The sequence below is a fragment of the Pseudomonas furukawaii genome (assembly GCF_002355475.1).
Classification (GTDB): domain Bacteria; phylum Pseudomonadota; class Gammaproteobacteria; order Pseudomonadales; family Pseudomonadaceae; genus Metapseudomonas; species Metapseudomonas furukawaii.
Genome location: NZ_AP014862.1, coordinates 1,815,209 through 1,872,879, shown reverse-complemented (window position 1 = coordinate 1,872,879; position 57,671 = coordinate 1,815,209). Strand labels below are relative to the sequence as shown.

The following is a 57,671-nucleotide window of genomic DNA, read 5'->3' as shown; positions in this document are numbered from 1 at the left end:
CCCAGCGTGTAGCTCGACAGCGTGGTCCGCACCATGTCCTGACCTTCGCCAGTCAACTCCGTTACCGTATCCGCGGCATTGTCGACGTAGTAGAAGTCATTGCCTGCGCCGCCAAGCATCGTATCGATGCCTGCTCCGCCGACAAGCAAGTCACTGCCCACCCCACCGATCAGAACATCGTCACCCGCCAACCCATTCAGGGTGTCATTACCGCCACCGCCCTGAATCTCATCGGCTCCAGCCGTGCCATTAAGCACATCATTCCCCGCAGTGCCGAGCATGAGCGCCCCCGCCACCACCGACGTCGCCGCCGAGGTCACCGTCTCCAGCGTGCCGAGGCCGTCGGTGTAGGTGACGACAACACGCAGTTGCTGGCCGATATGCGCCAGGGTCGGCGTGAAGTTCGCCTGGGTCGCGCCGGCGATGTTGTTGAAGGTGGTGCCGCTGCCGGCTTGCCATTGGAACGCAAGCACCGGGTTGGCCGGGCCGTCCGGATCGGTGAAGGCCCGGGTGGCGGTCAACTGCTGTCCGGCCAGCGGTGTCGTGTCGCTGATCAGCATGGTTCCGACCGGTGCGTCCTGAGCCGGGACATCCGATACCGGCACGGTCACATCGGACAACACGGTCTCCAGCACACCGTTGGCGTCCTTGTAGATGGCCATCACCCGCATGGCGAGCCCCACCTGGTCGGCAGTGACCTGGAAGGTTCGTCCGGTGGCACGCGACACCTCGCCGGCGGCGAAGCCGGTGATGGTCTGGAAGATGCCGCTACCCGGGACGGTTTCCACCTGCCAGTAGTAGGACACCGGACCGGTGATGGTGCCACCGGCGTTATCGGCGTCGCTGACCCCCTCCAGGGAAGCGGTCAGCAGGGAGCCGACTTCCGGCGTGCCATCGTTGATGCTCACGAGCCCCTCCGGCCGGGCATCGGTACCGGAAAGGTCAAGGACGCCGTCGGCGAACTGCAGTCGCTCGATGCCGGTCAGGCGGTCGGTGCCGTCACGGCCCGCCACCAGGTCGGTGATGGTCACCGAGCCATCGGGGTTAACCGTCCATTCGTACTCGGACGACAGGCCCCGGTAGGCCGCGGTATCCAGCCCCGCATCGCCTTGCAGGATCTCCCGCACTATGACCAGTTGGCCGGGGTTGTAGGTGCCGGCGAGCATCTGCGGCACCATCTCGGTCATGCTGTTGAAGCTGGCAATCTCGGGCCCGGTGCCGTCCAGGTTCTGGCGCACGCTGATGCGCACGTTCAGCCACTTGTCACCGTCGATCAGGTCGTCGCCGCCCCGCCCTTCGATGATGTCGCTGCCGGAACCGCCGAGAATGATGTTGCCGCCATCGAAGAAGGTGACACCGGCGCCGAGGAACTCCTGCAAGCCCGAGATCAGTGCGATGTTCGCGAGCACGCTGCCCTTGGCGCCCGCCGTGGGCAGGGTCGTCGCGTCGGCATCGTCGCCGGTCAGCACGTCCCCGAAGGCCGAGCCCGACAGCCCCTCGACGAAGTCGAAGCGGGTCAGCACCGAAGCGCCGGAGCCCGGCATCAGCGGTTGGTCGAAGAAGCGGTCGGTGAGGTCGATGGTCACGCCGCGACTGTCGTTCTTGAAGGTCGCCCAGTCGAAGCCCGAGGCACCGATGTAGCGATCCCCCATGCCGGCGCTGCCGACCATGATGTCGTCACCGCCCTCGGCGTTGAACTTGTCGTTCTCGCCACTGCCGATGTAGACGTCGTTGCCGGCGATGGGGTCGTTGCCGAAGGGGTCGAAGTTGTCCCCGGGCGCACCGTCCGAGGTCCCGGCCTCCAGCCAGTCGTCCCCTTCGTTGCCCATGTCCTGCTCATTGGCCTTGGAGCCCAGGATGAAGTCGTTGCCCTGGCCGCCGAAGGCCTCGCTGGCGTCTTCACCGGTGATGATGAAGTCGTTGCCGAAGCCGGCGAGGATCAGGTTGACGCCGTTACCGCCCTGGATCACGTCGTTGCCGTTGTCGCCCTTGATGTTGTCGTCGCCACCCACGTCCGTGATGATGTCGTCGCCATCGCCGCCATTGATGAAGTCATTGCCGTAGCCGCCATCCAGCCGGTCATTGCCGCCGTCCCCGTAGAGGGTGTCGTCACCCTCGCTGGAGCGCAGGATGTCGTTGCCGGCGCTGCCCCCCAGCACCACATGGTCAGGCCCCCGGTACAGCAGGTAATTGCTGTCCGGCCCCAGAGTGTCCGGGTTGTCCCGCACCACCAGCGGCAGCAGCGGATTGTCCCCCAGCGGATCATCACGGCCGGTCAGGCCCAGTCCGGTGTGTTGCAGCGCCGGGTTCACTTCCAGGGTGAAGGCCGGCGTCAGGAACACCACGCCCGGCAGGTGGGTGGCCTGGGTATTGGCCATGATCAGCTTGCTGAAGGAGTTGCCTTCCAGTTCGGCGTTGAAGTTGAGGCCGGCGGTGCGCTCCAGGTAGTAGAAGCGGTCGCCGTCCTGGAGTTTCTCCAGCTGGTTCTCGAACACGAAGTTGAAGGTGGAGCCCAGCATGCCGCCGAAAGGCGTGATTCGCTCGGCCAGGCCACCGATCCAGAAGTCCACCAGGTTGAGGCCGGTCTCCACGCCCGCCCAGGCGCCGGTGCCATTGAGGAAGTCCAGCCGGTCGGCCGGCGCCCCCGCGCTACCCAGCACGATGGCCGTGGCCGCGTCCCGCTTGCCGGCCAGCGTGGTTGCGCCGGTGATATCGCCGTGGGTCCCGTAGGCGGCAATGAAGTTGATCAGCGATTCCGGATGCTTGAGGTGCATCACGAAGTCGGCCCAACTGATGTACGGCTTGAGGTTGCTGTCGCCGGTGGCTTCGTAGAACTGCGCCCGCGCGTGGTTCAGGGTGGCCACGCCGGTGTCGCGACCCCGGGCGATGTTCAGCGCCGCCAGGTCCAGGGGCAGCCCCACCAGGTTGTTGCGCAGGGCCTCGGTGACGAACTCGTCGATCTCGTTGCCCACGGTGCGGGTCACGCCCCGGACGATGGCGCTGGTGGCGTCCTCCGGATCCACCCCGCTGGCGGCGTAGGCCAGGGGGTTGAGGAAGGCGGCGATCAGCCCCAGTTGCTGGTCGTTGGTGGGGTGCATCGGGTCGAAGGTCACCGGATCGAAGTTGGCGTCGAAACGGTCAACCGTCTCCGTCAGCATCGAGTGGCCGAAACGGTAAACCGTGTGGGCGAACTCGGCGACGATGGAAGGATCGAGGTCGACGTCATAGACCTGGGTAGGTGCAAAGAACAGGTCGATGTTGGGCTGGATGGTCCGGGCGAACTCCTCGAACACCAGGTGCTGGTACTGCATCTCGGTGCCGAACTTGGCGGTCTGGAACAACCGCTCGCCGTTCCACTGCAGGGCATCGATCTGGGCCTGGGTGGTCGGGAAGGTCGCGACCGGGCTCAGCAGCCATTCATTGATGAAGGCGACATCGTTGCTCGCCAGCACCGTGGCCTTGGTCTGCTCCACCAGGCGGTTGTGCTCGGAGTGGAAGATCGCATGCACCGCCGTCAGGCCGATGTTCTCGTTGACCCGGCCATCGCCCGCCATGTAGTGGGCGTCCAGCAGCTCGTTGTCATAGGTGCCCGCCGCCGGGGCACCGCCCACGTTGACGATGCCATCGGCATCGGGCGTCAGCCCGCCGGAAGGATCGGCGGCATGGGCGACGTCGATGAGGAACTGGTGCCCGGTACCGACTGCGTTGGTCAGGTCCACCGGCGCCAGTGGATTGCCCTCCACCAGGATGGTGGTGTCATCGGCGGTCCCGGCGATGCCGTCGGCACCGTTGCCGGTGCGGATCACCACCTGCGGGAAGCCGTTGGGGCCCTTGATGAAGTTGCCATAGGCGTCGGTGGCCAGCAGCGGCACATCGAACACATTGGCGTCGGTGAGGTTGATGCCGAGGATGTCACGGGCCTGGGCCTTGACCACCGCCCAGGTGGCCATGCCACCGATCTCCGTGTCATCGGCGGTACCGAAGCGACCGTCCGCGCCCAGGTTGCGGTTGGTGACCAGCCCGCCGGTGGCATGGGGCTGGCCATCGGCACCCATCTCGTAGGCCCGCAGGAACACCTGGTGGGACGGGTGCGAGCTGTAGGTCTGGTTCTGGTCGACGAAGGGCGAGGTGGTGTTCATCGTCTCGCGGGTATCGTCGGCGGTCCCGAGTACGCCGTCGGCGCCGGGTCCGGCCACCTGGGTGGCGCGGGTCAGCACCATGAAGTTGGTCGGGCTGCCGGGCACGAACAGCGGGTCGTCCGGTTGCAGCGGAATGAACACGGTGCCGGCGCCACCCTTGGTCACCAGATCCAGGCCGTGGTCGAAGAACTGACCGAAGAAGGTCATCCAGGCATTGAAGGGCGCGGTGAGCCCTTCGTCCGGAGATACGTTGGGGATGAAGTTCACCTGCTGGTCATCGGCGGTCCCGAACAGCCCGTCCAGGCCAGGGCTGGTCACCAGGGTGGAGCCGTCGGTGCCACTGGCGGCCGCCACCGCCGCCGGGTTGCGGTCGGTCTGGTCGACGATCAGGTTGCTGATGGTGCGCGGGTCGCTGTCCACCACATTGGCGGCGGAGTCGTAGTTGGTATTGCCGACACCGAGGAAAGGCGTCTCGTCCTGCTCGTCGGTGTATTCGGCCGGCAGCAGGCGCGGGAAGGCGTTGTCGGCAGCGCCGAACTGGCTCTGGTTGAAACCGGAGAAGTTCAGCAGGTTGTTGAATTCACCGGTCACCGTCCGCAGGCCGGCGGATGTCCGCACATTGGGCACCAGGGACAGCAGGTCGGCGCCGGCGGCATGGGCCTCGGCGATGCGGATCTGCGCCAGGATGAAGTCCAGGTCTCCGCGCACCAGCTGCACCCCGGCGCCACTGGCCGTGATGGCCGGCCCGGGCTCCACCGGCGGAGTGGCCGGGGGCGGCGTGAAGGGGTCGACCGCGGCGGTAGGCGCGGAGAACACCTGCTCGGTCACGCCATGGGCATCCTGATAGACGCCCTTGACGCGAATCGACAGCCCGGCGATGTCCGGTGTGATCCGGAAGCGTTCGCCGTTGGCGCTCTGGAAGGCCAGGTCCCCGGCGGCGGCGGCGACGATGTCCTCGAACAGCCCCGAGCCGGGCACCCGCTCGACCTGCCACACGTAGGTGACGTCCGTCGGCAGGCCGCCGGGATTGTCACCGTCGTTGATACTCGCGGAGGAGACCGTGAGGAAATCCCCCACCTGCAGGCTGCCGCCATTCTGGTCGGTCACGGTCAGTTGGCCGAGGGGCTCGGCATTCAGGCCGGGCACCAGCACCTGGGTGCCATCGGCGAACTGGATACGCTCGACGTTGGTGAGTCGATCGACGCCATCGCGGCCGGCGACCGAATCGGTGACGGTGAAGGAACCGTCGCCGTTGTCCACCACGCTGTAGTCCGAGGCCAGGCCCCGGTAGTTGGCGGTGTCGAAGTCGGCGTTACCGGTGAGGATCTCGCGCACCGCCACCAGTTGCCCGGGGTTGTAGGTGCGGTTCAGCATCAGCGGGATCAGGTCCAGCATGCTGTCGAAGGTGGCGATCTCCGGGCCGCTGCCATCGGCGTTGGCCCGCACGCTGATGCGCACGTTGAGCCAGCGGTCGCCGTCGATCAGGTCATTGCCGCCGCGACCCTCGATGATGTCGCTGCCGCTGCCGCCGAGGATGATGTTGCCGCCGATGAAGGTATCCACCAGGTCGTCCCCGGTGCCCAGCACCCCATCGGCGCCCACGCTGGCCTGGGTGCCGAGGAAGGCCCGCAGCCCGTCGATCAGGTCCAGGTTGGTGAGCGCACCGCCGGTGGCGCCGCCATGGTTGACGATGGTGGTGGGGTCCACGTCATCGCCGCGCAGGATATCGGCGAAGTCGGAGCCTGACAGGCCCTCCACCTCCGCGAAGCGGTCGAAGATCGACGCCGGCGACTGGGCCACCGGGAAGGCGATGTGGTCCCCCACCTCGCCGATGCCGAGGAAGGCCGCCAGGGTCAGGTCCGCCGTCACACCAATGCGATCGTTCTTGTAGGTGACCCAGTCGTAGCCGGACATGCCATCCATCTTGTCCTGGGCATCGCTGCCCACGAAGATGTCGTCACCGCCCTCGCCGATCATTTCGTCGAAACCGCCACCGCCGATGAAGACGTCGTGGCCGATCACGTTATCGGCCAGCAGCGGGGCGAAGTTGTCCCCCGGGGCGCCGTCCTGGGTACCGCACTCGATCCAGTCGTCGCCCTCGTTGCCGGTGGGCGGCAGGCTGGTCTTGGCGCTGTAGATGAAGTCGTCGCCCTGGCCGCCGAAGGTGGTGGAAATGTCCTCGATGGTGACGATGAAATCCTTGCCGTCGCCCCCCAGGATCAGGTTGCCGACGCCGCCGGCCATCATGCTGCCCACCAGGATCACGTCATTGCCTTCGGCCCCCTCCAGGCGGTTGTCGCCGCCCGCGTCGGTGAGGATGTCGTCGCCGGCGCCACCGAGAATGGCGTCATTGCCATAGCCGCCCTCCAGCTCGTCGTTACCGCCGTCGCCGTAGAGGGTGTCGTCGCCATCGCTGGAGATCAGGATATCGTTGCCGGCCGAACCGCCGAGCACCACGTGGTCACCACCCGTGTAGCGCAGGTAGTTGCCATCCGGCCCAACCGTCAGGGGATTGTCGCGGATCACCAGCGGCGTGACCTCCACGCCGTCGATCAGGGCGCCGCCAGTCGGGTCGGCGCGGCCATCGAGGCCAAGCCCGGTGTGCTGGACGGCCGGATTCACCTCCAGGGTCCAGGTGGGGGTGGAGAAGATGGCGTTCGGCAGGTGGGTCACGTCGGTGTGCAGCATCACCAGCTTGGCGAAGGAGTTGTTCTCCAGCTCGGTGCCGAAATGCATGCCTGCGGTACGCGCCAGGTAATAGAAGCGGTCGGCGTTCTGCAGGGCCTCCAACTGGGTCTCGAAGACGAAGTTGAAGGTGGAGCCGAGCATGCCGCCGAAGGGCATCTTCTCTTCCGCCAGGCCACCAATCCAGAAGTCCACCGCATCCAGGCCGGTGATGGTGACGCCGTTGGCGCCACTGGCCCAGGCGCCCGTGCTGTGCAGGAAATCCAGGCGATCGGCGGGCTCGCCGGCGCCCCCCAGCACCAGCAGCGTCGCCGCGGCGCGCTTGTCCGCCAGGCTGGTGGCGCCGGTGATGCTGGCATGGGTGCCATAGGCCGCGATGAAGTTGATCAAGGACTCCGGGTGCTTCAGGTGATCGAGGAAGTCCACCCAGCTGCTGTAGGGGGTCAACTGCTCATCGCCCGTCATCTGATAGAAATCGCGGCGGGCGGCGTTCAGCGAGGGAATGCCGGTGTCGCGGCCCCGGGCGATGTTCAGCACCGCCAGGTCCAGGGGCAGGCCTACCAGGTTGTTGCGCAACGCCTCGGTGACGAACTCGTCGATCTCATTGCCCACGGTCCGGGTCACGCCACGGACGATGGCCCCGGCGGCGGCCTCCACCGTCGGCCCGCTGGCGGCGAAGGCCAGGGGATTGAGGAAGGCGGCGATCAGGCCCATCTGCTGGTCGGCGGTGGGGCGCAGCGGGTCGACGGTGATCGGGTTGAAGTCAGTGTCGAAGCGATCCACCGTCTCGGTCAGCATCGAGTGGCCGAAGCGGTAAACCGTGTGGGCGAACTCGGCGACGATGGACGGATCGATGGTGGTGTCATAGCCGACCGGCGCCAGGAAACCGTCCACCTGGGGCTGGATGGTCCGCGCGAACTCCTCGAACACCAGGTGCTGGTACTGCATCTCGGTGCCGAACTTGGCGGCCTGGAACAGGCGCTCGCCGTTCCAGTCGAGGGTGGAGGCGTCGGCGGGGATCGAAGCGACCGGCGTCAGCAACCACTGGTTGAGTGTCGCCAGGTCGCCGGAAGCCAGCAGGGTGGCCTTGGTCTGCTCCACCAGGCGGTTGTGCTCGGAGTGGAACACATGGTGCACCGTGGTCAGCCCGATGTTCTCGTTCACCCGGCCGTCACCGGCGATGTAGTGGGCATCCAGCAGTTCGCCGTCATAGGTGCCGGCGGGCTGCGCACCGCCGATCACGCCATTGTCGTCCCGCACCAGGCCTGCGCCGGCGGAGGGGTCGGCGCTGTGGGCGATATCGATGAGGAACTGGTGGCCGGTGCCCACCGCATTGGACAGATCGATGGGCGCGGCGGGGTTACCCTCCACCAGGAAATCGTCGGCGGTGCCGACAAGGCCGTCCGCCCCCTTCATCACCACCATCGGGAAGCCGTTGGGGCCCTTGATGAAATTGCCGTAGGCATCGGTGGCCAGCAGCGGCACATCGAACACATTGGCATCGGTCAGGTTGATGCCGAGGATGTCCCGGGCCTGGGCCTTGACCACCGCCCAGGTGGCCATGCCGCCGATCTCGCCATCGTCGGCGCTGCCGAAGGTGCCATCCGCCCCCAGGTCGCGGTTGGTGATCAGCCGCCCGGTGGCGTGGGGCTTGCCGTCGGCGCCGATCTCATAGGCCCGCAGGAACACCTGGTGGGACGGGTGCGAGGTATAGGTCTGGTTCTGGTCGACGAAGGGCGAGGTGGTGTTCTCGTTGGCCCCCGGGATGCCGCCGGCCTGGGTGGCGCGGGTCATGACCATGAAGTTGGTCGGGCTGCCCGGCACGAAGAGCGGGTCATCCGGCTGCAACGGGATGAACACGATGTCGTTGCCGCCCTTGGTCACCAGGTCGAGGCCATGGTCGAAGAACTGCCCGAAGAAGGTCATCCAGGCATTGAACGGCGCGGCGAGACCGGCGTCCGGCGAGACATTCGGGATAAACAGCGTCTGCACATCGTCGGCGGTGCCGAACAGGCCGTCCAGGCCGGGACTGGCGACGGTGGACGAACCCGGCGTCTGTGTGGCGGCGGCGGTCGCGGCCGCATTGTCGGCGGTCTGGTCGACGATCAGGTTGCTGATGGTACGCGGCTGCGAATCGATGACGATGCCGCTGCTCTGGGCATAGCTGGTGCCCGCCTCCGCAGGCTGGAACACCGGCGTCAGCAGGCGCGGGAACAGGTTGTCGGCGGCGCCGAACTCCGTCTGGCCGAGATACAGGTTGTTGAAGGAGCCATCGACGGTACGTAGCCCCCAGGGCACCTGAACGTTGGGCAGCAGGTCGCGGAGATCCTGACCGGAAGCCTGGGCTTCGGCGATGAGGATCTGCTGAAGGATGAAATCCAGGTCCGACAGGTTGAAGTTGGCCATTTTCGTGTTACCTCGTTTCCGACCGCTTTGGGGGCGAGCGCCATCGCAGCAAGGACTGGGCGCCACGCTTTGGACTTGACTTCGGGATCTGGGGACGAGAAAGCCCGGCACGAAGCGACGCTGGAGCCAGCGCGACTCATGCTCTCGTGCAGGAGGTTTCTATCCCTGGGCGCTGGCGCCTGAACGCCAGCGCGGGGTCATCGACCCGGCGGACCGTGAAGTGTGCAGAGGTGCAACGGAATGGGCGGAACCGCCCACCAGGACAGGACGCGTGCAGCAGTGCTCATGGCAGTCTCCCTAGCTCTTATTGTTTCCGGGTCCTGGCTACAGCGCCCTCACGCCAAAGCCGCCCGCAAGGCGAAACAATTTCTTACACACCTGACTAAAGATTCAGCCAAAAGCACTGTCAAGCAGTCGACATTTCACTCAAAAACCGCACAACACAACATGCAAGCCATTGAATAAAATGGAAAAAACTTAGAAATAATATCTTACAAAAATGCGAATGCGTGGCACTCATGGGCCGCAAAGGGGCTATCAAGGTGCCAGTCGCATAGGCTGAAAGGCCCGGAATAGAGCCATCAGACACCCCATCCCCCGTTGATCCGCTGTTTGCAACCGTCTGGAAGGGGGCTGCAGTTGACTTGCAAAATCAACAGATCCGTGAGTCAAAAACCTGCGCGACTCCCGGAATTCGGCGGTCCCGATACGGCCACCTCCGCCCCCTCGGCCAGGGTCCACTCCAGCACCTCCCGTGACAGGCGATCCGCCGCCACACCGAAGGCCTTCACCACCTCGGCCGGCGCGGTGCCCGTCGCCGGCTCGCGCACCTCGAAGCGTCGGCTGGCGACCATCCTGCGACTGTCGCCGCTCACCAGACGCGCCTCCAGCAGGATATGCACCTCCACCCTCCCCGCCCGGTACTCGCCCTGGAAGGCCCTCAGGTCCCCCGACAGCGCCAGGTCGGTAACCAGGCGGCTTTCGTCGCTGCCCACCGCCGCGACCCGGCCATCGGCGCGGAAGGCGTCCACCAGTCGGTCCCGCAGCACCCGGGTGCCACGGTCGTCCCAGCGCACCCCCTGGTAGGCGCTGACCCGGTCGCCTTCCGGCAGCACCGCGATGCGCGTGCTGTCCAGCAGCGGGCTGGCCAGCGGCTTGTCCACCTGCAAGGCCCAACCCACCGGCGCTGCCGTGGAGACGGCCTGGGGCGTGGCCGGCAGGCGGTAGACCGTCAGTTGCTCGCCCTCGGGCAGGATCGAACAGGCGCCCAGCAACACGGCCAGGGCCAGCGGAAACAGAGGCTTCATGGCTGGAACTCCTTGAGGTTCTCGCTGCGCAGCAGGTAGCCGCCCGGGTTCTCTTCCAGGCGCCGGGAGAAGCTGCGCAAGGACTCCAGGGTCTCCCGCAGCTGGCCGATGGCCGGCCCCAGCTCGCCCAGGCTCTTCATCCCGCCATCCAGCGAATCGCGATTCTCGTTCAGCAGGTGCTCGACATTGCGACTGCTGCGTTCCAGGGAGGCCAGCAGCCGCTCGGCGCTGGCAAAGGCCTGCCGCCCCTCCCCTTCCAGCAGGCCGTTGGCGTTGTGCAACAGCGCGGTGGCTTCGCGGGTCGCGGCGTTCACCTGCGCCAGGGTGCCGCGCAGTTCCTCCCGCTGGCCGGCGAGACCGGCGGTGGTCTGTTCCAGGTTGGCCAGGGTCAGAGACACCTGCCGGACGTTCTCGTCGGAAAACAGCTTGTTGGCCTGCTCCAGCAACCGGGTCACGCTGAGCATCACGTCCTCGCCCCCCGCCATCAGCCGGGCCAGCGGCGAGGGGTCGGCCACGATCACCGGAACCTTGCCACCCTTGCCGCCGAGCAGCGGGCTGTCGGGCGAGCCGCCATGGAGCTGGATAACCGCCGTGCCGGTGACCCCGGTGATGGAGAGCCGCGCCCGGGTGTCGACCTTGATCGGTGTGCCGCCGACGATGCGGATACGCGCCCGCACCTTGCGCGGGTCGTCCTTGTCCAGGCGCAGCTGGGTCACGTCACCCACCTTGATGCCGCTGTACTGCACCGCGCTGCCCTGGGACAGGCCGGTGACCGCCTCGGTGAAGACCACCTCGTATTCCTGCAGCTGCTGATCGGAACCCGCGCGGCTCAGCCAGAGGGCGAACAGCATGGCGGCGCCGACCACCAGCACCGTGAACAATCCGATCAGCACGTGATGGGCTCGCGTTTCCATTCAATGACTCCCTGCCGCATGACCGGCGGCCTGCTCGGCCGCGCGTCCGCGCGGCCCGTGGAAATACTCCCGGACCCAGGGGTCGGGATGGGCGGCCACCACCTCCAGGCGATCGGCCACCAGCACGTGCTTCTGCGCCAGCACCGCCACTCGGTCGCACAGCGTGTAGAGGCTGTCCAGGTCATGGGTGACCAGGAACACACTGAGCCCGAGGGCGTCCGTGAGGGTGCGGATCAACTGGTCGAAGGCCGCCGCGCCGATGGGGTCCAGCCCCGCCGTCGGCTCGTCGAGAAAGAGGATGTCCGGGTCCAGCGCCAGGGCCCTTCCCAGGGCGGCACGCTTGACCATGCCGCCGGAGAGCTCGGTGGGGTATTTCTCCGCCGCATCGCCCGGCAGCCCCACCAGCGCCAGCTTGACCCGCGCCAGGGCCTCGGCGTCGTCTCGGGACAACCCGGCGTGTTCGATCAGCGGCAGGGCGATGTTCTCCACCACCGTCAGCGACGAGAACAGGGCCCCACGCTGGTAGAGCACGCCGAAGCGGCGCTCCAGCGCCGAGCGCCGCTCCGCCGGCAACGCCAGCAGTTCCTCGCCGAACACCCGCACCGTGCCGGCATTGGCCCGGCGCAGGCCGAGGATGCAGCGCAGCAGCACCGACTTGCCGGTGCCCGAGCCCCCGACCACGCCCAGCACCTCGCCCCGCAACAGGTCCAGGTCCAGGTTGTCGTGCACCACCTGGGTACCGAACTGGTTGCGCAGGCCGCGTACCTCGATGATCGCTTGCGCCGTCACCAGCCCACCTCCATGAGGAACAGCGCGGCGATCGCATCCAGCAGGATCACCACGAAGATCGACTGGACCACGCTGGAGGTGGTGCGCTCGCCCACCGACTGGGCGCTGCCGGTGACCTTGAAGCCCTCCAGGCAGCCGATCACCGCGATCAGGAAGGCGAACAGCGGCGCCTTGCCCATCCCCACCAGAAAATGCCGAAGCTCGATGTTCTGCTGCAGCAACGACAGGTACATGGCCGGCGAGATGTCCAAGGCCAGGGCGCAGACCACCGCGCCGCCCAGCATGCCACTGAGCATGGCGATGAAGGTCAGCATGGGCAGCGCGATCAGCATCGCGAACACGCGGGGCAGCACCAGCAGCTCGATGGGGCTCAGGCCCAGGGTACGAATGGCGTCGATCTCCTCGTTGGCCTTCATCGAGCCGATCTGCGCAGTGAAGGCGCTGGCGGTGCGGCCGGCCATGAGGATCGCCGTCAGCAGCACGCCGAACTCCCGCAGGAAGGAAAAGGCCACCAGGTTCACCGTGTACAGGGTGGCGCCGAAGTCGGAAAGGATGGTGGCACCGAGAAAGGCCACCACCGCGCCCACCAGGAAGGTCAGGAGGGCGACGATGGGCACCGCGTCCAGCCCGCTCTGCTCCAGGTGCGCCACCAGGGACGTCACCCGCCAGCGCCCGGGCCGCAGGAGGATGGCCAGCATGCTCTGCAGGGTCAGCCCGATGAAGCCCAGCAGGGCCAGGGTCTGCCGCCAGAGCCCCACCACCGCGACGCCGATGCGCTCCAGCACCTCCACCAGGGCCGAAGGACGCGGTGTCGAGGGCGCCTGGCCATCGGCGGCCATCGCCGCCGCCACCGTCTGCAACAGCGCCTTGCGTTCGGCCGCAAGGCTTGGCGCCAACCGGTCCAGTTGCGCCAGACGCTGCGCCCCCAGCAGCTCCACCAGCAGCGCGGCGCCGGCCGTATCCAGGTTCTGCAGTCCCTCGAGGTCGACGGGCGACTCGCTCCCTACCGGCGCAAGCCCGGCCAGCCGCCGACGCAATTCGGCGTAATGGGCCAGGGTCCAGTCGCCCCCAATGCGCAGGCCCGACTCCCCCTGCTCCAGGATCGGCGCCGAATTCATGACAGGCATCCCCACCCGAATGGTCGCTTCCTCAGCACGAATCACCCTCCCTGAACCGATATCGATGCCGGATGATACTGTCGCCTGGCCTGGCCGCTATTGTCCGGGATCACGCAAGTGCTGAAGCATAGTCCTACGCCTTGCTTCGCAGAATCCGACGCCCTACTAGGAAGAGGGCGCCGGACGCTCACCCTCAGTTCGCCTGGGCCGGCACCTCACGCAGCCCCGCCACCACCTCGTGGCTGACCCAGCGCCGCAGCATGCGGTTCTCCGGGTGGTAGCAGTAGACACTGAGCAGGTCGTGCAGCCCCGACTCGCTGACCACCGCCTCCTCCTCGAACCAGCCATTGGCCGTGCGCAGGCGCACGCGCCGGTGCTGGTCGTCGCAGAGTCGGAACAGCGTGCGGCGGTCGATGTTGGCGTTCAGCAGTCGGCGCAGGTCGCGGGTGGAAAACCAGGCCTCATGGCCCATGAGGAAAGCGCGCAACTGGCGCTGGTGGCGCAGGAAGATCCGCGGGGTGATTTCGGGAAGGTTCATGGCAGTACTCCATCCATCCAGTGATAGAGCCGCCACCAACAGCGGAAAGGGGTGGCGGACCGTGCAAGCGTGGAAGTACCGGGAAGACACCAGAACCGGCTGGGCATGCGCCCACTCACACGGTCCGCCATAGACTGCCGACGCCGGGCGTCGCTATGGCGCAGGTCTCTTCAAGATCGTCGGGCTTCCACACCCGGCTGCCATCCAGGGGAAAGCAGCGCGGGAGAAGCTACCCAGCGGTTTTGTAGGCGGGCAATGTCCTTGGGGTGTAGGTAATGGCTTTGTCGCAGGCGGGAAAGGGCTGAGCCGGCGCCCCATCCTCCGAGGGGGCGCCGGGTGGTGACGGTTCAGACCACGCCGATGAAATCGCTCGCTGCCAGAGCGATATGCCCGACGAGGTCGATCTGGAAGTCGGCGGCATTGTTGGTGTTCACATTGCCCTCCACATAGGTGTGCTCGACACCGCCGACGTTGACGTAATGGAACTTCAGCTGGGCCTGTCCGTTGAATTCGTTGCCGGCGCCGTTCCAGAGGCCGAGGAAGCTGAAGTCCTGGTGGCCAGCACTGCCAGCGCCGGAGGTCCGGGCATCGATCTGGCTGAGGTCGATCCGATCGGCCCCCTGCTGGAAGTCGTTGATCACATCCCGGCTGCCGCTGCTGGTGCCGGAATCGTTGAGGGCGGCGAAGACGAAGCGATCCGCGTCCGCACCGCCGGTGAGCAGGTCACGCCCCGTGCCACCCGCCAGGCTGTCGGCCCCGCCGCCGCCGAGCAGGCTGTCGTCACCGCCGCCGCCGGCCAGGCTGTTGGCCAGGGCATCGCCGGTCAGCACATCGGCTCCCGAGCCCCCCAGCACGCCTTCGATACCGCTGAGCAGGTCGCTGCCGGTCTGGCTGCTGCTGGCGCTGCCGGTGGCGAGGTTGACCTGGGCGGCGGCGCTGGTGCCGGACAGGTCATAGGTGTCGAAACCATCGTCACCGCTGTAGCTGTCATTGCCGTCCAGCATGCCGGCGACGAAGCGGTCGTCGCCCAGTCCGCCGCTGGCGGTGTCGCTGCCCTGCCCGCCCACCAGCCAGTCGTTGCCGGCCGCACCGGCCAGGCTGTCGTTGCCACCCAGCCCTTCCAGCCGGTTGTCCACGCCATCACCGGCGATCTGGTTGGCACCGCTGCTGCCCAGCACATTCTCGATGGCCACCAGCACATCGTTGCCGGTCTGGACGCTGCTGGCGGTGCCGGCGGCCAGGTCGACGCTGGCGTTGGCGCTGGTGCCGGACAGGTCGTAGGTATCCATGCCCGCGCCGCCGTCGTAGTGGTCGTTGCCGTCGCCCACCGAGGCCACCAGGGTGTCGTTGCCCGCGCCGCCGTCCACGCGGTCGTCGCCGGCGAGGCCGGTCAGGCGGTTGTTGCCGGCGTTGCCGCTGATCTGGTTGTCCAGGCCATTGCCGACGCCGTTGAGGTTGCCGCTGCCGGTCAGCACCAGGTTCTCCACGTTCGCCGCCAGGGTATAGCTGACCGACGCCAGCACGGTATCCAGCCCGCCGCCGGCCGCCTCGCTGACGCCGTCGCCGCTGGCGCCCACCACGTAGGTGTCGTTGCCGGCGCCGCCGCTCATGCTGTCGTTGCCACTGCCGCCATCCAGCAGGTCGCCTCCCTCACCGCCGGTGAGCACATCGTTGCCGGCATTGCCGAGCATCACGTCCTGGAACGCGGTGCCCACCAGCGCCGCGCGATTGAAGAAGCCGCCCTGGCCGTTGTCGTTGAACAGGGTGCCCTCGATAAAGCGCCCAACCGCTTCGGTGGGATCGGAGTAAACCGTTTCCACCACGCCGTGGTTGTCCGTGAAGGTGACCGCCACCCGGAGTAGCTGGCCGACCTGCGCCGCGCTGGGCGCATAGCTGGCCGAGGTGGCATTGCTGATCGCGCTCCACACCGCGCCGGAGAGAACCTGCCACTGGAAGCTGAACGCCCCGGCACCGGAGGGAATGCCATCGCCATCCTGGATGGCAACGGTGCTGGCGGTCAGCCGGTACTGGGCGGGCAGCGGTCGGCTGGGCGAAGTCGGTGCCGTGGCCCAGCCACTGAGCAGCGGCTTGCCGGTCGGCAGTTGATTGTTCAGGTCAAGGCTGATGGTGCGGTCGGCGAACCGCAGTTTCTCCACGCCGATGAGCAGGTCGGTGCCGTCCAGGTTGGCCGCCCCCAGCCGCTGGTCGGTGACCCGGAAGCCACGGACCTCGGCACTGCCGGGGTTGGTGTCACTGATCAGGGTGATGCCGTAGTCGCTGAAGTTGCCGCTGAACACCGCCACGTCGGCGGCGCCATCGGCGGTGCCGCCGGCATGGTTGTCGCCGAGCACGAAGCCGGGCCGGGCGGCCTGAAGGTCGACGAAATGGCGCGCATAGCCCTGTGCGGCGAGCAGGTGGTTGAGGTCGGCCAGGCCGATGGAATCCCCGACGAGCACATCGTTGCCGGCGTTACCCTGGACCACGTCGTCGCCACTGCCGCCCACCAGCCAGTTGTCCAGGGCGCTGCCGATCAGGCCGGCGCCGGGCGCGCCGGGGTTGCCGGCATCGGGCCGGGCGTCGGCGAAGCGCGAGCCGATGAGGCCTTCGATATTCGCCAGCAGGGCGTTGAAGGGCTGGTAGAGCACGCCGGTGCCGGGGGCGGCGACGACGTTCTGCACATTGAGGTCGGCCGCGGCGTCCAGCTGGATGTTGACGTCGCTGAAGGCCGCGATATCGAAGCCCACGTCGCCCAGCGCCTCGTCGCCATCGCCCTGTCCCGGCGCCCCGCCGATGCCGGGCAGGAGGATGTCGTCGCCCTCCCCGCCGAACAGTTGGTCGCCGGTGGAGCCGCCGGAGACGATGTCGTCGCCGCCCTCGGCGAAGAGGATGTCCGGGCCGTCGCCGCCGTAGATCTCGTCGGAGCCGTCGCCGCCATGCACCAGGTCGGTGTCGCCGCCGGCGTCGATGTAGTCGTTGCCGGCGCCGCCGTAGAGTTCGTCGATCCCGGCCTCGCCGTAGAGGTGGTCGTTGCCGTTGCCGCCGATGACGATATCGATGGCCCCGGCGCTAGTGCCGGCGTAGACGATGTCGTCGCCCTCGCCGCCATCGAGGAAGTCGTCGATGTCGCCACCGTAGATCACGTCGTTGCCATTGCCGCCGTAGAGGTGGTCGGCACCGGCCTTGCCGTCCAGCACGTCGTCGCCGTCCTCGCCATAGCCGGTGTCGTCGCCGTCGCCCAGGTCCAGCCAGTCGTTGAAGTCGCTGCCGGCCAGCACCTCGTGGGCGTTGTAGCCCAGCGCCGCGGTGCCGTCGGGGTTCTCTCCCTGGTCGGGCCGGTAGTCGCGGATGTAGGTGGCGCTGACGTGGGTCTCGGGGTTGCTCAGGTTGACCAGCAGTCCGTTGCCGCCAATGCCGCCCGAGCCGCCGGTGGAGTAGACGCCCACCTGATTCTGCTCGATCAGCCGGCCGTACTTGTGCTCGCCCTTGTAGGCCGTGGCGGTGGCGCCGGAGTCCTGGTAGCTCAGCTCGATGTAGCTGTCCATGTAGGTGAACACGTCACCGGACAGGTGCCGGGCATCGGTGGTGCGCTCGATGATGTCCTTGAACTGCTCGGTGACCACCTGTTCGTTGAGGTTGGTCATGGCCGGCAGGCCCAGGTCCAGGCGGTAGAGGTAGTAGAAGCGGTCACCGTCCATCAGCCGCTCCATCTGGTCCTCGAAGATGGCGTTGAAGGTGGTGCCCAGCTGGCCGGTGTAGACATGCTTCTCCGCCAGCCCGCCGATCCACAGGTCGATGCGGTTGAAGCCATCGGCCCCCGCGATGGCCTGGCCATCGGCACCTGTGGCGTTGGAGAGGAAGCGGGCGGCGTCCTCGGCGGTGACCACGCCGCCGGCCCAGGCGGTGTCGTTGCCGGTCCGGTCGGCCTCGATCAGCGCGGTGGCGTGCCCCAGGTCGCCGTCGAAGGAGTAGGCGGCGATGAAGTTCACCAGGGACTCGGGGTGGATCATGTTGTTGGCGAAGTCGCTCCAGCTGGTGTAGGGCGTCAGCGCATCGACGATCAGGTTGGTGTGGTGCTGGCTGCCGGCGGGTGTCTGCCGCTCGGCGATCAGGGCGTCATGGATCTGCTGCCGCGCGGCGTTGAGGGTCGGCAGGCCCAGGTCCCGCCCCCGCGCCAGGTTGATGGTGGCCAGGTCCAGCGGCTGGCCCAGCAGCCCCTGCTGCAGGGCCGGGGTGACGAACTCGTCGATCTCGTTGCTCACCTGCCGGGTCATGCCCAGGGCGACGGCGGTAGGTCCGATATCGGCGAACCCCTGGGGATCGAGGAAGGCCCGCTCCAGCGCGTAGTGGGTGATGGCGCCCGTGAGGTCGTAGGCACCGCTGGCATCGCGCTCCAGGGCGTCGATGGTCTCGCGCAGCTGGGAGTGGCCGAAGCGGAAGGCGGCCTGGCCGTATTCCAGGGATATGCTGGCGTTGATGCCGGAGTCGTAGGTGACGAACTCCGGCAGGTCGGGGGTGATCAGTCGTGCGTACTGGTCGATGGCGACGTGCTGGTACTCCATCTCCACGGCCAGCTTGGCGGCCTGGAACAGCTTGTCCTGGTCCCAGGACAGGGTGACGCCGTCGGCCAGGGTGTAATCACCGGCGGCGTTGGTGTAGACGCCGCCAGCGCCATCGGCGACCCCCACCTGCCAGTTGTGGCGCACCGCCACGTCGGCCTGGAGGATTTCCTGCTGCAGGTTGATCAGCTGGACGTTGTGGTCTTCGTGGAACACGTGGTGGATGGCGGTCAGTCCGAAGTTCTCGTTCACCCGGCCGTCACCGGCGATGTAATGGTCGCCCACCGACTCCAGCAACAGCTCGTTGGCCACTGCGTAATCGGCGCTCCCCGGCGTGGCGCGGATGGAGAAGTCCGCCGGGTTGACCAGGTCGAACAGGGTCTTCACCGATCCGTCCTGGTAATGCAGGGCGAGGCCATAGGGATTGCCCGGGACGAAGGTCACGGAGGCGATGCGCGCGTCCAGGCTGGCCAGCAGGGCCTGGTCGATGTGCGCATCGTCGAAGTGCGGGTTCATGTCCAGCAGCAGGGCCTGACGGCTGTAGACCGCCTGGACGCCAGCGCTGCCGGGGTCGGCATCGAGCACATGGCCCTCGCCGTCGCGGACGCGGAAGTTGGCCAGGTCGTCCCAGCTCAGGTCGTCACGCCCGGTGGCGGCCAGGTGCGCCCGCAACTCGGCCAGGGTCGGCAGGGTCTGGTGGGTCAGCACGCCGTTCAGGGTCCAGGCGGCCTCGTCGCTCAGGGTGGTGCCGTCGAACAGCCGCGCGCCGGCGCGGAAATGCCCGGGGTTGTTGGGGTCGGCCACCCACTCGCGCAGCAGCTGGGTCACCGACGCGTCGGAGCCGTAGGTCTGGTTCTGGTCGATGTAGGGCGAGTCCAGGTTGCGGTAGTTCGGCGTGCCGGCGGCATCCACGCTGCCGACGCTGGCGCGGTGGATGGTGATGGCATGCACGGGCTGGCCATCCGGGCCGATGGAGCCGTAGAGGGGATCGTCCGGGGCCAGGGGGATGGTGATGGTGGCGGTCTGGCTGGGCTTGTCGATGAAGTCCAGGCCATGGTCGAAGAACTGGCCGAAGAGGGTGAACCAGCCGGTGGTGGAGGGGTCGCCCGCGACGGTGTTGAGGTTGCGGATGAAGAACTGCCCGCTGTCGGGCGAGGTCGGGTCCGCCTCGCCCAGCTGGCCGAGCAGGCCGGCATCGCTGACCACCGCCACGCCGTTGGCATCGTGGACGATATGGCCCTGGGCATCGCGGGCGAAGACCACGCCGCCGCTGGCGATGGTCTGGCTGATCATGCGCGGGGTGTAGTCCACCACCGATGCGTTCGGGTCGGCATAGGGCGTGGCGCTGCCCAGGTCGGCCCCCGGGTGGCTGGCGAGGTAGTCCTGCCAGGCGGCGTTGCCGGCGTTCTGCTGCACGTAGTGGCTGTAGTCGGGCAGCGTCAGGCGGATGAAGTCCTGGCCGAAGGAGCCCCAGGCATGGCCGTCATGGGTGAGGTTGTTGAAGAAGCCGGAGACGTTGCGCAGGCCGATGGGATCGCGCGCGCCGTTGTACCAGACGCTCTCGCCGGCGGGGATGGCCAGTGGATCGAAGCTGCCATCGGTGCCCAGCACATGCACCGCGCCGTCCGAGCCGGTGTAGCCGAACAGCGCCTCGCCGGTGGCGGTGTAGCCCACCACCCGCAGGGTCGGGAAGCTGACCTGCTGCAGCAGGAAGCTAATATCCTTCTGGTTGAGCGTGAAGCTTTTCAGGCTGTACATGACGGTCTCCCCTGGCCCGGTCCGGGCGTTCCCTAGGCGTTGGAGACAGCATCGAGGAGTCCGCCAGATGCCCACAGATGCGAAGGTCGAATCCAATTCATCGACCATGGACCAGGCCCCCGACCCGACCTTGGTCGAATCCGCCACCCGACCAAGGTCGGGTCGCGCCGGTGCCTGGCTGGACCGCCTCAAGCGCTCCACCCAGTTCGTCATCGCCGCCAGCCTGATCCTCGGCCTGACCATGACCCTGGTGGGCAACCTGGTGAGCCATCACATCGAGCGCGCCGCCGTGCAGTCGGCCGCCCAGGCCGGCGCCCTGTACATGGAGAGCTTTCTCGAACCCTTCGTCCAGGAACTGGCGCGGACCCAGGACATCCCGCCCGAGAGCGCGGCCGCCATCGACCGTCTGATCGTCAACAGCAACCTCAATCGCCACGTCGCCTCGGTGAAGATCTGGCGCCCAGACGGCACCATCATCTACAGCACCGACAAGACGGCCACCCACCAGAAGTTTCCCACCGACGAGATCGACGAAGCGCTGAAGGGCCGCATCGTCACCGATCTCGATAATCTGGTTCAGGAAGAGAACGTCTTCGAACGCGGGCTCAACGTGCCGCTCTACGAGATCTACGCGCCCCTGCGGGAAAGCGGCAGCGGTCGCGTGGTGGCGGTGGGCGAGTTCTACGAACGAGCCGATCGCCTGGAGCAGGAAATCCGCACCGTGCGGCTGCAGGTATGGGCCGTGATGGGCACCGCGACCCTGGCCATGCTCGGCCTGCTGTTCTTCGTGGTGCGCCAGGGCGAGCGGATCATCGAGAGGCAGGCGGTGGACCTGCGCCAGCGCATGGAAGAACAGGTGCGCCTGCACGCCCACAACGCCCAGTTGCAACGGCATATCGCCAGTGCCAACCAGGGCTTCTCGCGCATCAGCGAGCTCACCCTGAGGCGCCTGGGCGCAGACCTCCACGACGGCCCGGCCCAGTTGCTGACGCTGATCCTGGTGCGCCTGGACGAGCTGGCTCACCTGCGCGAGCGGCTGGAAGCCCTGGGCGAGCCGGTGGAGGGCGACGCGCTGGAAGCCATCCGCAGCGCCGCCCAGGACGCCCTGCGCGAGGTGCGCGATATCTCACGGGGCCTGGCAGTGCCCGAGATCAGCCAGATGGGGCTGGACGCAGTGCTGCGCCTGGTGGTGCAGCGCCATGAACAGCGCAGCGACACCCAGGTCGACCTGGACCTGGAGCCCCTGCCCGCCCAGGCCACCATGTCGCTGAAGATCGGCCTCTACCGCTTCGTTCAGGAAGCGCTGAACAACGCCGTGCTGCACGCCGGCGGGGCCGGCCTGAAGCTCAGCGCCCGCGTGCGGGATCGCCAGTTGCAGGTCCGCGTGGAGGATTCGGGGCCGGGCTTCGTGCCCGCCGCGCAGGCCGCCGAAGGCGACGGCCGTCGTCGCCTCGGGCTGGCGGGCATGCGCTATCGGGTGGAGGCCCTGGGCGGGCGCTTCGAGATCGATTCGGCGCCGGGCGCAGGCACCCGCGTCAGCGCCTGCTTCCGGCTGGACGGCGGCCCCGAGTGAGGGACCTTCAGGATGCGCCGCCCTCCCACTGGCGGCGCACGGCGGTGACGGCCTCCACGCGATTGCGAGCGTGCAGCTTCTGCATCACGTTGGTCATGTAGTACTTCACGGTCTTCTCACTCAGGCAGAGCTTGTCCGCCACCTCGCGATTGGTCAGGCCGTTGGCCACCTCGCGGATGATCTGCTCCTCCCGGTGGGTGAGTTCGATGCGATGCTGCTCCTGCTTCTGGTGCCGGCGCATGCGCCCCAGCAGGCGGCTGGCGAACGCCGGCGTGATGAAGCTCTCGCCGCTGGCCACGGTGCGGATCGCCTGCACCAGCTCCGGTCCGCTGACCCCCTTGAGCACATAGCCCCGGGCACCGGCCTCCAACGCCGAATAGGCGTCGTCCTCGCTTTCCGAGACCGTCAGCATGAGCACCCGCACGCCTTCCGCCTCGCGGTCGATCCGGCGCACCGCGGCGAAGCAGTCGCCCGGCATGTTCACATCCATCAGCAGCACATCCGGGCGCTGCGCCAGGGCGATGGCCAGCGCGTCGTCCGCGCACCCGCCCTGCTCCACCACCTGAAAATCCGCGATGCGCTTGAGCGTGGCGGCCACGCCCTGCCTGAGCAGCGGATGGTCGTCGACGATGCCGATCCTGATCCTGGCGTCCAAGGCGAAGACTCCCCCGAAACAGAGAATGCGGGCCCGGAGCGGCCGCAGCGCGCCGTTCCGGCCAGGCCGTCGGGCAGCTCCGGGCGGGGCGGCGGGCCTGGTATCGGCTAAGTATCGACCGGGGACAGGGGATGCGCCCGCTGTGGACCACACCGCGCCGCCGAATGCGCGCTTTTTCCCGACCGGATGGCGAAAGGCGACGCATTCCCGCGTCCAGTCGACAAACGCCTGTTCGCAGCCGGGCGGACAACTGGTAAAACTGGCGGCGTAGTTGCCGAGGAGCCTGAATTACCGCGATGCACGGCCCCGATCCCGCCTTTTCGACCCCGTCCTATCCGCCGCTGCTGGAGCAGCCGGTGCAACTCACCCACGCGGAACTGCGCGCCTCCCTGGAAAACACCATGGGGCGGCACCAGGGTGGCGCGGTCTGGCTGTTCGCCTACGGCTCGCTGATCTGGCGGCCCGAGTGCCCGGCGGTGGAAACCCGTCGCGCCCGCGTCCACGGCTATCACCGGGGGCTCTATCTCTGGTCGCAGATCCACCGCGGCACCCCCGAAACGCCCGGCCTGGTGCTGGGGCTGGACCGGGGCGGCTCCTGCGCGGGCTTTGCCTACCGCTTGCCGGAGGAACAGCTGGAGGCCCACCTGCTCGCCCTCTGGGAGCGGGAGATGCCCGACGCGGCCTATCAGCCCAAGTGGCTCAGCTGCCAGCTGGACGATGGCCCACGGGTCCAGGCGCTGGGTTTCGTGTTGCGCCGCAATATCTCCTGCTACGCCGGCGCCCTGCCGGACCACGTGCTGCGCCAGGTGTTCGACAACGCCAGCGGGCGCTACGGCAGCACCCGTGACTACGTCGAAAAGACCGCCCGCACCCTCCGCGCCCACGCCATGCCCGACCGCAAGCTGGAAGAGGCCCTGGTGCGCTGCTGCAAGCAGGGCGCATTGAATTTCGGCTGACTTCGCTTCGTAGGAGCCGGCTTGCCGGCGAAGGGCGCGGACCCGTTCGCGGGTAAGCCCGCTCCTACAGCGGGGGGCCGCTTTCGTGGCGAAGGGCGCGGAGGTGTTCGCGGGCGCGCCCGCTCCTACGGGGCGCCACCTGCCTGGTCCGCCATCTCGTCCAGCCGCTGGCGGCTGCGCTCGAACCAGGCCAGCAGGTAGTCCACCAGCACCTGGATGCGCCGGGGCAGGCCGCCCTGCCAGGGATGGACGAGGAACACCGGGGCCTGCCGCGTCCGGTATTCGCGCAGCAGCCACACCAGCCGGCCGTCGGCCAGCTCGTCCTGGACCATGTAGGACGGCAGGCGCGCGATGCCGACGTCGGACAACGCCGCCTTCTTCAGCAGGCTGTAGTGATTGCTGGCCAGGCTGCCGGCCACCTTCACCCGCTCCAGCCGATGCTGCCGGTGGTAAAGCCACTCCTCGAATCCGCTGTAATGGGTATTGAGCAGGCACTGGTGAGCGGCCAGGTCGGCGGGATGCGCGGGCGTCCCCTGTCTGGCGAGGTAGCGCGGGGAGGCGCAGGTGATTTCCTCCAGGGAAAACAGCGGTCGTGCCACCAGGCGTTCATCCGGGTCCATGCCGGAGCGGATCGCCAGGTCGAAGCCTTCGGCCGCCAGGTCGCGGTAGCCGTTGAACAGGTCCAGCTCGATGCGGATTCGCGGGTAACGCCGGGTGAAGTCCAGCAACAGCGAGTCGAAGAAGGTTTCGCCGAAGGAAATCGGGACTGTCAGTCGCACCCTCCCGGCCAGTTCGTCCTGCAGGCGCAGCACGGTCTGTCGCGCGCGCTCCGCCTGGGCGGTCAGGGCCTGGGCCTCGGGTAGCAGCGCGGCGCCGGCGGGCGTCAGGTCCAGGCGGCGGGTGGTGCGGTGCAACAGCGACGCGCCCAACCCCAGTTCAAGGGCGCGAATTCGCTTGGACAGCTGGCCCTTGCTGCACCCCAGTCGCTCCGCCGCCGCCGTGAAGCTGCCGGCCTCCATCAGGACGGCGAAGGCCGCCAGGTCGTCCAGTTCGCTCATGTTCAGGTTCGCCAGATTGTTTCCATATGAAAACCAACGTTTTCCGATTGCACGGCTTATCGGAAACAAAGGTCACTCTACACTGGCTTCCTCATTCCAACCTCACCCAGGAGTCGAATCATGAAGATCATCCTCGTCGGCGCCAGCGGCACCATCGGACAGGCCATCGAACAGGAGCTCAAGGCGCGCCACGACATTATCCGGGTCGGCCGCAACAGCGGCGACCTGCAGGCGGACATCACCGATCCCGCGTCCATCCGCCACCTGTTCGAGCAGGCAGGAGCCTTCGACGCCCTGATCAGCGCCGCCGGCAAGGTGCACTTCGGCGCCCTGGCGGAAATGGGCGAGGCGGAGTTCGAGGTGGGCCTGCGGGACAAGCTGATGGGCCAGGTGAACCTGGTGCTGATCGGCCGCGAGTTCGCTAATGACGGCGCCTCCTTCACCCTCACTTCCGGGGTGCTGAGCGACGACCCGATCCGCTACGGCGCGTCGGCGAGCCTGGTGAACGGCGCCCTGGACGCCTTCGTGCGCAGCGCGGCCCTCGAATTGCCCCGTGGCATGCGCATCAACAGCGTCAGTCCGACGGTGGTCGAGGAAGCGCTGCCGGCCTACGGCCCTTACTTCAGGGGCTTCAAGGCCGTGCCGGCTGCCCAGGCCGCGCTGGCCTACGCCAAGAGCGCCGAGGGCGCGCAGACGGGCCAGACCTACCGGGTGTGGTGACGCTCAGAACTCGCCGGCGTAGCACACCGGCGAGCTGGGTGGCCCGCACCGCTCCAGCTCCTCCTCGAGGAACTCGGCGAGCACCACCGCGTTGTTATGGACCTCGTCCCTGGCGGCGAAAAGCAGGGTCAGGTCCCCATTGCGCGCCCGTTCCAGCAACCCCAGCCAGTGCGCCGGATGGGCCGCCAGTTCAGCGCGATAGAGCAGGCGGAACTCGTCGAACAGCTCCACTTCATGGCAGAACTGCTTGCGTAGCTCAGGCGAGGGCGCCGCGTCCTTCGCCCAGTCGGCCAGGGCCAGCGACTCCTTGCGACAGCCTCTCGGCCACAGCCGATCCACCAGTACCCGCTGGCCATCCGCCGCCGTCGCCGCTTCATAGACGCGCTTGCATCGGATCATCCGCTCCGCCTCCCTTGAGCTGGGCGCCCCGCACCGGTAACGTGGCCGCTTCCCGACGGAGACCCCTTCATGCGCCTGACTCGCCCCCTGCTGTTCTGCCTTCTGCCGCTGTTCGGCGCCTGCCAGATGTTCGCCGAAAAGGCTCCCGCCCCCGTCGCCAACCAGGTTCGCCTGCAGGGTCTGCTGAGCGTAGACGCCGGGCAGGTGATGTTCAGCCCCTGCGGAGAAAAACGCCGCTTCGCCCTGGTGGACGGCGGCGCCACCGGCCTGCTGCCGGAAGCGGCCAACCTCTCCGCCGAGGGCCCCGGCGCGCTGTTCGCCGATCTCCGCGCCGTGATGGGCGCCACCCAGGTGCAGGGCGCGGACGGCCAGCTGGATGTCCGCACCCTGTATCGCCTGCAGCGCGAGGGCCATGGCTGCGACGACCTCAACTTCAAGCGGCTACTGCTGCGGGCCAGCGGCCATGAACCGGAGTGGAGCCTCAGTGTCAGCGGCAAGGGCCTGATCCTGGATCGCCCCGGCCAGCCGTCGCTGGCGCTGCCCTACATGGAAGAACAACTGCCCGACGGCCGATTCAACCTCTCCAGCGAAGCCAATGGACAACGCCTGGAACTCTGGGTCGCGCCCCAGCGCTGCGTGGACGGCATGAGCGGCGCGGTCCAGCACCTGACCGCCGAGCTGCGCCTGGATGGCCAGCCGCAACGGGGCTGTGCCTACTTCGGCGGCTCCCGCACCGATTGATCCCACCCGCTCCGGGGCCGTTCCACAGGAACCCCCGGAGCTTTCCGTTACAACGCGCGGCACCCGCCTTCCACTTCGCCACTAAGCTCAGGACAGAGCAACCGGAAGGAGAATGCCATGCTGCGTATCGCTCTGAATGGATATGGGCGCATCGGTCGCGCCCTGGTTCGTGCGCTGTTCGAGCGAGGTCTCGACCAGCGCCTGCGCATCGAAGCCATCAATGACCTCGGCGACTTCGAGTCGCTGGCCCACCTCACCCGCTTCGACTCCACCTTCGGCCGCTTCAACGGCCACGTGGCCCTCCACGACGACCACCTCCAGCTGAACAACCAGACCATCCGCCTGCTGCGCGAGCGCGACCCGGTGAACCTGCCCTGGGATCAACTGGGGGTGGACCTGGTGCTGGAGTGCTCCGGCAAGATGAAGAAACGTGCCCAGGTGGAGCAGCACCTCACCGCCGGCGCCCCCCGGGTGCTGCTGTCCCACCCCCTGGACAGCGCCGACCTGACCGTGGTCTACGGCGTCAACCACGAGCAGTTGGGCAGCCAGCAGATCGTCTCCAACGCGTCCTGCACCACCAACTGCCTGGCGCCGCTGGCCATGCTGCTGCACCGCCAGGTGGGCATCCGCAGCGGCCTGGTGACCACGGTGCACGCCTACACCAATGACCAGAGCCTGTTGGACAAGAGCCACGGCGACCTCTATCGGGCAAGGGCGGCTGCGGTGTCGATGATTCCCACCAGCACGGGCGCGGCCAAGGCCATCGGCCTGGTGCTGCCGGAGCTGGCCGGGCGCCTGGACGGCCTGGCGGTGCGCGTGCCCACGCCCAACGTATCGCTGCTGGACCTGTCCTTCATCGCCGAACGCCGGACCAGCCGCGATGCGCTCAACGCCGCGCTGGAAGCTGGCTCCCGTGACCTGCCCCGGGGCGTGATGGAGTGCAACGCCCTGCCCCTGGTCTCCAGCGACTTCAATGGTCATCCCGTGTCCTGCGTGGTGGACCTCAACCACACCCGAGTACAGGGCGACCTGGTGAAGGTGCTGGCCTGGTACGACAACGAATGGGCCTTCGCCAACCGCATGCTGGACGTGGTGCTCGCCTGGACAGCGCCCTGACCCCTTCGCCAGTTGGCGCCGCGCGGCAGGCCCGGCGCGGCGCTCACTGGTCCCAGGGCTTGCCCCGGGTACGCCGCTCCAGCGGCAATTGCTGGATCACCGCCGCCTTGGCCAGCATGTAGGCGCTGACCGGTGCGCTGATGAAGAGAAAGAGGCTGATCAGCAGTTCACGCAGGCTCAAGCCATCCGCGCCAGCGGAGAAGAAGACCATGGACGCCATCACCACGCCGCCGATGCCCAGGGTGGTGGCCTTGGTGGGCCCATGCAGGCGCATGAAGAAGTCCGGCAACCGGAACAGGCCGATGGCGCCGATGAGCATGAACAGGCTGCCGAGCACCAGGAACAGCGACACGACGATTTGCGCCCACAGGGCCAGGGGTTCGCCCGTCATTCGATGATGTCTCCACGCAGCATGTACTTGGCCACCGCGACGGTGCTGACGAAACCCAGCACGGCGATCAGCAGCGCCACCTCGAAGAACAGGTCGCTGCCCTTCCAGATGCCGTAGAGCACCAGCAGGGCGATGGCGTTGATGTAGAGGGTATCCAGGGCCAGCACCCGGTCCGGCAGGCAAGGCCCCTTGATCAGCCGGGCCAGGGTCAGCACCAGGGCCAGGCCGAGCATGGCCAGGCAGAGAGGGATCACGTAGGCGAGCATGGGAAGATCTCCTTCAGGGGCGCCTCGTAGCGTGACTTGATCCCGGCCACCATGGCGGCGGCATCCGCTACATCCAGGCCGTGGACCAGCAAGGTGCGGCGGTCGGCGCTGAGGTCGGCGGCCAGGGAGCCCGGGGTCAGGGACACCACGCTCACCAGCACGCTGATGGCCAGTTCGTTGTCCAGGTCGATGGGCACCTCGACGAAGGCCGGGCGCAGGGCCTGCATCCGGCCGAGCGTGAGTCGCGCGACCTGGAAGTTGGCGACGACTATGTCGCCCATCACCATCACCAGAAAGCGCGCAAGCTTCAGCGGGTGCCAGCGAAACGGCCGCTCGATGAGCAGGGGCCTGAAGCAGAAAGGGATCGCCCAGCCGAGGAAGGCCCCCAGCAGCCATTGGCCGAAGGCCACGGAGTTCACCAGCAGCAGCCAGCAGACCAGCAGCAGCAGGCTTTCGGCGGGATGGGGAAAGAGTCGACGCATCATGCTCCGGCCTCCCCGAGGATCGGGCGATAGAGGTTCGGGTCGTGCAACTGGGCGGCGCTGGCCTGGGCGTAGTCCAGCAGGGGCTGGCCGAACACCACCAGCAACAGGCTGCCGGACAGCAGCGCCAGGGTGGCGAAGAGGCGGCCGCCATCCAGCTCCGCACTGCCCAGGACCTGGTTCCCGGTTCTCCAGAACAGCGTGCTACCGGCGCGGCTCAGGCCGACCAGGGCGATGAAACCGGCGATCAGCAGGACCGTCCAGAACGGCAGCGCGCCGCCGCCGGGTGGTACCGCCTGAAGCAAGGCCAGCTTGGCGAAGAAACCCGACAGCGGCGGCAGGCCGGCCACGGCGATGGCGCCGAAGAAGAAGGCCGCCCCCAGCAGACGCGGGTTCTGCAGGGCCGGGCCCTGGACCAGGTGCCCGGCCTTGTCGCCCCGCTGGCGGGCCACCAGGTCGGCCAGCAGGAACAGCGCGCCGGCCACCCAGGTGCTGTGCAGCAGGTAGAAGAGCGCGGCGCCCTGTGCCTCGGGCGTGCCCAGGGCCAGGGCCGCCAGCAAGGTCCCGGCGGATACCACCACCAGGTAGGCCAGCATCCCCTGCAGCGTCGTAGCGGCCAGCGCCCCCAGCGCGCCCAACAGCACGGTCGCCAGGGCCAGCGGCCAGAGCCAGGGCTGGGCCAGGTTGGCCAGCTCGCCGGCTTCGGGACCGAACACCAGGCCGTAGACCCGCAGGATGGAGTAGATGCCCACCTTGGTCATGATGGCGAACAGCGCGGCCACCGGCGCACTGGCGGCGGCATAGGCGCGCGGCAGCCAGAAATACAGCGGCAGTAACGCCGCCTTGAGGCCGAACACCAGCAGCAGCACCACCCCGGCGGCGGCCAGCACCGGCGCCTGGGAGGGCGAGGCCTCAGCCACCTGGCGTGCCATGTCCACCATGTTCAGGGTGCCGGTGATGCCATAGAGGGTGCCGACGCCGATCAGGAACAGCGCCGAGCCCGCCAGGTTGAGGATCACGTAGTGCAGGGCCGCCCTCACCCGCTCCGGCCCGTTGCCATGCATCAGCAATGCGTAGGACGCGATCAGCAGAATCTCGAAGAAGACGAAAAGGTTGAACAGGTCGCCGGTGAGGAAGGCCCCGTTGATCCCCAGAAGCTGGAACTGGAACAGGGCATGGAAGCGCAGCCCGAGCCGGTCGTCGCCACGAACGGCGTAGAGCACCGCGGCGCTGGCCAGCACGGCGGTGGCCAGCAGCATCAGCGCGGCGAGACGGTCCAGCATCAGCACGATGCCGAAGGGCGGCTGCCAGCCTCCCAGGGCGTAGACGCGCAGTTGGCCGTCGTCGGCCTGCTGCATCAGCAACAGCGCCAGCGGCAGCAGGGCCAGCGTGGACAGCACCGAAATGCTGCGCTTGAGCCTCTCCATGGAGGGCAGCATCAGCAGCAACGAACCGGCGAACAGCGGGATCAGGATGGGCAGGATCGTCAGGTGCGTCATGGCGCGGGCTCCTGATCACGGCGCCCGTCCACATGGTCGCTGCCCAGTTCCGATACGCCCCGCAGGGCGAGCACCACCACGAAGGCGGTCATGGCGAAGCCGATGACGATGGCGGTGAGCACCAGGGCCTGGGGCAGGGGATCGGCATGCTGCACCTCGCGGCCGATCACGGCGACCTCGCCGGCGAGGCGTCCCATGGCGAAGAGGAACAGGTTGACGGCGTAGGACAGCAGGGTCAGCCCCAGCACCACGGGGAAGGTCCTCCCCCGCAGCAGCAGGTAGACGCCGCTGGCGGTCAGCAGGCCCAGGGTGACGGCGAACAGCGCTTCCATCAGTGAATCTCCTTGCTCACGGCCGGGGACAGGCTCACCCGCCCCAGGTTGACCAGCATCAGCAGGGTGGAGCCGACCACCGTCAGGTAGACGCCCAGGTCGAACAGCATGGCAGTGGCCAGTTCGAACTCGCCCACCAGGGGCAGCTCGAAGTGACCGAAAGCCGAGGTGAGGAAGTTGCGGCCGAAGGCCCAGCTGCCCAGCCCGGTGAGCCCGGCGATCATCACGCCGGCGCCGGCCATGCGCTGGTAACTCGGGTTCATCCGCCGCTCCACCCAGGCGATGCCGCTGGCGATGTATTGCAGCACCAGCGCCACGGCGGTGATCAGGCCGGCGATGAAGCCGCCGCCGGGCAGGTTGTGCCCGCGCAGGAAGACGAACACCGAGATCAGCAGCGCCAGCGGCAGCAGCAGGCGCGACAGGGTCTCGAGAATCAGCGGGTGCTTGGCGTGGGCCCAGCGCCGCCCCTGGGGATCACAGGTCGGATGGGTCAGGTGCAGGCCCGAAAGCATCGCGTAGATGCCCACGGCGGCGATGGCCAGGACGGTGATCTCGCCCAGGGTATCGAAGCCACGGAAGTCCACCAGGATGACGTTCACCACGTTGGTACCACCGCCACCGGAGACCGCGTTGGCCAGGAAGAAATCGGCGATGCCATCGTAGGGGCGGGTCAGCACGGCGTAGGCCAGCAGCGCCACCATCACGCCAAAGCCACAGGCCAGGATGAAGTCCCGCAGGCCGCGCAGGCTGGAACTCTCCCCCGGGGTGCGGGACGGCAGGTAGTAGAGGGCGAGGATCAGCAGCACCAGGGTGACCACTTCCACCACCAACTGGGTCAGGGCGAGGTCCGGGGCGGAGAACCGGGCGAAGGCCAGGGCCACCAGCAAGCCCGCCACACCCAGCACCATCAGCGCGATCAGCCGCCGGCGATGGAAGATGGCGGTCAGCACGCCGGACAGGCCCAGCACCACCAGGCCGAGACCGGTGATGCCATCCAGCGGGGTCAGCGGACGCTCGCCGGCGATCTGCGGCAGCGGCGCCAGGTAGAAGGCGATCGCCACCAGCGCACTGCCCAGCAGCCAGGACAGGGAGCGCTGCAGCGAGCCGTTTTCCAGCAGGCCGGTGATCCCGCGCGCGGCTCGGGTGACACGCTGCACCTGCTGCTCGAACACCTCCTTCGCATCGGTGTCCGGCAGACCGGCGTACCAGCGGAACAGCGGCTTGCGCAGCACATAGACCAGCACACCCCCGACCAGCGCCACCACGCTCATCGCCAGCGGCAGGTTGAAGCCGTGCCAGATGGAAAGGCTGTATTCCGGCAGGACGCCGCCGAGGCTGGCGGACGCTGCAGCGGCCAGCAGCGGTGCCACGGTCAGTCCCGGCAGCATGCCCACCAGGAGGCAGAGGGCGACCAGGATCTCCACGGGCACCTTCATGTAGCGCGGCGGCTCGTGAGGCGGGAACTTGGCCAGGGTCGCCGGCTCGCCGTTGAAGAACACGTCGTGGACGAAACGCAGGGAATAGGCGACCGAGAACACGCCGGCCAGGGTCGCCGCCGCCGGCACCACCCAGCTGAAGCTGCCCAGCAGGTCCTGCTGCAGGGTCTCGCCGAAGAACATTTCCTTGCTGAGGAAACCGTTGAGCAGGGGCACGCCGGCCATGGCCAGGGAGGCCACCATGGCCAGCACCGCCGTGTGCGGCATGTACTTCCAGAGCCCGTTGATCAGGCGCATGTCGCGGCTGCCGGTCTCGTGATCGATGATGCCCGCCGCCATGAACAGCGAGGCCTTGAAGGTGGCGTGGTTGATGATGTGAAACACCGCCGCCACGTTGGACAGGGGCGAGTCGAGGCCGAACAGCAGGGTGATCAGGCCCAGGTGGCTGATGGTGGAGTAGGCCAGGAGCCCCTTGAGGTCATGCTGGAACAACGCCATGCCGGCGCCGATCAACAGCGTCGCCAGGCCGCTCAGGCTCACCAGGTAGAACCAAAGGTCCGACCCGGACAACGCCGGATACAGGCGCGCCAGCAGGAATACGCCGGCTTTCACCATGGTCGCCGAGTGCAGGTAGGCGGACACTGGAGTAGGCGCCGCCATCGCATGGGGGAGCCAGAAGTGGAATGGGAACTGCGCCGACTTGGTGAAGGCGCCCAGCAGCACCAGCGCAAGCGCCAGGGGATACAGGGCGTGAGCGCGAATCTGCTCGCCGGCCGCCAGCACCTGGGACAGCTCGAAGCTGCCGACGATATGGCCGATCAGCAACACCCCCGCCAGCAGCGCCAGGCCGCCGCCACCGGTGACCGCCAGGGCCATGCGCGAGCCTTTGCGCGCGTCGGAACGGTGGCCCCAGAAGCCGATCAACAGGAAGGACGACAGGCTGGTGAGCTCCCAGAACACCAGCATCAGCAGCAGGTTCTCCGACAACACCACCCCGAGCATCGCCCCCATGAACAGCAGCAGGAAGGCGAAGAAGCGCCCCGAGGCCTCTTCCTTCGACAGGTAGTAGCGGGCGTAGAGGATGACCAGCAGGCCGATGCCGAGGATCAGCAGGGCGAAGAGGTAACCCAGGCCATCCAGCCTCAGGCTGAAACTCAGGCCGAAGCCCGGCAGCCAGGGCACCACCAGCTTCAGGGTCTCGCCACCGAACACGGCGCTGGTCTGGGTCAGCAGCAGGATCAGGCCGGCCAGGGGCGCCAGCGCGGCGACACTCGCGCAGAATGTGCGGCCAAGGCGCTCGGCCAAAGGCGGAAGAAGCGCCCCGAGAAAGGGCAGCGCAACGATGAGCGCCAGAATCATCCATTACTCCCTAGGTCAGCGCCCTCTCCTTCGGGAGCGGACATGGCAAGAAAAAAACGACGCGATTATCCATTACTATCGATCTAGGTCGATAGATTGAATTATTTCAAAAATCTAACGTCGACGAGCAGCGCCCAACCCAAAAGGCGACAGGCCATCGGCACTGTCGCCCTTTCAGGGAGAGGAAGAAATTGGCCGCCGTCCGAAAGGACAGCTTAGCTTCAGTGGCTGACGCGGCTGGTGCCGTTGACCGTCATGATGCGGACGCGCTCACCCACGCGGAAGACTTCATTGGGCTGCACTTCCTGGACATAGGCGCGCATGGAGCCGTCGTCTTCGCGCACGGTGATCTCCACGCCCTGGGTGCGGGTAATGCCTTCTTCCGCCGCTGCCCCCAGCAGCCCGCCCGCGACCGCACCGACCACCGCGGCCACCGCACTGCCGCGCCCACCGCCGATGGTGCTGCCGCCGATGCCGCCGACCACCGCACCGGCACCCGCGCCGACCGGGGTCTTGGTGCCCTCGATCTTCACCGGTCGCAGCGATTCGATGGTGCCCATGCGCACGGTCTGCACCCGGCGGGCCTCGTCACGGGAGTAGGTGTCACCGGTCAGGCTCGACTGACAACCACCCAGCGCCAGCGCCACAGCCGTGAAAGAGGCCACCAGCAGATAGGGTTTACGCATAGCAATACCTCCAGAATTGAAAACCGGTCCATTAGACTCCGCGTCGCGAAGGCTGTCACCTGAGGACGCATGGAACTCGGCATTCGTTCAGCCTGAATTCAGTTTTCCCACAGAGGCTGAGGAATCAGTCCTACAACATCCCGATACATGACAGGTTAGCCCATGGACTACGTCATCATCGTCATCACCACAGCCGCCGGACTTTATTTCCACTGGTGGCTCTATGTCCGCATCAAGCGCTGGATGGATCGCGACCTGGCGCTGTCCTTCGCCGAAGGCGACAAGGCCAAGCAGGCCTTCATGCTGGAGCAGCTGCAGGCCGCCCGCGCCGAGGGCATCCGGCGCAGGGACCTGCAGGCCTGGCTGGAACAGGCGTCGAGGCGCTATCGGGCCTGAGCGCCGGCGGCCAGCAGCCAGAGCCGGGCGATATCGGCGCTGCGGGCTTCCAGTTCGTCCGCGGCTGCCGCCATCGCCTGCTCCAGCGCCATGGGACCGGGAACCAGGCTGAAGGCGGCCTGGATACCCGCCTCGCGAAGACGCTGGTAGCCCTCCCCCAGGCTGCCGGCAATCGCGATCACCGGCACACCGGCTGCCCGGGCGAGGCGGGCCACGCCCACCGGCGTCTTGCCATGCAGGCTCTGGGCGTCCAGGCGCCCTTCTCCGGTGATCGCCAGATCGGCGTCCGCCATGGATTCGGCCAGCCGCGCCAGTTCGGCCACCAGTTCGATACCCGGACGGAATCCCGCACCGAGGAAGGCCCGCGCGGCGAAACCGAGCCCGCCCGCCGCCCCGGCGCCCGGGTGCAGGCTGTGGTCCTCCCCCAGGTGGTCGGCCACGATCCGGGCGAACCGGTGCAGGGCGGCATCCAGCGACCGGACCTGCTCGGGGCTGGCGCCCTTCTGCGGGCCGAAGACGTGGGACGCGCCTTTCGGACCGCACAGCGGGTTATCGACATCCGCTGCCACCTCGAAGGTCACGGACGGCAACCTCGGGTCGAGGCCGGAGGCGTCGATACGCGCCAGTCTCGCCAGGGCGCCGCCGCCATCGGGCAGGGGGTCACCCTGGGCGTCCAGCAGGCGCAGCCCCAGGGCGGCCAGTAATCCGGCGCCGCCATCGTTGGTGGCGCTGCCGCCGAGGCCCAGAATGATGCGGGTCGCGCCCGCGTCCAGGGCGTGGCGGATCAGTTCGCCGGTGCCGAAGCTGCTGGTGCGAGTGGCATCCCGGAGCTCCCGTGGCACCCGATGCAGGCCGCTGGCGGCGGCCATCTCGATGATCGCGCGGCCCTCCCCCAGCCAGCCCCAATGGGCACTGACCGGCTCCCCCAGGGGACCCCGCACCCAGGCCTCGCGCCGTTCGCCGCCCGTGGCGGCCAGCACCGCATCCACGGTGCCCTCCCCGCCATCGGCCATGGGTTTCTGCACCAGTTGCGCCTCCGGCAGCACCGAGGCCCAGCCACGGGCGATGGCGGCGGACACCTCGGGCGCGCTGAGGCTTTCCTTGAAGGAATCGGGAGCAATGACGATTTTCATCGATCGACCTCGGGAAGGGCCCGGAGCCTTGGGGCCCCGGACGGTGAAGCGGTCAAAGCAGGACCAGGCTGAGCAGCCAGGTGGCGAGCATCCCGGCGATGCCCTGCACCAGGGTCGCCAGGGTCTGGGCGCGGTAGGCCAGCGAAACCGGCATGCGGCTGAACTGGGTCACCACCCAGAAGAAGCTGTCGTTGGCATGGGACACGGTCATGGCACCGGCACCGATGGCCATCACCGTCAGCACCCGCCCCATTTCGCTGTCCAGGCCCAGTTGGCCGAGCAACGGGGCGACCAGCGCCGAGGTGGTGACCAGTGCCACGGTCGTGGAACCCTGGGCGGTCTTCAGCGCGGCGGCGACCACGAAGGGCATGAACAGGCCGATGCCGAGGGCCGACAGGGTGCTGCCCAGGTAGTCGCCCAGCGGGGTGATCTTGAGCACGGCGCCGAAGGCACCACCGGCCCCTGTGATCAACAGGATCGGCGCGGCGGACAGGATGCCGTCCACCACGTGATCATGGAATTCCTTGCGCTTGTCCTCGCCCTTGAGCAGCGTGCAGGCCAGCGCCAGGCCCACCAGCAACGCCACCACGGGCTGGCCGAGGAAGCCCAGCAGCGCGGCGAAGCCGCCGCTGCCGAGGGGCTTGGCGGGAAAGGCGGCAACGGAGCCCAGGCAGATCAGCAGGATGGGCACGAAGATCGGCGCGAATGCCTGGAACGCGCTCGGCAGCGTGCCGTAGCCCGCGCGCAGGGCGGCGAAGTCCTGGTCGGGCTGGTGCGGCAGGCCGTCGTCCTCCAGCACCACCTCGCGCCCGACGAAACGGTTGGCCCACCACATGCCGGCGAAGGCGGTGACCAGGGCCACCACCAGGCCGACCGCGATCACCAGTCCCAGGCTGGACTCCAGGCCCAGGTTGCCGGCGGCGGCGATGGGACCGGGGGTGGGCGGCACGAAGGTGTGGCTGGCGTAGAGCCCGGTGGCCAGGGCGACGCTCATGGCCACGGTGGAAATGCGCATGCGGGCGGCCAGGGCGTTCTTCAGGGAGTTGAGGATCACGTAACCCGAATCGCAGAACACCGGGATCGACACCAGGTAGCCGATGATCGACAGGGTGAGCGTGGGGAAACGCTCGCCCAGCAGCTTGATCACCGTCTCGGCCATGGTGATGGCCGCGCCGCTGCGCTCGAGGATCACGCCGATGATGGTCCCGAGGACGATGACGATGCCGATGTAGCCGAGGATGCCGCCGAACCCGGTGGTGATGGTCTTGACGATCTCGCCGCTGGGCACCTGGTAGGCGAAGCCGGCGATGAAGGCGGCCGCCAGCAGGGCGAGGAAGGGATGCAGTTTAAGGCGCGTGGTGGAAAGTACGATGAAGGCGATCAGCGCCGCCAGTATCAGTACCAGGACCATGGGCGGTCTCCTTGATTGTTGTTATGGATGCCGTTTGCAGCCGGGCAATTGTGCCGCAGGGCCCCGATCGGAAGCCCTGTGCGAATGCCCTAGTGCAGGGCTCCATTTCGCGGGGCGGGCGGTGCATCGGCACAAGCCGCCTTGCGTTCCCGGAGCAACTCCAGCCCCAGGCAGAGGAACCATAGCTGGTCGTGGCGCACCTGCCCGAAGCCGCCCAGCTCGGCGATGCGTTCCAGGCGGTAGCGCAGGGTATTGCGATGGATCCCCAGGGCCCGGGCGCACGCCTGGGTGTGGCCATCGTGCTCGCGCCAGGCGAGCAGGGTCTCGCGCAGGACGCCATCGGCATCCTCGGCAAGCAGCCGTTCCAGAGGGCCCAGCCAGCGCCGCAAAAGCCAGCTGTCGCGCTGGCTGAAGAGCAGCGTCGCCAACCGGTGATCCTCCAGCCGCAGCAGTCGCTGCCCTGGCTGGCAGGCCCTGCCGAAGGCCAGCAGCGCCCGGGTGGCGAGTGCGGCTTCGCGCAGATCGCCGATGCAGGCCTGGGGATCGCTGACGCAGAGCCGGGCGATCCCCCAGCCGCGCTCATCGGCCTGGTCCAGCCACGCCCGGTCGTCCCGCTCGACGCTGTAGGGACGGCAGCAGATCAACTCACGGGCGGACAGGGGGGCGCAGAGCTGCCCCTGCCGGGACAGCGCGTCCATGAGCCGGGCGCGACGCGGCAGGGCATCGCCCTCCTCCGTCAATTCCAGGACGCAGACCTGCTGCCGCCAGCTCAGCAACAGGCCGATCCGCTCGGCCTCGGCGGCCAAGGGCACCAGCTCGGTCCGGGGATCGGCCAACTGGCACAGCCAGGCTTCCAGCTGGTGTCGCTGCCAATGCCGTTCCACCTGCAACTGGCGCTGCTCCACCAGCACCTCGGCGGCCATGCGCACCAGTTCCGCATAAGGCCGGACCAGGTCGGGCTCGCCCGTGATGCCCAGCACGCCGATCAGCCGCTCGGCATGGAACAGGGGCAGGTTCACCCCGGGACGAACGCCCCGCAGGCAAGCCGCCGCCTGGCCGTCGATCTCCACCACGCGGCGATTGGCCAGCACCAGTTGCGCGCCCTCGTGGCGGGTGTGCAGGCGTTGCGGATCCCCGGTGCCGATGATCATGCCCTGCTCATCCATCACGTTGATGTTGTGGGGCAGGATGGCCATGGCGCGGTCGACGATGAGCTGCGCCAGGGCGGAATCGAGTTCGAGCATGGGGAAGGCCTCCTGGGAAGCGGGCAGTCTACAGGCCCGCCACGTGTCCCGGAAAAGGCTCAGGGCGCCAGGCGTTCACGCACCCAGGCGCCCTCCACCAGGCGGTAGTTGAGGCGGTCGTGCAGACGGCTCGGCCGTCCCTGCCAGAACTCGATGCGCTCCGGCAACAGGCGGTAGCCGCCCCAGTGGGGCGGGCAGGTGGGGGCCTGGTCGAGGAAGCGTCGCTCGGTCTCCGCCAGAAGCGACTCCAGTTCGCTGCGATCGCGGATGACCTTGCTCTGGGGCGAGGCCCAGGCGCCCAGGCGGCTGCCCAGGGGGCGCACCTGGTAATAGGCGTCGGATTCGGCCGGGGTCACCCGCTCCACACGGCCCTCGATGCGGACCTGGCGCTCCAGGGCCGGCCAGAAGAAGGTCATGGCGGCGAAGGGGTTGGCGGCCAGTTGGCCACCCTTGGCGCTGTCGTAGTTGCTGAAGAAGGTGAAGCCCCGCTCATCCAGTCCCTTGAGCAGCAGCACGCGGCAATGGGGGCGGCCGTCGGCATCGACGGTGGCGAGGGTCATGGCGTTGGGCTCGACCGGCAGCTGCTCGGTCTTCACCGCATCGCCGAACCAGTGCTGGAAGAGGCTGAAGGGCTCGGCGGGCGCCTGGTCCTCGCTGAGCCCGTCACGGGTGTAGTCGCGGCGCATATCGGCCAGGGTCTGGGTCATGGTCGGCATTCCTGTGGACGGAAAGCCGATAGCTTACCCAAGCCCGGCCTACTTGGTTTGATCTGCCGCAACCACCTTCTCGGCCTTGGCCTGCTGCTCCGCCTTCGGCGGCTTGTTGTACTGGGCGATCAAGGCCACCAGGGTCTCCTGCGGGGTCAGGATGATCTCGACGCGGCGGTTCAGGGAACGACCCTGCTGGCTGTCATTGGCGGCCCGGGGCATGTCCGACCCGAGGCCCTTGAGGGACAGGCGATCGCGCTGCAGGCCGCTCAGGCGGAAGATGGCCGACACGGCCTGCGCGCGCTCCTGGCTGAGCTTGCGGTTCAGCTCCTCCTTGCCGGAGCTGTCGGCATGGCCGAGCACCAGCACGCCGGTCTTGGCGTCGCCTTCCACCAGCTTGGCCACGCGGGTAATGGGGCCGAGGGTGTTGGGCAGGAGCATGCTGGGGCGGTCGGGATTGAACGACGGGTCCACCGGCAGGGTCACCACCAGCACGCTCTCGCGGCGTTCCAGTTCCAGCTTGCTGTCCTTCACGGCCTCCTTGAGGCGCGGCTCGTACTGGTCGAGCCAGGCCTGGGTAGCCTTCACGTCCACCTTGGCGGCGGCCGGCGCCTTGGCCTTCTGGTCAGCGCCGAAGGGCCACCACCAGTGGCTGGCGGAGGCGGTCTTGGCGGGCTTGGCCGGCGTTTCGGCGACCTTGTCGTGACCGATCAGGCTGCAGCCGGAGGCGGAGACGCAGAGGGCCAGGAGGGAGATTCTGAACAGCTTCATGGGCAGGATTCCGAAATCGCTAAGGGCTGCTCGCCAGCAGCGGAATGATGGCGATCCAATCTCAGGACCGGTCTCAAATTCTGGCGGCAACCCATTAATCATCAAAGGAAAATCGAGGGTATCTGACGAGTGGCTCAGCCCAGGCAGTCCTTCACCACCCGCGCCAATTTCTGCGCACGGGGGTCCATCAGGACGTAGGGGCCGAGGGTGTTGGTGACGAAGCCGAAAGCCAGGTCACGCTCGGGATCGGCAAAGCCGGTGGAGCCACCGGCGCCGGGATGCCCGAATGCGAGGCGGCCCATGCCATAGGTCGCGTTGGGCACATCGGGCTGGTCCAGCATGCAACCGAGGCCGAAGCGCGTGGCGGTCAGCAGGGTGAGGTCCTCGCCCTGGCTGTGTTCGCGGGTCATCTCGGCCAGTTCCTGGGCGTCCAGCAACTGGCCGTCGAGCAGGGCGGCGTAGAAGCCGGCGAGGCTGCGGGCGTTGCCATGACCGTTCGCCGCCGGCTGCTGCATGCGCCGCCATTCGGGCTTGTTGGTGCTGGTCATGATGGACGGTGGGTTGGTGAAGGAGCGCGTGCTCAGGGAATTGGGCTCGGTCATCATGCACTTGAGCAGCCGTTGGGCCGCCGCATCCCCCAGGTTGCCCTTGGCGCGGGCGATATGGGCGACGCGGTGGAACTCCTGGTCCGCCAGCCCCACATGGAAATCCAGCCCCAGGGGACGGGCGATACGCGCCGCGATGGACTCGCCAGGGCCACGGCCATCGGCCCGGCGGATCAGTTCGCCCACCAGCCACCCGTAAGTGATGGGCGCATAGCCGTGGGCCTCGCCCGGGGTCCACCAGGGTTCTTCAGCGGCCAGGGCGGCGGTCATGGTGTCCCAGTCGTAGAGCGCTTCCGCCGGCAGCGTGGCGCGAATGGCCGGCAGTCCGGCGCGATGGCAGAGCAATTGGCGCACGCTGATGCGCGCCTTGCCGGCGGCGGCGAACTCGGGCCAGTAGCGGGCCACCGGCGCATCCAGCTCCAGGCGCCCTTCCGCCACCAGTTGCAGCAGGGCCACCGCGGCGAAGGGCTTGGTGCAGGAGAACAGGTTGAGGAGGGTGTCGCTCTGCCAGGCTTCCTGGCCGTCCTTGTCGGCGATGCCGGCCCAGAGGTCGATCACGGTCTCGCCGCCCACTTGCACGCACAGGGCGGCGCCGCGCTCCTGCGCATCCTCGAAGAGTTCGGCGAAGGCGTCCCGTGCCGCCTCGAAGCGCAAGTCGAAATAGCCCTGGATCTGCACCGGCATGCTCCTGATGAAAAATGAAGGCGGCATTGTTCCAGCCTTGCCGCCCCTTGTGAACCGAGCCGAGGACGGAAGGCCCCTCAGGGCTTCCCGCCCTCCTCCTTCCCGGAGGCGGCCGGCGGCGGGGACTCCACGGCCTTGGGCGCCGGCTCCCCTGCCTGGGGCGCGTCGATCACCTTCGCCAGGGCCAGGTTGGCCTTGCGCACCGACTCGACGAACCCCTGCCAGGGCCGGTCGGTGATGGCCACCAGGCCCAGGTGGCCGTTCTCGCCGTCCAGCAGGCGGCCGGTGGCGGGCTGGTCCAGATACTGGAACCAGTGGGCGCCGACGATCAGTGGCTCCTCGGCGGCCTTCTGCAGGAACCTGGCGTAGGCCGGCCCCCGGTCCTCTTCCCGCTGGACCTCCATGACGCCGCCCCAGAACGGCCCCCTGTCCTGGGAACCGAAGTGGAACTCGGTGAGCATCAGCGGCTTGTCCAACCGCCGCAGCAGGTCCATGTCCAGGCCCTGCTGCGGCTCCGGGGTGTAGCGGTTGAAGCTGATCACGTCGCAATAGCGGGCGCAGGCCTCGACCGCCTCGGGCACGGTGGCGGCGAAACGTCCCCCCAGCAGCAGGTGGTTGGGGGCATGCCATTTCAGCGAATCGGCGATGGTCTTGAAGTAGGTCTCGGCGAAGAAGACCTGGAAGCGCTTGAAGTCCTCCTCGATGGCCGGGTGCTCGGGGTTCGGCAGCGGCGGCTCGAATCCCGGGTCCTCCATCAGCTCCCAGGCCTTGAGTTCGATGCCCCAGGCCTTGGAGAGCCCTTCCTGGTTGCGGTACTTGTCCCGCAGCTGCTTGAGGAAGGCACGCTTGGCCGGCACGTCGGTGGTCAGGCGCAGGGTGCCGTAGGCCAGGGCGTAGCGCGCCTTCGGGTCGTCGCCGTGACCGCCCCAGGCCAGCTCGTTGTCGGCGAAATAGCCGATCAGCCAGGGATCGTCCCGGTGGTCCCGCGCGGCGATGGCGATCGCGCGCTCGGCGGCCATGGCGAATCGCGGGTCGAAGGGGTCGGGCATGCCGCCCCACCAGTCGAAGCCGGTGCGGATGGTGGCGAAATCGCCACGGATGGACAACGGCAGGGTGTAGGGCATGCGCTGGCCGGAAAAGCCCCCGTCGCTCCAGTTGCCAACGGTATTGAAGCCCCAGGCCCGGAGGCGTTCCACCGCATGTCCCAGCCAGCGCTGCGGGTCGTTGCCGCCGTAGGTGCGCTCCAGGTTGGCACCGTAGAAGTCGTACCAGCGCCCCTGGTTGAAGGCGCGCCCCTGGTTGGCGTCGGTGTCGGCGCGATCGTCGCCCTGGCCGAAATGGCGGGCCAGGGGCGCGTTGTCCTCCGGCAGGGCCTTGAACATGGATTCGCGGCCTTCCACGTAGGTCTGGCTCAGGCCGGGCGTGACCGCATTGACGCCGAGGGAGAAGAACGGGTGTCCCTCGGGGGTCACCAGATACCAGCGCTCACCGCGCTTTTCGGTTCGGAAGAACCCCGTGGCTTCGAAGGTCCCGCCACCGATCCAGCCGCCATAGGCGTCCTGCTTCGGCAGCTTGGCGGTCCAGTCCGCCAGCAGCCTGGCCTCGTCGGCTGCGCCTTTCTTCAGTTGTTCGTCACTTTTCACCTTGCCCGGCCAGTCGCCCCTGGCGTACTGCCCGTAGGCGTCCATCAGCCCTTCGTAGAGGGCGTCCTGCTGATCGTCGGGGCTGGTGCCGAAGCGCCCCAGCAGGATGTTCTGGGCGGCGGCGGGCTTGTTCAGGGACAGGGTCACCGAGGTGACGCGGCTGCGATCCAGCTCGCCGGACACCTGGATGGCCGGCAGCCAGCGCTTGCCGTCGCGGGTGAGCGGCACCGGCGGGGCGGCCCGCATGCCATGGGCGTTGGGCGAGGTGGCGGCGAGGGGAACCAGCAGGGTCTGCGCCGGGCCGGCCGGGAGGGCGACCTGGCTGGTGAGCACCTTGCCGTCGGCGCTCTCGATGGCCACCTCGACTGTGATGGCCCAGTCCTGGGCGCTCTGGATGCGCAGGCTCATGGCCTCGGCGGCGGACCAGTCCCAACTGCCGCTCTGGGGCGTCAGGCGCAGGCTCGGCTTGTCGGCGACATTGAAGGTCAACCGGCGAAGGATCTCGCCTTCCGGCGTGGATTCGGCGGTGACGCTCGGCAGGACGGCGTCCTGGGTCGTCACCTGGACGGCATCCAGGGGACGCACGAAGTTGAACAGGGTCTCGGCCTGGGCGGCCAGCGGAATTCCCGATAAACCCAGGAGGATGGCCAGGACCAGGGGGCGTTTGGACGTCGAAAGCATCGGACCGGAATTCCCAAGAAAGTGCGGTGCATAGACCACGGGGATGTCGTCTTGCGCCACAGGTGCGACAAAAGGAAGCGGGCGCGAGCGGACGCTCGCACAAATGCCGGCATCATCGCAGATGGGGGGCGCCAAGCGTCAAGGGAGGATCATCGTGGCAAACGGACCTGACGCGATCCGGCCGGTGCCGCCTCAGTCGATCTCCCGCCGGAACGGCGGCAGCGCGTCGAGGATGGCGCGGCCGTAACGCTGGGTCACCACGCGGCGATCCAGCAGGGTGATGGTGCCCCGGTCCGCTTCGGTGCGCAGCAACCGGCCGCAGGCCTGCACCAGCCGCAGGGAGGCGTCGGGCACGGCGATCTCCATGAAGGGGTTGCCGCCCCGCGCCTCGATCCAGTCGGAGAGGGCCGCCTCCACCGGGTCATCCGGCACGGCGAAGGGAATCTTGGCGATCACCACGTGTTCGCAGTAGGCCCCGGGCAGGTCGACGCCCTCGGCGAAGCTGGCCAGGCCGAACAGCACGCTGGGTTCGCCGTCGTCCACCCGCGCCTTGTGCTTGTTCAGGGTTTCCTGCTTGGACAGGTTGCCCTGGATCAGGACGCGCTTGCGCCAGTCACGATCCAGGCCCTCGAACACGTCCTGCATCTGCCTGCGCGAGGCGAAGAGCACCAGGGTGCCCCGCGCGCCCTCCACCAGATCGGGCAGGTCCCGGATGATGGCCGCCGTGTGGGCGGCGGCATCCCGGGGATCGGCCTTGAGGTCCGGCACCCGCAGGAGGCCGGCGTCGGCGTGGTGGAAGGGGCTCGGCACCACGGCGGTGACCGCGACCTTGGGCAGGCCGGCACGCATACGGAAGCGGTCGAACTTGCCCAGCGCGGTGAGGGTGGCGGAGGTGACGAGCGCGCCGTAGGCCACATTCCACAGGTTCCGCCGCAGGGTCTCGGCGGCGAGGATGGGGCTGGCATTCACCTCGATGTCGTGGAGCGAGCCGCTCTCGGCCAGGGTCAGCCAGCGGGCCATGGGCGGGCTGTCCTCCGGGTCCTCGACGGTGAAGGCGGTCCACAGTTCCCAGTTGCCCTGGGCACGCGCCAGCAGGGTGCCGAACAGGGGGTACCACTCCTCGGCCTGGTGACTGGCGATGCCGATGCTGCCTTCACCGTCCATGGCTTCCTTGAGCAGCTCGGTCAGCCGCGTGAAGACGTCATGGAGCCGGGAAAAGCCCTTCTTCAACTCCACGCCCAGCTCCCGGAGATGCTCGGGGACCACGCCGGCCTCGAAGCGGTGGCGGGGACGATCACGTCCTTCCATGTCCTCGCCGGCGCGGAAGTCGGCGATCTCCTCGCAGGCGTTGAACATGAACTGCTGCTGGGTACGGATTTCCCGCGCCAGCTCCGGCACGCCTTCCACCAGCCGGCCGAAGTCGCCCGGCAAGGGATTCTGCGCCAGCAGCTTGGTGAGGTTCTTGGCCACCTGATCCAGCCAGTCCGCCGTGGAGCGCAAGCGGGTGTAATGGGCGAAATGGCCGATGGCCTTGTCCGGCAGGTGGTGACCCTCGTCGAACACGTAGAGGGTTTCGCGGGGGTCCGGGAGCACGGCGCCGCCACCGAGCGCCAGGTCGGCCAGCACCATGTCGTGGTTGGTGACTATCACGTCCACCTTGGTCATGCCTTCCCGGGCCTTGTAGAAGGCGCACTGCTGGAAGTTGGGGCAATGGCGTTTGGTGCACTGGCTGTGGTCGGTGGTCACCCGCGCCCAGTCCTGGTCCTCGATGGCTTCCGGCCAGGAATCGCGGTCCCCGTCCCAGCGGTTGCCCGCCAGGCGCTCGATCATCTGGTTGAGGAGCTTCTGGCTCTTCTCGTCGACGTCGATCCGGAAGCCCTCGTCGGCGAACAGCTGGGCGGTGGCGCTCTGGGCCTCGCCCTCCTGCAGCAGCAGGTCGAGCTTGGACAGGCAGAGGTAGCGGCCCCGCCCCTTGGCCAGTGCGAAACTGAAATTCAGGCCGCTGTTGCGCATCAGGTCCGGCAGGTCCTTGTGAACGATCTGCTCCTGCAGGGCGACGGTGGCGGTGGCGATCACCAACCGCTTGCCGGCGGCCTTGGCGGCGGGAATGGTGGCCAGGCTGTAGGCCACGGTCTTGCCGGTACCGGTGCCCGCCTCCACCGCCACCACAGCGGGCTCGCCCTCGCGGTGCCCCTCCTCGTCCACGGGAATGGCGCCAAGGGCCTTGGCCACCTCGGCGATCATCAGGCGCTGGCCATAGCGGGCCTTGAGCCCCTTGGCTTCGAGGAAACGACTGTAGGCGCCCTGGATCTGGGACTTGAGTTCGGTGCTGAGCATGGACACTGGCGAGAGGGGGGGCTGGATAAATTTTCAGTACTTTAACAGGGCGGCTATCATAACGCCCCCTTGTTCTAGCCGCCCAACGGAGCTGACCGGATGACCGCCCACGCCGCACTTTACACCCTGCACCTGCTGGCCGCCCTGATCTGGGTCGGTGGCATGTTCTTCGCCTGGATGATCCTGCGGCCCGCCGCCGTCGCCACCCTGGAGGCGCCGGCACGGCTGAAGCTGTGGCTGGAGGTGTTCCGCCGATTCTTCCAGTGGGTCTGGCCGGCGGTGCTGGTGCTGCCGTTCACCGGCGTCGGCATGCTCCACATGACCTTCGCCAGCATGGAAACGGCGCCGCGCTACGTGCACATGATGATCGGCCTGTATGTCGCCATGCTGGCCCTGTTCCTGCGGGTGAGCGCCCTGCTGCTGCCGCAGCTGCGGGCTGCGGTGAGCGCCGAGAACTGGCCGGAAGGCGGCGCGGTGCTGGGCCGCATCCGCCGCGTGGTGGGCTTCAACCTGCTGATCGGGATGGCGCTGGTGACCATAGTCGCCATCCGCCCGTCATTCTGAGTCCGTCGGCGCGCCTCCCTGCGCGCCACCACTGATTCAGAAATGCACCACCTTCAGGCTGCCGCTGGCCCCAGCGGCACCCGAGAGTCCAGGCGCGCCGTCACGCCCCGCCTTGGCGCCATCGGCGCGGTAGAGCAGGCAACCCTTGCCGGCGCCGCCCTTGCCGCCCGCCCCGCCTTCACCCGGCGCACCGCCAGCCCCGCCCTCCAGACGGACCCGCACCTGGTCGACCGGAAAGCCTTCGGGCACTTCGAGGCGTACCTGCCCCCCGGCGCCCCCGACTTCACCATCGCTGCCGGGCTGGCCGTCCCAGCCACGGCTGGCGCTTCCCCAGAGGCAACCGGCCGCGTCGCCATCGGCACCGTCCAGGCCCGGACGTCCCGGAGCACCGATGCCTCCGCGCACGTCCAGGGTGATCTCGTCGATGCGGACATCCGCCAGGCGCAGGTCCAGGTTGCGCCCGGCACTGGCCGGACGGCTCATGCTGCCGGCGGAACCGGAGGCGGTGATATGGCTGCCGACGCCGATCTCGCCCCGCTCCACTACGAGGCGCAGCGTCTGGTCGGACGGCGCGATGCCCAGTCGGGCCTCGCGCCCCATGCGCAGCTCGCCGATACGCAGTTCGGTGACCCCCGCCGGAATCAGGAGGGTCGCGTAATCCGCCACCTCCACCTGGTCCAGGCTGAGGCTGCCGGTACGCGGAGGCAGCTTGAGGAAGTTGTGGGCATCCACCTTCACCTGTCCCTGGGCCAGGACCATGGGAGCGACCAGGATGGCAAGGAGACCGAGCCTACGCATGCCCCGCCTCCTTGGCCGCCCGACGCGGAATCCCGAGCAGGTGGAAGATCCCGAACAGCAGCAGCATAACCCGATCCCGCCAGGGGTGAGGACGGCGCTGCAGCAGGGCATTGAACAGCACGATCTCCAGCAGGTGCACCAGGGCAACCAGCACCCCGGCACCGTTGAGCAGCAGGTCGAACGGCTTGGCGAACGGTGAAACCAGGTTGGCGACCACCGCCAGCCAGAACAACAGGGCAACGAACTTGCCCACTCCCGTAATGAAGCGCATGCCTCCCCTCCTGGCATTGTTTTAGTGTCGGGGGAACATACGCCGAAACCCCGGCGGCGCACCAGTGCGTCGCCGGGGCAGGCTGTCGTTTCTGCGCGAAAGCCTCAACGATCCACGTGGATTTCCACCCGGCGGTTCTGCGCGCGGCCCGCATCGGTGCCGTTGTCGGCGACAGGCGCGCTCTCGCCTCGCCCTTCGGCGACCAGCTTGTCGGCAGGCACGCCCTGGCTCGCCAGGAAGTCCACCACGCTGGTGGCCCGGCGCTCCGAGAGCCCCTGGTTGTAGCTGTCCGAGCCGACGCTGTCGGTGTGTCCCACGACCTTCACACTGACCAGGCTGGCGCCGGCCAGGCGATTGCCGATCGCCGTCAACTGCTCCCGGGCCGACTCGGTGAGCTCGGCGGAATCGAAGGCGAACAGCACATTGCCGAGGTCGCTGAGTACGATCACCTCGTCTTCGGCGGGAGGCGCTACCGGCGCGGGCGCAACGGCTTCAGGGTACTTGCGCGCCGGACAGCCGCTGGTGTTCACCGGCAGTCCCGCAGGCGTATTCGGGCAATCGTCACGCCGGTCGAAAACGCCGTCGCCGTCCTCATCGCCGTCCTGGGCGTAGCAGATGAGGCCGCCGAACACGGCACCCGCCGCCGCGCCGCCCGCAGCCCAGGCCGAACTCTCGATGGCGCCCAGGCCGCCGCCGGCCAGGCCGCCGATCAGGCTGCAGATGGGCCAATTCCCCTGATTGAGCGACGCGTCACCCTCGCTGGAGGTGGATGCGCAACCGGTGAGGAAACTGCTGACCAGAAGAAGGGACAATGCAACCCGAGGGAATGGGGTGCTCATGGTGGAAATCTCCTGTGTCACCGGGCATGCCGGTAACACAGGAGTAAAGACCCGGCCCCCACGGCGCACAAGGCGCGCGCCGTGGGGATCTCCGGGGGTCAGTCGATCTCGATCTCGACACGACGGTTCGCGGCGCGGCCGTCCTTGGTGGCATTGTCGGCGACCGGCTGGCTTTCGCCGGCACCGGAAACGCTGGCGATGCTGGAGGCCGGGATACCGCTGCGGATCAGGTAATCGGCTACCGCATTGGCACGGCGTTCCGACAGGCCCTGGTTGTAGGCATCGGTGCCCACGCTGTCCGTGTGGCCGGTGATGTTCAACTTGGCGTTGGGCGCTTCGTTCTTCAGGCGGCCGGCGACCTCGTCCAGGGTGGCTTCGTCAGCCGGAGTCAGTTTGGCGGAATCGAATGCGAACAGCAGGTCGCGCACGACAATGGTCACCTGCTCGACCACCACTTCCTCGGCCATCGGCTCCTCGGCCTTCAGCGGGCAGCCATCGGCATCCACCTGGGTACCGGGCGGAGTGCCAGGGCACTTGTCGCGGCTGTCGAGCACGCCGTCGCCGTCCTCATCGCCATCGCCATGCACCCAGCAATAGGCCGCCGCGGTACCCGCGCCGATCAATGCGCCCCAGCCGGCATAGGTGCTGCTTTCGATAGCGCCCAGTCCCGCACCGACCACGCCCCCTACTGCCGCGCACTTGGGCCAGTCGGTCTTCTGCAGACCGGCGCAACCGGTCAACAGGGTGGCCACCAGCGCCAAGGGTAAAGCTGTCCGTGTAATGCTCATAAGCAAGTCTCCTCTTAGAATCGGCCCATACCGACAACTAGGGAGTAAAGACGCCAGCTTAGGAAACCGCCAGCACTAGGCCAGGTCGCCCCTTCAAGCTAGTCTTGCGCTTCCGGTTCGAGGATTTTCGATGACTGACAGCTTTTCTTCCCGCACGCCCCAGCAGGCCCTCGCCGCCTTGCTCGAACGCTGCGCGCCGCAACGCCTGCTGCTGGTGGGCAACAGCCCGCTTCCGGCACTGGACGCGTTCGCCGCCGCCCACCCCGAGTGCGAGGTGGTGCGCGTCCCCGCCGGACCGCTCCCGTCGGAACAGGCGGGGCGCCGCTTCGATCTGGCCCTGCTGGCGGACTGCCTGGAACACCTGAGCAAACGCAGCGGGCTGGAACTGCTCGGCGGCATCCGCAACCTCAACGCCAGCCGCGTCGCCGTACTGGCCGACCAGGCTGCCTGCGGCTGGCAGGACACCGACTTCTTTTCCCTGGCCTTGCAGGCCAGCGAGCGTTTTCGTCGCGATGAGCAGACCCTGACCCTCTTCACCTACGACCTGCGCGAATACAAGCAGGTCCCCGACTGGCTGAACGCGAAGTTCTGGGCGAACCCGGAGAACTTCGGCAAGTACTGGTGGTAAGCCATGAGCACTGCGATCTGCCCCTGCGGCAGCGGCAATCTCCTCGACGAATGCTGCGGCCGCTATCACAACGGCCAAGCGGCCCCCTGCGCCGAGGCGCTGATGCGGTCCCGCTACAGCGCCTATGTGGTGGGGCTGGTGGACTACCTGGTCGACACCACCCTGCCCGCCCAGCGTGAGGGTCTGAACCTCGAGGCCATCCGCGCCTGGAGCCTGTCCAGTACCTGGCTGGGCCTGGAAGTGGAGAGCTGCGACGTCCTCGGCGGCCAGCCGGAGCACGCCTTCGTCACCTTCACCGCCCGCTGGCACGACAAGGACGGCGAACACAGCCACCGGGAGAAATCGGCCTTCGTCCAGGCGGACGGCCGCTGGTACTTCCTCGACCCGACGGTGCCGCTGCGAGCCGGTCGAAACGACCCCTGCCCCTGCGGCAGCGGCCTGAAGTTCAAAAAATGCTGCGCAGGCTTCTTCTGAGAGGCTGACAGCAGGAGGCCCGCTCGAAGCGGGCCTCTTTCCTTCTATCTATCTGCGTTCTTCCAGTTTCAGGTGCGACGTATCCGGGGGCGGTCCGGCGGCGGGCGTCCTGGCCTGCCCCATGTCGCTTCCGACCGGCGCCACGCTCAGCGCGGAGAAATCGAACCCTGGCGGCTGAACCTCGGGCTTGGCGTCCTGCAGGTCGGCGCCCACGGGCGCGATGCCGAAGTCCGGTGCATCCACACCCGCGAAGGCCGCCATGTACTCGTCCCGGGGGACCACCTGGAGGCGCGGCGGCATGGCCGTCGAAACGCCCGAAGCCACTGGCCGGGCCGGTTCGGGGTCAGGCTCAGGCGGGGGCGCCAGCTCCACTTCCTCGATCACCGGCTCCATCGGCACCACGTCCACCAACGCCCCGGCCCGCTCCAGGGTCGCCCGGTACTTTTCGGCGCTGGCTTCATCCAGGTTGTTCTTGAGAATCACGCGCCGACCGGAGAACAGCGTGGCGATCCGCTGGGCGTCCGCCTGGAACAACCTGGCCAGATTGGCCTGCACCAGTTCCATCCGGGCCCCGGCCACCAACTGCCCGGAGAAGGCGATCTCGTAACGCCCCATTGGTCATACTCCTGTCCGATATGACACGCAGTATGGCGCAGGTTTTTTTCGGCTCACAACCGCTTGCGGCCAAGCAGTTGCTTGTTACACTGGTGCGTCACTTGGAGTATTGCAATGTTTTCCCAGGCGCAAATGATAAGAATTCTCAGCCTAATGTTTTTCTTCGCCCTTCCTTTTTCGGGCCTCAGCGGATGCTCCACCTGGGTCAGCGGCAGCTTCCAGGATCCCGACGTTCGCCTGATCAAGGTGGATGTCGTCCGGGCGAAGCTGCTGGAGCAGCAGTTCGTGCTGCGCTTTCGCATCGACAACCCCAACGGCGTGAGCCTCCCCGTACGCGGCCTGGTCTACACCGTCCACCTCAATGACGTGAAGCTGGCCTCCGGCGAATCCAGCACCTGGTTCACGGTGCCGGCCCATGGCAGCCAGACCTTCGAAGTGCCTGTCCGCACCAACCTCTGGCGACACATGAAGTACATCGTCAAGCTCCTGGAGAAACCCGACGAGGCCATCCGCTATCGCCTCGACGGCGAAGTGAAGACGGGGCTGATGTTCGGCAAGAGCGTGCACCTGAGCCGCGATGGCGAGATAATCCCCGGCAGTTATATCCCGGAGTAGATGCTTCATGAGCCAAGAACCCCACGTCCATGGTCCCGACTGCAACCACGACCATGACCACGATCACCCCCATCACGTCCACGGCCCGCACTGCAACCACGGTCACCAGGAGCCGGTGCGCAACCCGCTGAAGGAAGTGGGACGCAACGACCCCTGCCCCTGCGGCAGCCAGAAGAAATTCAAGAAGTGCCACGGCGCCTGACGCCGATGGCTACCTCCAGGCCCGCCACGTGCGGGCCTGTTCGTTTCTGGAGCCACGGAGCCCCTGGCCAATGATCGACCTGTACTACTGGACCACCCCCAACGGCCACAAGGTCAGCCTCTTCCTCGAGGAAGCCGGCCTGCCCTATCGCCTGCACCCCATCAACATCAACCGTGACGAGCAGTTCCAGCCGCACTTCCTGAAGATCTCGCCGAACAATCGCATTCCCGCCATCGTCGACCAGGAGCCTGCGGACGGCGGCGAACCCCTGTCGCTGTTCGAGTCCGGCGCCATCCTGCTCTACCTCGCCGAAAAGACCGGACGCTTCATTCCCCAGGACCTGCGGGGGCGCCAGGAATGCCTGCAGTGGCTGTTCTGGCAGATGGGCGGCCTCGGCCCGATGGCCGGGCAGAACCATCACTTCAACCGCTTCGCGCCTGAGAAGCTGCCTTACGCCATCCAGCGCTACGTGAAGGAAACCGCCCGCCTTTATGGCGTGCTGGACAAACGCCTGGCCGACCGCGCCTTCGTCGCCGGCGAGCACTACAGCATCGCCGACATGGCCATCTACCCCTGGATCGACCGCCACCCCTGGCAGGACCAGAACCTGGACGACTTCCCGCACCTGAAGCGCTGGTACCAGACGATCAAGGCGCGCCCCGCCACCGTCCGCGCCTATGCCCTCGTGGACCAGGTGAACCCGCCGGCGAAAAACTAGGCCGGACGGCGCTTGCGCGGCGCAAGGCGGCTCACTAACGTAGCGCGCTTGACCCGATGCCCTACTCCAGGAGAGCCCGTTCCATGGCTTCGCCAGCCTACAAGCGCTTCCTTCCCCGGTTCTGCGTTGCCGCCGCCGCTGGCGCCATGATCGGCCTCAGCGGCTGCCAGTCCTGGCTGGACAGCCGCTACGCCGACAGCCTGCCGCCCACTTCCGGCTTCCTGCCGGTGAAGGGCCTGGCCCAGAGCGTCTCGATCCGCCGCAATCCGCTGGGCATGCCACTGATCGAAACCACCACCTTCCACGACGCCCTGTTCAGCCTGGGCTATGTCCACGCCTCCGACCGCATCAGCCAGATGGTCGGCATGCGCCTGATGGCCGAAGGTCGCCTGGCCGAACTCGCCGGCCCGGGCGTGCTGGAAATCGACCGCTTCATGCGCGCGGTCAACCTGCGCAAGAGCGCCGACATCCTCTACAAGAACGCCTCGCCACGCCTGAAGGCCTTCTTCGAGGTCTACGCCCGGGGCGTCAACGCCTACCTGTTCCGTTACCGCGACCGCCTGCCGCTGGACCTGGCCGAGGCTGGCTATCGTCCCGCCTACTGGAAGCCCGAGGACTCGGTACTGGTATTCGCCCTGCTCAACTTCGGCCTGTCGGTGAACCTGCAGGAGGAGATCGCCTCCCTCGTCCTGGCGCAGAAGGTCGGCGCCGACAAGCTGGCCTGGCTCACCCCGGTCTACCCGGACGAACCGCTGCCCTTCGAGGAAGCCGGGAAGCTCAAGGGCCTGCAACTGGGCGGCCAGATCCCCGGGCTCACCGCCCTGGGCGAGGCCACCCGGCAGATCGCCGCCCTCGACATGCTCGGCGTCGCCGCCTCCAACAACTGGGCCATCGCGCCCGGCAAGAGCCGCGGCCGCCGCAGCATCCTGGCCAACGACACCCACCTGCCCATTGCCCTGCCCTCGGCGTGGAACTTCGTGCAGATCCGTTCGCCGAAATTCCAGGCAGCGGGTGTCACCCTGGCCGGCGTACCGGCCGTGGTCGCCGGTTTCAACGGCAAGCTCGCCTGGGGCATGACCATGGTCATGGGCGATAACCAGGACCTTTACCTGGAGAAGCTCAAGCGCGAAGGCGGCCGCCTCTATTACCAGGCGGACGGTAAATGGCTCCCCGCCGCCGAGCGTATGGAGACCTTCTTCATCAAGGGCCAGCGCCCGGTGCGCGAGGTCGTCTACGAGACCCGCCACGGACCGCTGCTCAACTCCGTCCTCGGCCAGCGCAAGCACGGCCTGCAACCGCTGGAGCTGAAGAGCGGCTACGGCATCGCCCTGCAGACCGCGCAGTTCGAAGCCGACCAATCGCTCGACGCCTTCTTCGCCCTGTCCCGCGCACAGTCGGTGGACCAGGCCCACGAAGCCACCCGTGCGATTCGCGCCACCTCCCTGAACATCCTCTACGCCGACGCCAAGGACATCGCCTGGCAGGTGACCGGTCGCTATCCGAACCGTCGCGAAGGCCGTGGCCTGCTCCCGTCCCCCGGCTGGGACAGCCGCTACGACTGGGACGGCTACGCCGACCCGATGCTCCATCCCTACGACCAGAACCCGGCCCAGGCCTGGCTGGGCACCGCCAACCACCGGAGCGTGCAGGGTGGTTACGGCGTGCAACTGTCCAACTCCTGGTACTACCCGGAACGTGCCGAGCGCATCGCCGAACTGGCGGGCGGCAGCAGCCGCCACGACTGGCAGAGCATGATCGCCATGCAGTACGACCAGACCAGCCCCTTCCCGGCCAAGCTCCGCGCCATGCTGCAGGACCCGGGCATGGCCCAGCCCCTGAAGCAGGCCATCGACGCCCTGCCGCCGATGGAGCGCGCCCGCGCCCAGGAAGGCCTGGACCGCCTGCTGGCCTTCGACGGTCGCCTCAGCCCCACCTCGGCGGACGCCGCCTACTACGGCGCCTTCCTCCACGAGAGCGCGCGGCAGACCTTCCTCGACGAACTGGGCCCGGACACCAGCCCGGCCTGGCGCGCCCTGGTGCAGACCGCCGACCTCTCCTACTCGGCCCAGGCCGACCACCTGCTGGGGCGCGAAGACAGCCCCTTCTGGGACGACGTCCGCACCCCGCAGAAAGAGGACAAGCCGGCCATCCTCGCCCGCAGCCTGGCCAGCGCCATCGGCTTCGCCGAAAGCAGGCTGGGTACCGATCGCAAGGCCTGGCAATGGGGCAAGCTGCACCGCTACGAGTGGATCAGCGAAAGCACCCAACTGGCGCCCTACATGAGCGCCAGCCAGCGGGCCGGACTCAACAGCCTCAAGGGCTACCTCGATCGCGGCCCCTACCCGGCCGGCGGCGACCACAGCACCCTGAACGTCTCCGCCTACCACTGGGGCGAGGGCTTCGACACCTGGCTGATTCCCGCCATGCGCATCATCGTCGACTTCAGCCAGCCCGAGCCCATGATGGGCATGAACAGCAGCGGCCAGTCCGGCAACCCGGCGAGTCCCCACTATGCCGACGGCATCGATGCCTGGCTCAAGGCCCGCTACATGAAGTTCCCCTTCCAGTCGCAGAACCTGGACGCGGTCTACGGCACCCGGCGCCTGATGCTGACGCCGCAAAAATGATTCGCCGGCGGCGGAACTTCCCGCCACCGTGCCGCTCTGATCGGGTGGACTTACTCCATAGATCACATTTCAAGGCGCCCCCGGCGCCTTTTCTTTTGCCCGCGCAGTGGGCACCGCAGGAGGCACCGGTCGCTGGATGCGCCAGGCTCGCCGAATTCCGGCGCACACGACGCTGGCGGGACAGCCCCCGGCACAGACGCCGTCTTGCTCCGCACACGCACTTGCCGCATCCTGCGCGCTTCCGCTCACCGGCTCCAGGGATCAGCGTCGGGATCGGCTCCACCCGGCCTGCGACGGTACCGGGGTCGAGGCCCCGGACATCGAGATCAGAACGACCGCCTGCAAAGGTCAGCCGGTGGCCAGGATTTCCGATGCGCCGGACAAGACCCGGTGCCGCGACGAGAACGTCATCCTCTACCTGAAACACCTGTTCCGCGTCACCGACGCCCAGCAAGGACTTTCCACATGAGCAATCGCCAGCAAGAAATCGCCCAAGCCCTGGACGTAGTCCCGCCCTTCGCCGACGAAGCCGCCCTGGTGGCCGAAGTCGAGCGGCGCAAGGCCTTCATCAAGCAGTGCCTGCGCCAGTCCGGCCTCAAGGTGCTGGTACTCGGCATCAGCGGCGGCGTCGATTCCACCACCGCCGGCCGCCTGGCCCAGCTCTCGGTGGAAGAGCTGCGCGCCGAAACCGGCGACGCGGGCTACCGTTTCATCGCCGTGCGCCTCCCCTACAACGTCCAGCACGACGAGGCCGACGCCCAGGTGGCGATGAACTTCATCCGCGCCGACGAGGAAGAGACGGTCAACATCGCCGACAGCGTGACCGGCCTGGCCGAACAGGTCACCCACCTGCATCACCTCAATGACGCCCGTCGCGACTTCGTCACCGGCAACATCAAGGCGCGCATCCGCATGGTGGCCCAGTTCGCCATCGCCAACGCCAACAACGGCCTGGTGATCGGCACCGACCACGCCGCCGAAGCCGTGATGGGTTTCTTCACCAAGTTCGGTGACGGCGCCTGCGACCTGGCCCCCCTTTCCGGACTGGTGAAGAACCAGGTGCGCGCCATCGCCGCCTACCTGGGCGCGCCCAACAGCGCCGTGCACAAGGTCCCGACCGCCGACCTGGAAGAACTGCGCCCCGGCAAGCCCGACGAGGAAGCCCACGGCGTCAGCTACGCCGAGATCGACGCCTTCCTCCACGGCCAGGAAGTCAGCCAGCGGGCCTATGACATCATCGTTCGCACCTACGACAACACCCAGCACAAGCGCATCCTGCCGCTGGTGCCCTGAGTGCGGGCCCTCCCTCTCCCTCGATTCGCAGGCACAAAAAAGCCGGGCATCACGCCCGGCTTCTTCATGGGGTCCGACAGGCCTCAGGCCTTGGGTAGGGTAACCCCGGTCTGGCCCTGATACTTGCCGCCGCGGTCCTTGTAGGACACTTCGCAGGCCTCGTCCGATTGCAGGAAAAGCATCTGCGCCACGCCTTCGTTGGCGTAGATCTTCGCCGGCAGGTTGGTGGTATTGGAGAACTCCAGGGTCACGTGGCCTTCCCACTCCGGCTCCAGCGGGGTCACGTTGACGATGATCCCGCAGCGCGCGTAGGTGCTCTTGCCCAGGCAGATGGTCAGCACGTCGCGGGGAATGCGGAAGTACTCCACGGTACGGGCCAGGGCAAAGGAGTTCGGCGGGATGATGCAGACATCGCTCTTGATGTCGACGAAGCTCTTCTCGTCGAAATTCTTCGGATCGACGATCGCCGAGTGGATGTTGGTGAATACCTTGAATTCGTCGGCGCAGCGCACGTCGTAGCCGTAGCTGGACACGCCGAAGGAAATCACCTGACCGTCGCCCGCGTTGCGCACCTGGCGCTCGACGAAGGGCTCGATCATCCCGTGTTCCTGGGCCATGCGGCGAATCCACTTGTCCGATTTGATGCTCATGGCGGCTGTCCTGTGAGGGGCTGAAAAATTGACCGCGAATCTTACAGGCCGGCGCGGGCCCGGGCAAAGGCCCCGCCGGATGGGCGCGCGGTCAGTCGTCGCTGATGCTGATGTTCGGCATCGCCTGCGCCGTCTGCCCGCCCTGGGCGATGCGCGCGCCGACGCTGCGGGCCATCTGCTGGTAGATCATGGCGATCTGGCTTTCCGGGTCGGCGATGGCGGTAGGCTTGCCACTGTCGGACTGCAGGCGGATGGCCATGGACAGCGGCAGCGATGCCAGCAGTTCGACGCCGTACTGGGCCGCCAGCTTCTCGCCGCCGCCTTCGCCGAACAGGTGCTCGGCATGGCCGCAGTTGGAGCAGATGTGCACCGCCATGTTCTCCACAACGCCCAGTACCGGGATATTCACCTTGCGGAACATCTCCACGCCCTTCTTGGCATCCAGCAGCGCCAGGTCCTGCGGGGTGGTGACGATCACTGCGCCTGCCACCGGCACCTTCTGCGCCAGGGTCAACTGGATGTCACCGGTGCCCGGGGGCATGTCCACCACCAGGTAATCGAGGTCATCCCAGGCGGTCTGGGTGATCAGCTGGATCAGCGCCCCGGAAACCATCGGGCCGCGCCAGACCACCGGGGTGTTGTCGTCGGTCAGGAAGGCCATGGACATCACCTGCACGCCGTGGGCCTCCACCGGCATGAAGAACTTCTGGTCGCGGACCTTGGGCCGGGTGCCCTCGGGGATGCCGAACATGATGCCCTGGCTGGGGCCGTAGATATCGGCGTCGAGGATGCCGACGCGGGCGCCTTCCCGGGCCAGCGCCAGGGCCAGGTTGGCGGCGGTGGTGGACTTGCCCACGCCGCCCTTGCCCGAGGCGACGGCAACGATGTTCTTCACGTTGGCCAGGGCCGGCACCTGGTCCTGGGCCTTGTGCGGCTCGATCACGCAATCCACGCGTACCTCGGCGCGATCGACGCCCTCCAGGTTTTCCAGGGCCATCTGCAGCATCTGCGCCCAGCCACCCTTGAACAGGCCGGCGGCATAGCCCAGCTCCAGGCGGACGCTGACCTTGCCGCCCTGGATGTCGACTTCACGCAGGC

The 57,671-nt window shown here is 67.6% G+C and carries 46 protein-coding genes and 1 pseudogene (2 of these 47 running past the window's edge); 15 read left to right on the top strand and 32 right to left on the bottom strand.

Going from position 1 to position 57,671, the window contains the following annotated elements; translation table 11 throughout:
* The 7 genes from KF707C_RS08750 to KF707C_RS08720 all read right to left on the bottom strand — a co-directional run.
* Nucleotides 1–9,230, bottom strand: the 5' portion of a protein-coding gene (locus tag KF707C_RS08750) for a peroxidase family protein (RefSeq protein WP_096368010.1). Its footprint begins 1,024 nt before the window's first position; only the first 9,230 of its 10,254 coding nucleotides appear in the window; its start codon is at nt 9,228–9,230; its stop codon lies beyond the left edge, outside the window.
* A 668-nt stretch (nt 9,231–9,898) separates the two neighbouring features.
* Nucleotides 9,899–10,537 (bottom strand): ABC-type transport auxiliary lipoprotein family protein, encoded by a 639-nt coding sequence (locus KF707C_RS08745; protein ID WP_003452536.1) that lies wholly within the window; start codon nt 10,535–10,537, stop codon nt 9,899–9,901.
* Complete coding sequence (locus tag KF707C_RS08740) at nt 10,534–11,451, bottom strand: MlaD family protein (protein ID WP_003452538.1); 918 nt, start codon at nt 11,449–11,451, stop codon at nt 10,534–10,536. Before KF707C_RS08740 ends, KF707C_RS08745 begins: the two co-directional genes overlap by 4 nt.
* The gene (locus KF707C_RS08735; protein ID WP_003452539.1) at nt 11,452–12,240 is read right to left on the bottom strand and encodes an ABC transporter ATP-binding protein; all 789 of its coding nucleotides are present in this window, start codon (nt 12,238–12,240) and stop codon (nt 11,452–11,454) included. It lies immediately after the preceding gene.
* Nucleotides 12,237–13,358 carry an ABC transporter permease gene (locus tag KF707C_RS08730; RefSeq protein WP_003452541.1) on the bottom strand — a complete coding sequence of 374 codons (1,122 nt, stop codon included), beginning with the start codon at nt 13,356–13,358 and terminating at the stop codon, nt 12,237–12,239. The genes KF707C_RS08735 and KF707C_RS08730 overlap by 4 nt, the downstream gene beginning before the upstream one ends.
* Before the next feature lie 193 nt (nt 13,359–13,551).
* Nucleotides 13,552–13,896 carry a BRO-N domain-containing protein gene (locus KF707C_RS08725; protein WP_003452545.1) on the bottom strand — a complete coding sequence of 115 codons (345 nt, stop codon included), beginning with the start codon at nt 13,894–13,896 and terminating at the stop codon, nt 13,552–13,554.
* 347 nt (nt 13,897–14,243) lie between these two features.
* A complete protein-coding gene (locus KF707C_RS08720; protein ID WP_003452547.1) occupies nt 14,244–20,210 on the bottom strand; it encodes a peroxidase family protein in 5,967 nt (1,988 codons plus the stop codon).
* Between the two features lie 67 nt (nt 20,211–20,277).
* Between KF707C_RS08720 and KF707C_RS08715 the strand changes: the two genes are divergently transcribed.
* Nucleotides 20,278–21,783 (top strand): sensor histidine kinase, encoded by a 1,506-nt coding sequence (locus tag KF707C_RS08715; RefSeq protein WP_036993076.1) that lies wholly within the window; start codon nt 20,278–20,280, stop codon nt 21,781–21,783.
* 7 nt (nt 21,784–21,790) lie between these two features.
* On the opposite strand, the gene KF707C_RS08710 is transcribed toward KF707C_RS08715, so the two are convergent.
* Entirely contained in the window at nt 21,791–22,438 is a 648-nt protein-coding gene (locus KF707C_RS08710) for a response regulator (RefSeq protein WP_003452549.1), read from the bottom strand.
* 296 nt (nt 22,439–22,734) lie between these two features.
* Between KF707C_RS08710 and KF707C_RS08705 the strand changes: the two genes are divergently transcribed.
* Nucleotides 22,735–23,394 (top strand): gamma-glutamylcyclotransferase, encoded by a 660-nt coding sequence (locus tag KF707C_RS08705; protein ID WP_003452552.1) that lies wholly within the window; start codon nt 22,735–22,737, stop codon nt 23,392–23,394.
* A 125-nt stretch (nt 23,395–23,519) separates the two neighbouring features.
* On the opposite strand, the gene KF707C_RS08700 is transcribed toward KF707C_RS08705, so the two are convergent.
* Nucleotides 23,520–24,452: a LysR family transcriptional regulator gene (locus KF707C_RS08700; protein ID WP_003452553.1), complete on the bottom strand. Its 933-nt coding sequence runs from the start codon at nt 24,450–24,452 to the stop codon at nt 23,520–23,522.
* Nucleotides 24,453–24,572: 120 nt separating this feature from the next.
* On the opposite strand from KF707C_RS08700, the gene KF707C_RS08695 reads away from it, so the two are divergent.
* The gene (locus KF707C_RS08695) at nt 24,573–25,172 is read left to right on the top strand and encodes a short chain dehydrogenase (protein WP_003452555.1); all 600 of its coding nucleotides are present in this window, start codon (nt 24,573–24,575) and stop codon (nt 25,170–25,172) included.
* A gap of 3 nt (nt 25,173–25,175) precedes the next feature.
* On the opposite strand, the gene KF707C_RS08690 is transcribed toward KF707C_RS08695, so the two are convergent.
* Nucleotides 25,176–25,571, bottom strand: a complete 396-nt coding sequence (locus KF707C_RS08690) for a DUF488 domain-containing protein (RefSeq protein ID WP_003452557.1) — start codon at nt 25,569–25,571, stop codon at nt 25,176–25,178.
* 69 nt (nt 25,572–25,640) lie between these two features.
* On the opposite strand from KF707C_RS08690, the gene KF707C_RS08685 reads away from it, so the two are divergent.
* Nucleotides 25,641–26,312, top strand: coding sequence for a COG3650 family protein (locus tag KF707C_RS08685; RefSeq protein ID WP_003452559.1), 672 nt, complete (start codon nt 25,641–25,643; stop codon nt 26,310–26,312).
* Between the two features lie 117 nt (nt 26,313–26,429).
* On the top strand, nt 26,430–27,428 hold the full coding sequence (gene gap, locus KF707C_RS08680) for a type I glyceraldehyde-3-phosphate dehydrogenase (RefSeq protein WP_003452561.1): 999 nt from the start codon (nt 26,430–26,432) through the stop codon (nt 27,426–27,428).
* A gap of 43 nt (nt 27,429–27,471) precedes the next feature.
* On the opposite strand, the gene KF707C_RS08675 is transcribed toward gap, so the two are convergent.
* The 7 genes from KF707C_RS08675 to KF707C_RS08645 form a co-directional block, all read right to left on the bottom strand.
* Entirely contained in the window at nt 27,472–27,819 is a 348-nt protein-coding gene (locus KF707C_RS08675; RefSeq protein WP_003452564.1) for a Na+/H+ antiporter subunit G, read from the bottom strand.
* Complete coding sequence (locus KF707C_RS08670; protein ID WP_003452565.1) at nt 27,816–28,085, bottom strand: K+/H+ antiporter subunit F; 270 nt, start codon at nt 28,083–28,085, stop codon at nt 27,816–27,818. Before KF707C_RS08670 ends, KF707C_RS08675 begins: the two co-directional genes overlap by 4 nt.
* On the bottom strand, nt 28,070–28,570 hold the full coding sequence (locus tag KF707C_RS08665; protein ID WP_036993078.1) for a Na+/H+ antiporter subunit E: 501 nt from the start codon (nt 28,568–28,570) through the stop codon (nt 28,070–28,072). Before KF707C_RS08665 ends, KF707C_RS08670 begins: the two co-directional genes overlap by 16 nt.
* Nucleotides 28,567–30,066, bottom strand: coding sequence for a monovalent cation/H+ antiporter subunit D (locus tag KF707C_RS08660; RefSeq protein ID WP_003452568.1), 1,500 nt, complete (start codon nt 30,064–30,066; stop codon nt 28,567–28,569). The genes KF707C_RS08665 and KF707C_RS08660 overlap by 4 nt, the downstream gene beginning before the upstream one ends.
* Nucleotides 30,063–30,398 carry a Na+/H+ antiporter subunit C gene (locus tag KF707C_RS08655; protein ID WP_003452569.1) on the bottom strand — a complete coding sequence of 112 codons (336 nt, stop codon included), beginning with the start codon at nt 30,396–30,398 and terminating at the stop codon, nt 30,063–30,065. Before KF707C_RS08655 ends, KF707C_RS08660 begins: the two co-directional genes overlap by 4 nt.
* Nucleotides 30,398–33,193 carry a monovalent cation/H+ antiporter subunit A gene (locus KF707C_RS08650; RefSeq protein WP_003452570.1) on the bottom strand — a complete coding sequence of 932 codons (2,796 nt, stop codon included), beginning with the start codon at nt 33,191–33,193 and terminating at the stop codon, nt 30,398–30,400. The genes KF707C_RS08655 and KF707C_RS08650 overlap by 1 nt, the downstream gene beginning before the upstream one ends.
* A gap of 221 nt (nt 33,194–33,414) precedes the next feature.
* Nucleotides 33,415–33,879 (bottom strand): outer membrane lipoprotein, encoded by a 465-nt coding sequence (locus KF707C_RS08645; protein ID WP_003452571.1) that lies wholly within the window; start codon nt 33,877–33,879, stop codon nt 33,415–33,417.
* A 162-nt stretch (nt 33,880–34,041) separates the two neighbouring features.
* On the opposite strand from KF707C_RS08645, the gene KF707C_RS08640 reads away from it, so the two are divergent.
* The gene (locus tag KF707C_RS08640; RefSeq protein WP_003452572.1) at nt 34,042–34,275 is read left to right on the top strand and encodes a hypothetical protein; all 234 of its coding nucleotides are present in this window, start codon (nt 34,042–34,044) and stop codon (nt 34,273–34,275) included.
* Here the strand turns inward: KF707C_RS08640 and KF707C_RS08635 are convergent.
* From KF707C_RS08635 to dinG, 8 genes and pseudogenes are all read right to left on the bottom strand, one after another.
* Entirely contained in the window at nt 34,263–35,408 is a 1,146-nt protein-coding gene (locus tag KF707C_RS08635) for a glycerate kinase (protein WP_003452573.1), read from the bottom strand. The two genes, KF707C_RS08640 and KF707C_RS08635, sit on opposite strands and share 13 nt — an antisense overlap.
* 52 nt (nt 35,409–35,460) lie before the next feature.
* Nucleotides 35,461–36,819, bottom strand: coding sequence for a GntP family permease (locus tag KF707C_RS08630; RefSeq protein ID WP_003452574.1), 1,359 nt, complete (start codon nt 36,817–36,819; stop codon nt 35,461–35,463).
* Nucleotides 36,820–36,908: 89 nt separating this feature from the next.
* Nucleotides 36,909–38,063, bottom strand: a complete 1,155-nt coding sequence (locus KF707C_RS08625) for a sugar diacid recognition domain-containing protein (protein WP_003452575.1) — start codon at nt 38,061–38,063, stop codon at nt 36,909–36,911.
* A 59-nt stretch (nt 38,064–38,122) separates the two neighbouring features.
* Nucleotides 38,123–38,770, bottom strand: a complete 648-nt coding sequence (pdxH, locus tag KF707C_RS08620) for a pyridoxamine 5'-phosphate oxidase (protein WP_003452577.1) — start codon at nt 38,768–38,770, stop codon at nt 38,123–38,125.
* A gap of 60 nt (nt 38,771–38,830) precedes the next feature.
* Nucleotides 38,831–39,541: pseudogene (locus KF707C_RS08615) on the bottom strand (OmpA family protein); the annotation flags it as partial.
* 134 nt (nt 39,542–39,675) lie between these two features.
* Entirely contained in the window at nt 39,676–40,824 is a 1,149-nt protein-coding gene (locus KF707C_RS08610) for a serine hydrolase domain-containing protein (protein ID WP_003452595.1), read from the bottom strand.
* An 83-nt stretch (nt 40,825–40,907) separates the two neighbouring features.
* On the bottom strand, nt 40,908–43,154 hold the full coding sequence (locus KF707C_RS08605) for a beta-galactosidase (RefSeq protein WP_003452596.1): 2,247 nt from the start codon (nt 43,152–43,154) through the stop codon (nt 40,908–40,910).
* A gap of 192 nt (nt 43,155–43,346) precedes the next feature.
* Nucleotides 43,347–45,491, bottom strand: a complete 2,145-nt coding sequence (dinG, locus tag KF707C_RS08600) for an ATP-dependent DNA helicase DinG (protein WP_003452598.1) — start codon at nt 45,489–45,491, stop codon at nt 43,347–43,349.
* Between the two features lie 99 nt (nt 45,492–45,590).
* On the opposite strand from dinG, the gene KF707C_RS08595 reads away from it, so the two are divergent.
* Complete coding sequence (locus tag KF707C_RS08595) at nt 45,591–46,055, top strand: CopD family protein (protein ID WP_003452600.1); 465 nt, start codon at nt 45,591–45,593, stop codon at nt 46,053–46,055.
* Between the two features lie 36 nt (nt 46,056–46,091).
* Here the strand turns inward: KF707C_RS08595 and KF707C_RS08590 are convergent, their stop codons facing one another.
* The 4 genes from KF707C_RS08590 to KF707C_RS08575 all read right to left on the bottom strand — a co-directional run bounded on the left by KF707C_RS08590 (nt 46,092) and on the right by KF707C_RS08575 (nt 48,751).
* The gene (locus KF707C_RS08590) at nt 46,092–46,853 is read right to left on the bottom strand and encodes a hypothetical protein (protein WP_003452602.1); all 762 of its coding nucleotides are present in this window, start codon (nt 46,851–46,853) and stop codon (nt 46,092–46,094) included.
* Complete coding sequence (locus tag KF707C_RS08585; RefSeq protein ID WP_003452604.1) at nt 46,846–47,124, bottom strand: DUF1145 domain-containing protein; 279 nt, start codon at nt 47,122–47,124, stop codon at nt 46,846–46,848. Before KF707C_RS08585 ends, KF707C_RS08590 begins: the two co-directional genes overlap by 8 nt.
* Before the next feature lie 104 nt (nt 47,125–47,228).
* Nucleotides 47,229–47,963: an OmpA family protein gene (locus KF707C_RS08580; RefSeq protein WP_003452606.1), complete on the bottom strand. Its 735-nt coding sequence runs from the start codon at nt 47,961–47,963 to the stop codon at nt 47,229–47,231.
* A 98-nt stretch (nt 47,964–48,061) separates the two neighbouring features.
* Entirely contained in the window at nt 48,062–48,751 is a 690-nt protein-coding gene (locus KF707C_RS08575; protein ID WP_036993082.1) for an OmpA family protein, read from the bottom strand.
* 130 nt (nt 48,752–48,881) lie between these two features.
* Here KF707C_RS08575 and KF707C_RS08570 point away from each other — a divergent pair, with 130 nt between their 5' ends.
* Nucleotides 48,882–49,379: a DUF6231 family protein gene (locus KF707C_RS08570; protein ID WP_003452610.1), complete on the top strand. Its 498-nt coding sequence runs from the start codon at nt 48,882–48,884 to the stop codon at nt 49,377–49,379.
* 3 nt (nt 49,380–49,382) lie between these two features.
* A complete protein-coding gene (locus KF707C_RS08565) occupies nt 49,383–49,853 on the top strand; it encodes a YchJ family protein (RefSeq protein ID WP_003452611.1) in 471 nt (156 codons plus the stop codon).
* 48 nt (nt 49,854–49,901) lie between these two features.
* On the opposite strand, the gene KF707C_RS08560 is transcribed toward KF707C_RS08565, so the two are convergent.
* Nucleotides 49,902–50,468 (bottom strand): hypothetical protein, encoded by a 567-nt coding sequence (locus tag KF707C_RS08560; protein ID WP_003452613.1) that lies wholly within the window; start codon nt 50,466–50,468, stop codon nt 49,902–49,904.
* 114 nt (nt 50,469–50,582) lie between these two features.
* Here KF707C_RS08560 and KF707C_RS08555 point away from each other — a divergent pair, with 114 nt between their 5' ends.
* The 6 genes from KF707C_RS08555 to nadE all read left to right on the top strand — a co-directional run bounded on the left by KF707C_RS08555 (nt 50,583) and on the right by nadE (nt 55,923).
* Nucleotides 50,583–51,083 (top strand): LEA type 2 family protein, encoded by a 501-nt coding sequence (locus tag KF707C_RS08555; RefSeq protein ID WP_036993085.1) that lies wholly within the window; start codon nt 50,583–50,585, stop codon nt 51,081–51,083.
* 7 nt (nt 51,084–51,090) lie between these two features.
* Nucleotides 51,091–51,285, top strand: a complete 195-nt coding sequence (locus KF707C_RS08550; protein WP_003452617.1) for an SEC-C metal-binding domain-containing protein — start codon at nt 51,091–51,093, stop codon at nt 51,283–51,285.
* Nucleotides 51,286–51,355: 70 nt separating this feature from the next.
* Nucleotides 51,356–52,003 carry a glutathione binding-like protein gene (locus KF707C_RS08545; RefSeq protein WP_003452619.1) on the top strand — a complete coding sequence of 216 codons (648 nt, stop codon included), beginning with the start codon at nt 51,356–51,358 and terminating at the stop codon, nt 52,001–52,003.
* 83 nt (nt 52,004–52,086) lie between these two features.
* The gene (locus tag KF707C_RS08540; RefSeq protein ID WP_003452621.1) at nt 52,087–54,630 is read left to right on the top strand and encodes a penicillin acylase family protein; all 2,544 of its coding nucleotides are present in this window, start codon (nt 52,087–52,089) and stop codon (nt 54,628–54,630) included.
* A 136-nt stretch (nt 54,631–54,766) separates the two neighbouring features.
* Nucleotides 54,767–55,099, top strand: a complete 333-nt coding sequence (locus KF707C_RS30225; protein WP_036993087.1) for a hypothetical protein — start codon at nt 54,767–54,769, stop codon at nt 55,097–55,099.
* Nucleotides 55,096–55,923, top strand: a complete 828-nt coding sequence (gene nadE / locus KF707C_RS08530) for an ammonia-dependent NAD(+) synthetase (RefSeq protein WP_003452625.1) — start codon at nt 55,096–55,098, stop codon at nt 55,921–55,923. Before KF707C_RS30225 ends, nadE begins: the two co-directional genes overlap by 4 nt.
* 83 nt (nt 55,924–56,006) lie before the next feature.
* Here the strand turns inward: nadE and dcd are convergent, their stop codons facing one another.
* Nucleotides 56,007–56,573: a dCTP deaminase gene (dcd, locus tag KF707C_RS08525; protein ID WP_003452626.1), complete on the bottom strand. Its 567-nt coding sequence runs from the start codon at nt 56,571–56,573 to the stop codon at nt 56,007–56,009.
* A gap of 91 nt (nt 56,574–56,664) precedes the next feature.
* A protein-coding gene (apbC, locus tag KF707C_RS08520) for an iron-sulfur cluster carrier protein ApbC (RefSeq protein ID WP_003452628.1) crosses the window boundary here: on the bottom strand, nt 56,665–57,671 show its 3' portion. It continues 88 nt past the right edge of the window; 1,007 of the gene's 1,095 nt are visible here — the last part of the coding sequence; its start codon lies off the right edge, out of view; its stop codon occupies nt 56,665–56,667.

Coding starts and splice junctions, on each gene's coding strand:
- KF707C_RS08745 (WP_003452536.1), bottom strand. CDS start 10,537: ATGAAGCCTCTGTTTCCGCTGGCCCTGGCCGTGTTGCTGGGCGCCTGT.
- KF707C_RS08740 (WP_003452538.1), bottom strand. CDS start 11,451: ATGGAAACGCGAGCCCATCACGTGCTGATCGGATTGTTCACGGTGCTG.
- KF707C_RS08730 (WP_003452541.1), bottom strand. CDS start 13,358: ATGAATTCGGCGCCGATCCTGGAGCAGGGGGAGTCGGGCCTGCGCATT.
- KF707C_RS08725 (WP_003452545.1), bottom strand. CDS start 13,896: ATGAACCTTCCCGAAATCACCCCGCGGATCTTCCTGCGCCACCAGCGC.
- KF707C_RS08720 (WP_003452547.1), bottom strand. CDS start 20,210: ATGTACAGCCTGAAAAGCTTCACGCTCAACCAGAAGGATATTAGCTTC.
- KF707C_RS08715 (WP_036993076.1), top strand. CDS start 20,278: ATGCCCACAGATGCGAAGGTCGAATCCAATTCATCGACCATGGACCAG.
- KF707C_RS08705 (WP_003452552.1), top strand. CDS start 22,735: ATGCACGGCCCCGATCCCGCCTTTTCGACCCCGTCCTATCCGCCGCTG.
- KF707C_RS08700 (WP_003452553.1), bottom strand. CDS start 24,452: ATGAGCGAACTGGACGACCTGGCGGCCTTCGCCGTCCTGATGGAGGCC.
- KF707C_RS08695 (WP_003452555.1), top strand. CDS start 24,573: ATGAAGATCATCCTCGTCGGCGCCAGCGGCACCATCGGACAGGCCATC.
- KF707C_RS08690 (WP_003452557.1), bottom strand. CDS start 25,571: ATGATCCGATGCAAGCGCGTCTATGAAGCGGCGACGGCGGCGGATGGC.
- KF707C_RS08685 (WP_003452559.1), top strand. CDS start 25,641: ATGCGCCTGACTCGCCCCCTGCTGTTCTGCCTTCTGCCGCTGTTCGGC.
- gap (WP_003452561.1), top strand. CDS start 26,430: ATGCTGCGTATCGCTCTGAATGGATATGGGCGCATCGGTCGCGCCCTG.
- KF707C_RS08675 (WP_003452564.1), bottom strand. CDS start 27,819: ATGACGGGCGAACCCCTGGCCCTGTGGGCGCAAATCGTCGTGTCGCTG.
- KF707C_RS08670 (WP_003452565.1), bottom strand. CDS start 28,085: ATGCTCGCCTACGTGATCCCTCTCTGCCTGGCCATGCTCGGCCTGGCC.
- KF707C_RS08665 (WP_036993078.1), bottom strand. CDS start 28,570: ATGATGCGTCGACTCTTTCCCCATCCCGCCGAAAGCCTGCTGCTGCTG.
- KF707C_RS08660 (WP_003452568.1), bottom strand. CDS start 30,066: ATGACGCACCTGACGATCCTGCCCATCCTGATCCCGCTGTTCGCCGGT.
- KF707C_RS08655 (WP_003452569.1), bottom strand. CDS start 30,398: ATGGAAGCGCTGTTCGCCGTCACCCTGGGCCTGCTGACCGCCAGCGGC.
- KF707C_RS08650 (WP_003452570.1), bottom strand. CDS start 33,193: ATGATTCTGGCGCTCATCGTTGCGCTGCCCTTTCTCGGGGCGCTTCTT.
- KF707C_RS08645 (WP_003452571.1), bottom strand. CDS start 33,879: ATGCGTAAACCCTATCTGCTGGTGGCCTCTTTCACGGCTGTGGCGCTG.
- KF707C_RS08640 (WP_003452572.1), top strand. CDS start 34,042: ATGGACTACGTCATCATCGTCATCACCACAGCCGCCGGACTTTATTTC.
- KF707C_RS08635 (WP_003452573.1), bottom strand. CDS start 35,408: ATGAAAATCGTCATTGCTCCCGATTCCTTCAAGGAAAGCCTCAGCGCG.
- KF707C_RS08630 (WP_003452574.1), bottom strand. CDS start 36,819: ATGGTCCTGGTACTGATACTGGCGGCGCTGATCGCCTTCATCGTACTT.
- KF707C_RS08625 (WP_003452575.1), bottom strand. CDS start 38,063: ATGCTCGAACTCGATTCCGCCCTGGCGCAGCTCATCGTCGACCGCGCC.
- pdxH (WP_003452577.1), bottom strand. CDS start 38,770: ATGACCCAGACCCTGGCCGATATGCGCCGCGACTACACCCGTGACGGG.
- KF707C_RS08605 (WP_003452596.1), bottom strand. CDS start 43,154: ATGCTTTCGACGTCCAAACGCCCCCTGGTCCTGGCCATCCTCCTGGGT.
- dinG (WP_003452598.1), bottom strand. CDS start 45,491: ATGCTCAGCACCGAACTCAAGTCCCAGATCCAGGGCGCCTACAGTCGT.
- KF707C_RS08595 (WP_003452600.1), top strand. CDS start 45,591: ATGACCGCCCACGCCGCACTTTACACCCTGCACCTGCTGGCCGCCCTG.
- KF707C_RS08590 (WP_003452602.1), bottom strand. CDS start 46,853: ATGCGTAGGCTCGGTCTCCTTGCCATCCTGGTCGCTCCCATGGTCCTG.
- KF707C_RS08585 (WP_003452604.1), bottom strand. CDS start 47,124: ATGCGCTTCATTACGGGAGTGGGCAAGTTCGTTGCCCTGTTGTTCTGG.
- KF707C_RS08580 (WP_003452606.1), bottom strand. CDS start 47,963: ATGAGCACCCCATTCCCTCGGGTTGCATTGTCCCTTCTTCTGGTCAGC.
- KF707C_RS08575 (WP_036993082.1), bottom strand. CDS start 48,751: ATGAGCATTACACGGACAGCTTTACCCTTGGCGCTGGTGGCCACCCTG.
- KF707C_RS08570 (WP_003452610.1), top strand. CDS start 48,882: ATGACTGACAGCTTTTCTTCCCGCACGCCCCAGCAGGCCCTCGCCGCC.
- KF707C_RS08565 (WP_003452611.1), top strand. CDS start 49,383: ATGAGCACTGCGATCTGCCCCTGCGGCAGCGGCAATCTCCTCGACGAA.
- KF707C_RS08560 (WP_003452613.1), bottom strand. CDS start 50,468: ATGGGGCGTTACGAGATCGCCTTCTCCGGGCAGTTGGTGGCCGGGGCC.
- KF707C_RS08555 (WP_036993085.1), top strand. CDS start 50,583: ATGTTTTCCCAGGCGCAAATGATAAGAATTCTCAGCCTAATGTTTTTC.
- KF707C_RS08550 (WP_003452617.1), top strand. CDS start 51,091: ATGAGCCAAGAACCCCACGTCCATGGTCCCGACTGCAACCACGACCAT.
- KF707C_RS08545 (WP_003452619.1), top strand. CDS start 51,356: ATGATCGACCTGTACTACTGGACCACCCCCAACGGCCACAAGGTCAGC.
- KF707C_RS08540 (WP_003452621.1), top strand. CDS start 52,087: ATGGCTTCGCCAGCCTACAAGCGCTTCCTTCCCCGGTTCTGCGTTGCC.
- KF707C_RS30225 (WP_036993087.1), top strand. CDS start 54,767: ATGCGCCAGGCTCGCCGAATTCCGGCGCACACGACGCTGGCGGGACAG.
- nadE (WP_003452625.1), top strand. CDS start 55,096: ATGAGCAATCGCCAGCAAGAAATCGCCCAAGCCCTGGACGTAGTCCCG.
- dcd (WP_003452626.1), bottom strand. CDS start 56,573: ATGAGCATCAAATCGGACAAGTGGATTCGCCGCATGGCCCAGGAACAC.